Genomic DNA, 55,813 nt, shown 5'->3' with positions numbered 1-55,813 from the left:
GGCTCGCGCCGATGACCGCGGCCGACGCGGGCGGCGGCGCGCAGGGCCACGCCCTGGAGACGCCGGACCACCCCGTCGACGTACGCGACCTCGACCCGGCGCCCGGCTACCGCGACGGGATGGCGCCGGGCGGCAGTTCGGCGGGCGGCGTGCAGACGATGTCCGGCGGCGGGCCGGGCGGGGCCGTGGGCTCGAACGCGTTCAGCGGCGTCGACGACCCGGGCGCGCTGAACCGCGCCGGGCAGGCCTCGACGGAGATCGGCGGCACGGTGAAGACCGCCGGCATGGTCGGCGACGACGAGCGGCTGTGGGGCGGAGTGGGCGCCCTGTCGGGCGACTTGTGGGGCGGTGAGCTCGGCGTCGCCCTCAGCTCGGCGATGGAGAGCTGGGACGCGCAGGCGACGAAGCTGCGCAAGAGCTGCGAGGCCATCGGCCAGCAGTGCACGGCCACCGCGAACAACTACACCACCACGGAGTCGGCGAACGAGTCCGAGATGAACTCCGTCCGCAACTCCCTCGCCGACTTCAACTGAACAGGAACGCCCCAGTGATTGCCTACGAGCAGCTCTACCACCTGGACATTTCCGGCATCAAGGGCGCGGTCGACGCGTGGACCGAGTTCATCCGCCGCTACGAGCGCATGGGCCAGGCCTACGAGGACGAGGTCGTCGCCAACTTCGACCGGGCCGGCTGGACCAGCATGGACGGCACCTCCATGTTCGCCCGCGCCCAGATCGCCGCCGCCCAGAAGGAGTTCGGCGACGCGGTGACCGAGGCCAAGGGCCTGCGTGCCGTACTGGAGGACGCGCACGACGAGTTGAAGGCGTACAAGTCCGAACTGCACGCGCTCCGCGAGGAGGCCGCGAAGGACGGCGTGCTGATCAGCGGCACCGGCCAGGTCAGCCTGAAGGACCCCGACCCGGAGGGCGACAAGCCGCTGGAGATCGCCGGTCCGCTCTCGCCGCCCGGCATGACCCCCAACCGGCTCAAGGTCGAGGCCTGGGAGGCGCGGATCAAGGTGGTCCTCGTCAAGGCCACCGACGCCGACATCTCCGCGGCCACCGCCCTCAAGCGGAACACCGGCAAGGGCGGCAAGGAGGGCTTCAACGACAAGACCGTGAAGTCCGTCGACCAGGACGAGGCGCAGCGCTCCGCGAAGCTCCTGGAGAAGTACGAGAAGGGCGAGAAGCTCTCCCCCGCCGAGCTCAAGGAGCTGGAGCGGGTGATGCGGCACAACGAGAAGGACCCGCAGTTCAGCCGCATGCTCCTGAACGACCTCGGCCCCGAGGCCACCCTGCGCCTCCAGGAGGACCTGGAGAAGGAGCGGGCCGGCGACGGCGCGAACAAGGAGCGGTACGCCAACATCCAGAACTCGCTGGCCAACAGCGTGGGCGCCGCCAACCAGGACAAGCAGTTCTCCGACAAGTGGCGTGCGGACATGCGGGAGTTGGGCACCAAGCGCCCGGACGGCGACGCCTCGGGCCCGTACGGCTACCAGTCGCTGACCGAGCTCCTCAAGCACGGCGACAAGGGCGCGTACCCGCCGCACATGACGACGGGCCTGACCGACGACATCATCGCGGCGGAGAAGAAGGACCCGGAGATCTGGGACGAGAGCCAGCGGGTCGACCCGGGGGACGACGCGAAGAAGCAGGAGATCGTCGACCCGGTCGACAACATGCTGAACGTCATGAGCGGCGACCCGGACACCGCCACCCGCTACCTGGACCCGAAGGCCGACGGCGGCAAGGACCGCCTGGACTACCTGCTCGGCGGCGACAAGGACACCCCGGGCAGGCACTGGCCGAACGTCCACGTCAGCGAGATGACGCAGGGCGGCGGCGGCCCCATCGGCGGCACCGAGCTGGACAGCTGGGACGAGGACCCCACCAACTCCCGCACAGGCTTCGCCAACGCCCTGGAGGCGGCCACCACCGGCGTCAAGCCCGGCGAGGAGAAGATCGACTACGGGCCGCACTCCGAGGGCGAGGCCCGGGTCATGCAGCGCACGATCGAGCTCCTGGACCAGGACGCCAAGGGCGACGAGGTCCACGAGAACATGCAGCGCCCGCTGGCCCGCGCCCTGTCCGACTACACCGCGGACACCCACGACATCATCGCGGGCAGCAAGGACGCGTACGACAACGACGGCGGCCGCAAGGACATCATCGGCAGCGGCGACAACGCGCACATCGCCAACAAGGAGGCCAGCGTCATCCGCGTCCTGCGCGGCGTCTCCGACGACCCGGAGAACTACGCGCAGATCTACGAGGCCGAGCGGTTCTACGCGGCCGAGACGATGGACCGCGCGCCGAAGGAGCCCGGCAACAACAACGAGAACTGGAACGTCCCCGCACGCGACGCGGGCAACGTCCTCGGCGCGTACAACGCGATCGGCTCCGACGCGTACCTCGACCAGCGGGACGAGAAGAAGCAGTGGGCCGACGACGTGGCGAAGGCCAGGTACCACGAGTACGGCATGCCGATCACCGCGGTGCCGTACGTCGGTGACGCCGCGCAGCGCATGCTCGACCAGACGACGTACGACTGGTCCAAGGACGTCAAGGCCGAGGCCGACCTCGCGGGCAAGGAGGCCACCAACGACGAGAAGGCCAAGGGCAGCGCCGGCACCAAGGACCTGATCGACCAGTGGGTGACGGACCGCAACCAGCACGGCGGCGACATCTCGTCCACCACCGAGCGGGACATGAAGCAGGAGGCCGAGACCAGCTACCTGGTCCACCGCGGCTCGGCCCTGGCCGCGCTGCGCGGCGAGTACTGAGCCGCTCCGTGGAGTGACCGGTGGAATACCCGGTGCGGGCGGGCGAGTTGAAGGTTCCGACGGACCTGACACCGACCGCCCGCACCTAGGGAGTCCCCATGGCACTGTCCCCTGACGAGCGCGAGAAGTTCCTGGCCGAGCCGCACATCGGCGCGCTCTCGGTGGCCGAGGAGGGCAGGGCGCCGCTGACCCTGCCGATCTGGTACCAGTACGCGCCGGGCGGCGACCTGTGGGTGATGACCGGCACCGACAGCAAGAAGGGCCGCCTGATCGCCGCGGCCGGCCGCTTCTCCCTGATGGTCGACCGCGTGGAGCCCACGATCCGGTACGTGTCGGTGGAGGGCCCCGTGGTGCGTACGGAGAAGGCCACGACGGAGCAGCTCCGCGAGATCACCGCCCGCTATCTGGACGCCGACAAGGTCGACGCGTACGTGGCGTACGCGGAGGCCAACCACGGCGAGAACACGGTGTTCCACCTGCGCCCGGAGCGCTGGTACTCGGCGGACCTCGGGGAGGTCTGAGGCGGCCTGTACGGGGGCCGAGGCGGGACAATCGCCGTATGAGCGAAGCCATCTCACGCGAACCGGGACCCGGCGCCTTCGCGGCCCTGCTGCGGCAGCAGCGTGTCTGGGACGTCGACCTGCCGCGCTTCGACCCGGACGCGGCGCCCGCCGAGCCGACGGCACTGTTCCACGACTGGTTCGCGGACGCCTGCGCCGCGGGCCAGGTCGAGCCGCACACGATGCAGCTGGCCACGGTCGACGCGGACGGCGGGCCCGACGTCCGCACGCTGATGCTGCACGGCGCCGCCGACGGCGTCTGGCACTTCGCCTCGCACTCCGGCAGCCGCAAGGGCCGCCAGCTCGCCGCGCACCCGCGGGCCGCCCTGCACTTCTACTGGGCGGCCCGCGGCCGGCAGATCCGGATCCGCGGCACGGTGACGACGGCGACGGCCGCCGAGTCGAGCGCCGACCTGCACGCCCGCTCCACCGGCGCCCTCGCCGCGGCGCTCACCGGCCGCCAGAGCGAACCCCTCGCGTCCCTCGCGAAGCTGGCGTCGGCGTCCACGGCCGCCTGGGACCGGGCCCGCCGCGAACCGGACGCCGAGGTCCCGACCTGGACGCTGTACGAACTCGCCGCGGAGGAAGCCGAGTTCTTCCAGGGCGAGGCCCACCGACAACACGTACGCCTGCGGTACCGGCGGGCGGGCGGGCGGTGGGAGAGGGGGTTGCTCTGGCCTTGAGCGGCGGGGCGCCGGGCAGGGCGTCCTGCAGGCGTTCTCACCGGTCGCCGTCGTGCCCCAGGCGGCCCTCGGTGCCGAAGAAGGCGTCGGCCTCCCCGCGCATCTCCCCGCTGTCGGCGGGAGGGAGCCTGCGGGCGCGCGCCACCAGCTCCTCCGCGGTCAGCTCGCGGCGATGCGTGGCAGCCCCGGGTCCGGCAGAGGATGACGCCGACCCGTCCGAGGCCAGCCGCGCGTGCAGGTGGGCGTCCTGGAAGGTGCCGTCGGCGTTGCGGTGGGCTTCGCGGAGGGTGCCCTCGTACGGGAAGCCGCAGCGTTCGGCGACGCGGCAGGACGCGGTGTTGCCGACGGAGTGGTCGAGGGCGAGGCGGTGCAGGCCGAGGCCGAAGGCCCAGTCGGCGACGAGGGCGAGGCCGCGTGCGGCGACGCCGCGGCCGCGGGCCTCGGGCAGCACCCAGTAGCCGACGGTGGCGGAACGGTTCGGCCAGTACGGGGAGTTGAGGCTGAGGTTGCCGAGCACGGTGCCGTCGGCCGCGTCCGTCACGCAGAACGCGGCGGCCGTGCCCGCGTCCCACAGCGCGGCCCGGTCCCGCAGGGCGCGGCGGGCCGACTCCAGGTCGTCGACGTGGTGCAGCGGGTTGTTCCAGCGCTGGAACTCGGGGTCCGAGACGCCCCGCAGATAGGCCGCCGGGTCGCCGTCGATGCCCACGTCCCAGGGGCGCAGCCGCAGGCCGCCGCCGTGCAGCTCGGTCCTCTTCAGCCGGTTCGTCACCCGGCCATTCAACCGCGCGGCCGTCAGGCACGCGGCCGGAACACCGGCACGGCCACACCCTCCGCCTCCGTACGGAACGTCACGCTCAGCGCCATGCCGATCCGCAGCCGCTCCTCGGGGCAGTCCACGACCTCGGTCATCATCCGCGGGCCCTCGGCGAGGTCGACGACGGCGGCGACGTAGGGCGTGCGCCCGCCGAAGGGCGGCAGGTCGTTGCGGTGCACGACGGACCAGGTGTAGAGCGTCGCGGCCCCCTCGGCCTCGACCCACTCGACGTCGGTGCCGTTCCAGCAGTACGGGCAGAACTCGCGCGGGTAGTGGTGCGTACGCCCGCACGCCCCGCACCGGCGCAGCAGCAGCTTCCCGTCGGCGGCGGCGTCCCAGTAGGCCTGGGTGAAGGGGTCGGGTTCGGGGAGGTCGAAGCGCGCGGAAGCCGTGGGCCCGGTGGTCGTCACAGGAAAAGTCCCATCGCGGAGTCGAGCGACCAGGTCTGCCAGGACATGCCGAGGAGCGCGACGAGGGAGATCAGCGCCATCATCGCGTTCTGCCCCTGCTCGGCCCAGTCGTGGATCATCAGGACGAGGTAGAGGAGGTTGAGGAGCAGCCCGCCGACCAGCGCGACCGGGGTGAGGAATCCGCTGATCAGGCCGAGTCCGAGGGCGAGTTCGGCGTGGACGACGACGTACGCCATGAGCCTGGGCCGGGGTGCGACCACCGTCTCGAAGCCGCTCTTCACGGCCGGCCACTTGTGTCGGGCCGCGATGTCGGCGGCCCAGGCGATGCCCGTGCCGTGCTCGAACCAGCTCTTCCTGTCCTTGTGCCGCCAGCTCTCCAGCCACCACAGGCCGAGCCCGATGCGGAGCACGGCGAGCCATTCGGCGCCGCCGATCCAGATCGTCTCCATGTCCCGTCCCCTCATCCATATCTGACGGTACGTCAGTTCTACGGTCGGGGACAGACCCGCGCAAGAGCCCGGCGTACGGGTCCGGGCCCGCCCCCCGTGTGACCATTTCGCAATCGATTCCCGACTTGACCGCGACCCATCAAGCCGGGCTTTCACTACGCTCCGAGGACATGAGCGACGAAACCCCCCGCCCGGCGGCCCCCGCGGACGGCCACCCCGTCTACGTGATCGGCGGCGGCCCCGCCGGACTCGCGGCGGCGGCCGCCCTGCGCGGCCGCGGCGTACGGGCCGTCGTCCTGGAGCGGTCGCCCGCCGTCGCCGACTCCTGGCGCCGCCACTACGACCGCCTCCACCTGCACACCACCCGCCGCCTCTCCGCCCTGCCGGGCCTCAAGATCCCCCGCTCGTACGGGCGTTGGGTCGCGCGTGACGACGTGGTGCGCTACCTGGAGCGGTACGCGGACCACCACGAGCTGGAGATCGTCACCGGCGTCGAGGTGGACCGCGTCGACCGCGCGCCCGACGGCGGCACATGGCTGCTGCGCGCGAGCGGCGGCCGGGAGCTGACCGCGTCGGCGGTCGTCGTCGCCACCGGCCACAACCACACCCCGCGCACACCGGACTGGCCGGGCGCGGAGTCGTACTCCGGGGAGCTGCTGCACGCCTCGGCGTACCGCAACGCCGGGCCGTACGCGGGGCGGGACGTGCTCGTCGTCGGGGTCGGCAACACGGGGGCCGAGATCGCGGTCGACCTCGCGGAGGGCGGGGCGGCGAGCGTACGGCTCGCGGTGCGCACGCCTCCGCACATCGTGCGCCGCTCCACGGCCGGCTGGCCCGCCCAGCGCTCCGGCATCGCCTGCCGCCGCCTGCCGGTGCGGCTCGTCGACCGGGTCGCGGCCGGACTGGCCCGGCTCAGCGTTCCCGACCTGACGGAGTTCGGCCTGCCGCGGCCCTCGGACGGGCTGTACTCGCGGGTGCGGCAGGGGGCGATTCCGGTGCAGGACGTGGGGCTGATCGACGCGGTACGGGGCGGTCGGGTCACTCCGGTCGCGGCGGTCGAGTCCTTCGCGGGCGAGAAGGTCGCGCTGACGGACGGCACGGTGCTCACGCCGGAGGCGGTGATCGCGGCGACGGGATACGACCGGGGGCTCGGACGTCTGGTGGGCCACCTGAACGTCCTGGACCCGGAGGGCCGGCCCCTCCGGACCTCCCCCGAACAGGGCCTGTTCTTCATCGGCTATACGAATCCGATCAGCGGCATGCTGAGGGAGATCGGCAAGGAGTCCCGCCGAGTGGCCCGAGCGGTAACGCGCTGACCCCTGAGGGCTCCGCCCCCGACCCCCCGGCTCCTCAATCGCCGGAGGGGCTATCGGGGGCCTTCTCTCGGCTGTCCCGCGGTTGTGGCTGGTCGCGCAGTTCCCCGCGCCCCTGAAAGGGGCGCGGGGAACTGCGCGAGCAACCACGACGGCGCCGCAGCCGAACGAACACCGCCGGAGGCTTTCGGGAAGGGGCGGGGAGGGGACCCGATCGAGCCCGCAGGGCGAGACGAGTCCCGGCGGCCGCGCCGAGGGGGTGGTTTCGGTCGGATGCAGGGGTCCGGGTCTGGTTCCGAGTGCGGGAGGGAAGGGGGAGGGGGGCACCCCTCCCCCGTATTAGTGCGCGCACAACGGTTCCTGACGGCCCGTCAGCTAGGTAATCTGACAGAGCGTCAGCTCAAAACCGAACCGCGGCACCAAGGAGGCGGGCCCCAGCGATGCTCGGATCGACCCACGGCACCCTCACCACCGACCCCCGCCGCGCCCGCGTAGTGGCCTGCGGCGAGCGCCCCTCGCCCACCGTGCACGGCACCGCAGACGGACGCACCGCCGACGGCCCGGACCTCGACGTCAGCGGCCGCCCCCTGCACGCCGACGTCCCCGACCTGGACCGCTTCTTCCGTCCGGAGTCCGTCGCCGTGGTCGGCGCGTCCGACGCCGAGGGGCGGCCCAACACGGGCATCACGCGGCAGCTGATCGGCTGGGCGGAGCGGGTCGGCGCCCGCCTCCACCCCGTGCACCCGTCCCGCGAGACCGTCTTCGGCCTGCCCTGCGTGCCCTCCGTCGCCGAGTTGCCCGAGCCCGTCGACCTGGCGGTGCTGCTCGTCGCCGACCCGCTGCCCGTGGTCGAGCAACTCGCCGAGGCGAAGGTGAAGTTCGCGGTCGCGTTCGCCTCCGGGTTCGCCGAGACCGGCGCGGAGGGCGCCGAGGCGCAGGCCCGTTTGGTCGCCGCCGTCGAGCGCTCCGGCATCCGCCTGCTGGGCCCCAACACCAACCTCAACGCCTTCGAGGAGTTCCGCGACGACCTGGACGGCCCGGCGATCGCCCTGATCACCCAGTCCGGGCACCAGGGCCGCCCGGTCTTCGCCCTCCAGGAGCTCGGCGTACGCCTGTCGCACTGGGCGCCGACCGGCAACGAGGCCGATCTGGAGACCGCCGACTTCCTCTCGTACTTCGCCGGCCGGCCCGAGGTCGGGGCGATCGCCGCTTACGTGGAAGGGCTGAAGGACGGCCGGTCCTTCCTGCTCGCCGCCGATCACGCGGCCCGGCGCGGGGTGCCGGTGGTCGCGGTCAAGGTGGGGCGTACGGAGACGGGTGCGCGGACGGCCGCCTCGCACACCGGCAAGCTGACCGGCGCGGACGCGGTGGTCGACGCGGCGATGCGGCAGTTCGGCGTGATCCGGGTGGACGGGCTCGACGAACTCCAGGACACGGCAACGCTGTTGGCGCGCGCCCGCAGGCCGAAGGCGGACGGCGTGGCCGTCTACTCCATCTCCGGCGGCACCGGCGCCCACTTCTCCGACCTCGCCACGGAGGCGGGCCTGCACCTGCCGACCCTCTCGCAGGCCAAGCAGGACGAGCTGCACCAGTGGATACCGGAGTATCTGAACGTCGCCAACCCGGTCGACAACGGCGGCCACCCGGTCGGCGACTGGCGCGGCCCGAAGATCATCGACGCGATCCTCGACGACCCGGACGTCGGCGTGCTGATCTGCCCGATCACCGGCCCCTTCCCGCCCATGAGCGACAAGCTCGCCCAGGACCTGGTGGACGCGGCCGAGCGGACCGACAAGCTGGTGTGCGTCGTCTGGGGCTCGCCCGTCGGCACGGAGGCCGCGTACCGCGAGACGCTGCTCGGCTCGTCCCGGGTCGCCACCTTCCGTACGTTCGCCAACTGCATCACGGCCGTACGCGCCTACCTCGACCACCACCGCTTCACCGCCGACTACCGCTCCCCGTTCGCGGACGCGCCGCGCACGCCGTCCCCCTCGTACCGCAAGGCGCAGGCGCTGATGCGGCCCGGGCAGCAGCTGAGCGAGCACGCGGCGAAGCAGCTGCTCCGGGCGTACGGGATCCGGGTGCCGCGCGAGCAGCTCGTGACGAGCGCGGCCGCGGCGGTGCGGGCGGCGGGGCAGGTCGGCTACCCGGTGGTGATGAAGGCGTCCGGCGCGCGCATCGCCCACAAGACCGAACTCGGCCTGGTCAAGGTCGGGTTGACCTCGGCGAGCCAAGTACGGGACGCGTACCGCGAGCTCACGGACATCGCCCGGTACGAGGGCATCGACCTGGACGGGGTGCTGGTCTGCCAGATGGTCGAGCGGGGCGTCGAGATGGTCGTCGGCGTGACCCAGGACCCGCTGTTCGGTCCGACGGTCACGGTGGGGCTCGGCGGGGCCCTGGTCGAGGTCCTGCGGGACGCGGCGGTACGGGTGCCACCCTTCGGCGAGGACCAGGCGCGGGCGATGCTGGCGGAGTTGCGGGGGCGGGCGCTGCTGGACGGGGTACGGGGCGGGCCGCCGGTCGATGTGGACGCCCTGGTGGAGGTGGTGCTGCGGGTGCAGCGGATGGCGCTCGAACTCGGGGACGAGCTGGCCGAGTTGGACATCAACCCGTTGATGGTGCTGCCGCGGGGGCAGGGGGCGGTGGCGCTGGACGCGCTGGCGCTGTGCCGCTGAACTCTCTCCCCGGGGCTCCGCCCCGGACCTGCCCGAAAGCCTCCGGCGGTGTTCGTTCGCCTGCCCCGCCGTCGTGGTTGCTCGCGCAGTTCCCCGCGCCCCTGTCGGGGCACGTCGATCCAGCCCCTCCGGCGTTTGAGGAGCGGGGTCCGGGGCGGAGCCCTCGGAGCTGTCCGCTGAGGACTTTCGGGAAGGGGCGGGGAGGGGATCAAGCCCGCCGCAGGCGCACACCACCCGCACCCGACCACCGACAGGAGCCACCCGTGGCCGACAAGGACATCCTGCACACCACCACCGACGGCATCCGCTGGATCACCCTCAACCGCCCCGCCGCCATGAACGCCGTCACCTGGGAGCAGCGGGAGGAGATCATCGGTCTCCTCGACGACGCCTCCGCCGCCCCGGACGTCCGCGCCGTCGTCGTCTCCGCCACCGGCAAGGGCTTCTGCGCGGGCGCGGACCTGCGGGGCGGGTCCGCGGCCGGGGAGCGTGTCGCCGGGGACGTCGCCCGGACCATCCGCCGCGGCGCGCAGCGCTTCATCGCGGCCGTGCTGGACTGCGAGAAGCCGGTGATCGCCGCCGTGAACGGCACGGCCGCCGGCATCGGCGCCCACCTGGCCCTGGCCTGCGACCTGGTCATCGCCGCCGAAGAGGCCCGGTTCATCGAGGTGTTCGTGCGGCGCGGGCTCGTACCGGACGGCGGCGGCGCCTACCTGCTGCCGCGGCTGGTCGGCCCGCAGCGCGCCAAGGAGCTGATGTTCTTCGGGGACGCGGTGAGCGCGGCGGAGGCGGAACGGCTGGGGTTGGTCAACCGGGTCGTGCCGGCGGGCGAGTTGGAGAGGACGGCGCGCGCCTGGGCCGAGCGGCTCGCGCAGGGCCCGACGCGCGCCCTCGCCCTGACCAAGCAGCTGGTCAACGCCTCCCTGGACGGCGACCGCGCCGCGGCCTTCGCGGCGGAGGCGGCGGCGCAGGAGATCAACATGACGACCGCCGACGCGGGGGAGGGTGTGGCGAGCTTCGTGGAGCGGCGGAGCCCGGAGTTCCGGGGCCGGTGACCGGTGACCGGTGACCGGTGACCGGTATGTGCGACGTCATGAGGTACGCGCACACCTTCCCATCTGACGCCCCGTCAGTTTCAATGAGTACCGTGATGGGACACGCAGGGATGGCCGAGACCGCCGTCCGATACCTCAGGTCCGTCGGCGCCGCCACGGTCGCCGAGCCCGTACCCGCGCACCCGCGGCCCGAGCTGCGCGCCGTCCGCGCGGACGAGCGGCCGCCGGTCGACTCCGGCGAGTTCCGGCGCGTGCTCGGCCACTTCGCCTCCGGCGTCACCGTGATCACCGCGCGGGACGCGGACGGTCCGGCGGGCTTCGCCTGCCAGTCCTTCGCCTCGCTCTCCCTCGACCCGCCACTGATCGCGTTCATGGTCGCCCGTACGTCGACGACCTGGCCGCGGATCGCCCGCGCGGGCGCGTTCTGCGTGAACGTACTGGGCGCGGACCAGGGCGAGTTGTGCCGGGGCTTCGCGGTGAGCGGCGCCGACAAGTTCGCGGGCGTCGGCCACGGCCCGGCCCCGGTGTCCGGCGCGCCCCTGCTCACCGGCGTACCGGCGTGGCTGGACTGCACGATCCACGCGGTGCACACCGGCGGCGACCATCTGATCGTGGTCGGCCGGGTGGACGCCCTCGACGCGGTGGCGGAGGGCGGCGAGCCGCTGCTGTTCCACCGCGGGACGTTCGGCGGGTTCCGGCCCGGCCCGTGACTCAGGCCCGCCTGCGGATCACCATCGCCATCAGCGCCGCCGCCGCGCACAGCGCCCCCGACGCGTACCAGACCACGTCGTACGAGCCGAACACGTCCCGGGCGACGCCGCCGAGGAAGGCGACGAGGGCCGCGCCAACCTGGTGCGAGGCGAGGACCCAGCCGAAGACGATGGCCGAGTCGTCGCCGTAGTGCTCGCGGCAGAGGGCGAGCGTGGGCGGGACGGTGGCGACCCAGTCGAGGCCGTAGAAGACGATGAAGAACAGCATCGGCGGGCGCACGTCCGGCGCGAGCAGCATCGGCAGGAACAGCAGGGAGACGCCGCGCAGCGCGTAGTACGCGCCGAGGAGGCGGCGGGAGTCGAAGCGGTCGGTGAGCCAGCCGGAGAAGATCGTGCCGACGACGTCGAAGACGCCGATCACCGCGAGCAGCGAGGCGGCGGCCGTGATCGGCATGCCGTGGTCGTGCGCCGCGGGCACGAAGTGGGTCTGGATCAGGCCGTTGGTGGAGGCGCCGCAGATCGCGAAGGTGCCGGCGAGCAGCCAGAACGGGCCGGTGCGGGCCGCCTTGAAGAGCACGGTCACCGCACGCCGCGCGGCCCCCGGGACGGGCGGCGGCTTGGGCACGAACTCCTTGGCCCCGTACGGCGCGAGGCCCACGTCGGCCGGGTGGTCGCGGAGCAGCAGCCAGACGAACGGGACGACGGCGAGGGCGGTCAGGGCGACCGTGATCGACGGGGGCCGCCAGTCCTGGTTCTTCTCCACCATCCAGGAGAGCAGCGGCAGGAAGATCAGCTGGCCGGAGGCGCTCGCCGCGGTGAGGATGCCGGTGACGAGGCCGCGCCGCTCGGTGAACCAGCGGTTGGTGACCGTGGCGGCGAAGGCGAGGGCCATCGAGCCGGAGCCGAGGCCGATCAGGAACCCCCAGTAGAGGACGAGCTGCCAAGGGGCGGTCATCCACACGGCGAGCCCGGAGCCGAGAGCGATCACGGTGAGGGCGACGGCGACGACGCGGCGGATGCCGAAGCGGTCCATCAGGGCGGCGGCGAACGGCGCGGTCAGCCCGTACAGGGCGAGGTTCACGGAGACGGCGAAGCCGATCGTGCCGCGCGACCAGCCGAACTCCTGGTGCAGCGGGTCGATCAGGATGCCCGGCAGGGAGCGGAAGGCGGCGGCGCCGATGATCGTCACGAACGCGACGGCGGCGACGAACCAGGCGCGGTGGATGCGGCGGGCCGGGGGTGCGGGGGCGGACTTCGGGGAGGTGTCGGCTGCGGTCGTCTGAGTCACGTGCACCAGCGTGCAGGCCGCGATCATGACAATCGAGTGGCCCGAAGGACAGCCTTCGCTAGAATCGGGCCATGGCTGTCGCGCCGGAAGCCCCGCCCCGCCCGCACCGTGTCGTGGTCCTGGCCCTGGACGGGCTGCTCCCCTTCGAGCTGGGCATCCCGCACCGCATCTTCGACCGCGCCAAGGACGCCGAGGGCTCCCGGCTGTACGACACGTCGACCTGCTCGATCCGCCCGCCGGGCCCGGTCCGCACCGACTCCGACTTCTCGATCCTGGTCGAGCACGGCCCTGAGGCGCTGGCCACGGCGGACACGGTGGTCGTCCCGGCGTCGTACGAGATGGGCCCGGTGTACGAGGAGGGGCGGCTGACCGACGAGCTGGCCGCCGCGCTCGCGCACATCCGCCCCGGCACCCGGCTCGTGGCGATCTGCACGGGCGGGTTCGTGCTGGCCGCGGCCGGCTGGCTCGACGGGCGCCGCGCGACCACGCACTGGGCGTCGGCCGAGCACTTCCAGCGGGTGTTCCCGCGGGTCGAGGTGGACGCGGACGTGCTGTTCATCGACGACGGGGACGTGCTGACCTCGGCCGGGGTGGCCGCGGGCATCGACCTGTGCCTGCACATCGTGCGCCGCGACCACGGCTCGGCCGTCGCGAACGAGGTCGCCCGCCGCACCGTCGTCCCGCCGCACCGCGACGGCGGCCAGGCGCAGTACATCCAACGGCCCGTCCCCGAAGCCCAGTTGGCGACCACGACGGCCGCCCGCGCCTGGGCGCTCGGCCGCCTGCACGAGCCGATCCAGCTGCGGGACATGGCCGAGCAGGAGTCGATGTCGGTGCGCACGTTCACGCGCAGGTTCCGCGAGGAGGTCGGCGTCAGCCCCGGCCAGTGGCTCACCCGGCAGCGCGTCGAACGCGCCCGGCACCTCCTGGAGTCCACGGAGCTGTCCATGGACCAGGTCGCCCGGGACGCCGGCTTCGGCACGGCCCAGTCGATGCGCCAGCACGTCCAGTCAGCCCTCGGCGTCACACCGACCGCTTACCGGCGCACGTTCCGGGCCCGGGCCTCCGCCTGACGCCACCTCGGTCGTACGCCGCTCCGCGCCGCGCCGGGTCGCCCGCTCCCCCGCCGCCCCGACGACGGTCAGGACGAGGGTGAGGCCGACCCCGGCGAGGATCGCCGCGTCCGGCTCGACGACCTTCAACAGCACCCCGGAGAGGCTGCCCGCGGCGGCATAACCCGCGCCCACGGCCGCGTACATGACGGAGTATCCGGCGGCGAGCGCCTCGGCGGGCAGGACGCGGCGGAGCTGCAGGTTCCGGGTGAGCATCGCCCCCGCCTGCAGCACCCCGGCGACCAGCAGCCCCACACCCATCCACAGCGCCGACGGCAGTACGGCGACCAGCGCCACGCACGCCGACACGGTGAGCAGCAGCACCAGCGACTGCACCGGGAGCCGCCCCGGCCAGGCGTCCCGCAGCCCGTACAGGAACGAGCCGATCCCGGAGCCGATCGCGAACCCGGCGAGCAGCGGGCCCGCGAGGGCGAGCGGGATGCCGCGGTGTTCGAGAAGCGCGGGCAGGATCAGCTCGGCGAGCCCGAGGAGGGACAGGGACGCGGCGCCGGTGACGTACACGGGCCAGGCCCGCGCGAGCACCCGCAGCGGCGAACTGCCGCCCGCCTCCTTGCCGGAGCCGCTCTCCGCGCGCCAGCCGGCGGGCAGCGCCCACAGCCCGGCCACGGACGCGGCCATCAGCAACGCGGCGAGCAGCAGCGGGAGTCGGGCCGCGACGCCGAGCGCGAGCCCGGTCGCGGCGGCCGGGCTCGCGGCCCACACGGCGAACGTCAGCATCGACTCGGCGCTCAGCGCCTGGGTGACGGCCCGCTCCGGTACGAGGGAGGTGAGCAGCGCCCGCAGCCCGCCGGGGGCGCCCGCGGGGGCGGCGCCCGCGAGGAACGCGAACCCGGCGAGCACCGCCGGATGCGCCCCCGGGAACATCCCGAGCCCGGCGAACGCGGCGGCGCCCGCCGCGAGGCCCGCCGCGAGTTGGGGGCGGGCCCGGCCGGGGTCGAGGCGCATGCCGAGCAGCGGCGCCCCGACGATCTCGCCGAGCACGTACGCGGCGGCGAGCAGCGCGCCCAGCGTGTATCCGCCGGGCCGCTCGCGGACGAGCAGCACCAGTGCGAGCGGCGCCATCGCCACCGGCATCCGCGCCCCCACGGCGACGGCGCCCCAGGTCAGCACGGGTCGGGTCAGGATCGGTCGGTACGCGCGCAGGGACATGCGGCGAAGGTAGCGGCCACGCGCCGGGCCCCGGCAACCGAATTCCGCGGCCCGTGCTCGTGCTCGTACCCGCACTCAGAACGTGAGCACGCCCCGGGCCACCTTCCCCGCGTGCAGGTCGTCGGCGGCGCGCCGGAAGTCGGCGACGGGGTAGGTCGCCGAGACCAGCTCGTCGAGGAGCAGTTCGCCCTTCAGGTACAGCTCGGCGTACAGGGCCATGTCGCGCTGCGGGCGGCTGGAGCCGTAGCGGCAGCCGAGGATGGACTTGTCCAGGAACATCGCCGCGGGCAGGAACGACGCCTCGGCCTTCGGCGCGGTCATGCCGAGGAGGACCGCCTGGCCGTGCCGGTCGAGGAGGTCGACGGCCTGCCGGATCAGCGCGGTGCTGCCCACGCACTCGAAGGCGTGGTCGACGCCGGTCGGCAGGATCTCGCGCACGGCGGCCGGTACGTCGTCCGTGGCCGACGCGTCGACGAAGTGCGTAGCCCCGAACTGCCGGGCGGCGGCCTCCTTCGCGGGGTTCGCGTCGACGGCGACGAGCGTGCCGGCCCCGGCGAGGCGGGCTCCCTGCAGCACGTTCAGGCCGATGCCGCCCGCGCCGATCACGAGGACACTGTCGCCCCGCTCGACCCGGGCCCGGTTCAGCACGGCGCCCACTCCGGTGACGACGCCGCAGCCCATGAGCGCGGCCGAGGTCAGCGGGACCTCCTTGGGGATCTTCACCGCCTGTACGGCCTTGACGAGGGTGCGCTCGGCGAACGCGGAGTTCGCGGCGAACTGGTACAGCGGCTCCCCGCCCCGCGTGAACGGCCGCTCCGGGTGCCCGATCGCGCGCCGGCACATCGTGGGGCGGCCCCGGTCGCAGTCCGCGCAGGCGCCGCAGCCGGCGAGCGTGGACAGCGCGACGTGGTCGCCGGGTACGACGTGCACGACGCCGGGGCCGACGGACTCCACGACGCCGGCGCCTTCGTGGCCGAGGACGACGGGGACGGGGAACGGGATGGTGCCGTCGACGACCGAGAGGTCGCTGTGGCAGAGGCCTGCGGCGGCGATCCGCACGCCGACTTCCCCGGGACCGGGGTCCCGGACCTCCAGGTCTTCGACGACGAGCGTCTCCTGCCCGTCGAACACGACACCTCTCACGACTGGCCCCTTCCCCTCAACTCGGTGTGTCTGCCCCGCTGTTCGTTCGGCTGCGGCTTTCGTCGTGGGCGGTCGCGCAGTTCCCCGCGCCCCTGTCGGGGCCCGTGTCGTGCCCTACGCGTTGGGTCGTTCCCCCGTCGCCGCCGCTCGGGCCATCTCCTCCAGGCGGGCCAGCATCGGCATCGGGTCCACGCCCACCGTCCCGGGCAGGAACTCGGCCACCTTCTCGGGCGTCCAGGACCCCTCCGCGTACCCGGCGCGCAGCTCCCGCGGCTGGGCCCAGACGGCGATCTTCGGGCCGGCGATCGTGTAGACCTGCCCGGTGATCCGCTCGGCGGCGGCCCGTTCGCTCAGCAGGTAGACGACGAGGGCCGCCACGTCCTCCGGCTCGCCGATCTCCGTCAGCTCCATCGGCACGTTCGCGGACATCCGGGTACGCGCGACGGGTGCGACGGCGTTCGCGGTCACCCCGTACTTGTGCAGGCCGAGCGCCGCGCTCCGGACGAGGGAGATGATCCCGCCCTTCGCCGCCGAGTAGTTGGCCTGGGCGACGGACCCCTGGTGGTTGCCGGACGTGAAGCCGATCAGGGTCCCGCTCCCCTGCCGCCGCATCACCGCCGACGCGGCCCGGAACACGGTGAACGTGCCCTTCAGATGGGTGGCGACGACCGGGTCCCACTCCTCCTCGGACATGTTGAACAGCATCCGCTCGCGCAGGATCCCGGCGACGCACACGACCCCGTCGATCCGCCCGTACTCGGCGAGCGCCACGTCGACGATCCGCTGGCCGCCCGCCATCGTCGAGATGTCGTCGGCGACGGCGACGGCCTCGCCGCCCGCGGCCACGATCTCCTTGACCACCGACTCGGCGACCTCGCTGGTCGGTTCGCCGCCCTCGATCGAGACGCCGTAGTCGTTGACGATCACTTTCGCGCCCTCGGCGGCCGCGGCGATCGCGACCGCCCGGCCGATGCCGCGCCCGGCCCCGGTGACGGCGACGACCTTGCCTGCCAAGAAGTTCCCCACGTCCGGCCCCTTCCCGCGGTTTCTGACGGACCGTTAGATTCTATGGGCCATCAGATACGGGAACACAAGCCCTCGGGAGGCCCCGATGCCGCTGCCGCCGGAGTTCCACGACATCGCCAAGCGCGTGAACAACTGGGGCCGTTGGGGCGCCGACGACGAGGCGGGCACCCTGAACCTGATCACCGACGAGGTCGCACGGAACGCGACCGCCGAGGTCCGCAGCGGGCACCGGATTCCGCTCGCCCTGCCGCTCAAGGAGGACGGCGTGCAGAGCGGCATGATCCAGGGGCGGATCAACCCGTTCCACGCGATGGTGCAGATCAACCGGGAGCTGTTCGGCCCGGGCACGGTGGCCTGCAGCGACGACGTCGTGACGATGGGCCTGCAGTGCGCCACGCACTGGGACGCCCTGTCGCACGTCTCGCACTCGGGCCGCCTCTACAACGGCCGCCCCGCCGACTCGATCACGGCCCACGGCGGCGCCGAGTTCGGCACGGCGGCGTCGATGCGGCACGTCGTCTCCCGCGGCGTGCTCCTCGACGTGGCCCGCGCGAAGGGCGTCGACCGCCTCCCCGGCGACCACGCGGTCACCCCCGAAGACCTGGACGAGGCCGAGGAGTTGGCGGGCACGCGGGTCCGCGCCGGGGACGTCGTGCTCGTACGGACCGGGCAGGTGCAGGTGTATCTGGCGGGCGACAAGCACGGGTACGGCTATCCGTCGCCGGGCCTGTCGATCCGTACGCCGCAGTGGTTCCACGCGCGGGACGTGGCGGCGGTCGCCGATGACACGTTGACGTTCGAGATCTTCCCGCCGGAGATCGAGGATCTGTGGCTGCCGGTGCACGCCCTGGACCTGGTGGAGATGGGCATGCCGCAGGGGCAGAACTGGTTCCTGGAGGAGTTGTCCACAGCCTGTGCACAGGAGTCGCGGTACGCGTTCCTGCTGTCCGCGATGCCGGAGCCGTTCGTCGGCGCGACGGGCACACCGGTCGCGCCGGTCGCGATCCTCTGACCCGGCGGACGATCACCGAGGGCGCTCACCGAGGGCGCCCACCCGCACACAAACCACCACTGCGGGTGTTGACGTCCGGTGTCCGTTTCCTCACCCTTGTGGCAGCGATCCGCCGTGAGGGGACGTCGAGAGCCCGGCGAGGGGGCGGCACTCGGCGAGTGCGTGTCGTGTTCGTTGGCGGCGCGCGGTGTCCCGCTCGGGGTGACATGAGCGCGCCGCCATCCCCCACGCCGTACGGCCAAGTCCCTTGCGGGAAGCGGCCGTCGACGGTCGTCCGGGGTGATCGGGCCGGTCAGGCGGGGAAGGGGACGACCCGGGCCGGGCCCAGGTGTCGCACTCCCGCGGTGTCGCCCGCGTCGGCCGTGGGTTTCGGGTCGGGGGCACAGCGGTCGACCTCGCACCAGATGCGTTTGCCCGCGCCGTCCTGCTGCCAGCCCCAGCGGTCCGCGAGGCCGTCGACGAGGGCCAGGCCGCGCCCGTTGGTGTCGTCGCCCTCGGCCTGCCGGGGCCGGGGCGGGCGGGCGCTGGCGTCGGAGACCTCCACGCGCACCGTGCCCGGCTCGGACTCCGGGAGCCGGGGCAGCAGGATGCGGAGCACGGCCGGGCAGCCCGTGTGCACCACGGCGTTGGTGACCAGCTCCGAGATCAGCAGCACCAGCGTCTCCGCCAGCGGCTCGTCCGCCTCTATTCCGGAACCGGCGAGCCGTGACCTCGCCCACCTACGGGCCCGCCCCACCTCCGCGGGGTCGGGGCGGACCTCCGTCTGAACTTGAAGCACCTGCACCGCTCACACCATCCGAACCGGCGGACACATCGCCTCGTGTCTCGTCGAGGTCACGGAACGTGAACCCCGTACGAGACAGCATGGTTGACGTACAGTCACCCCAACAAGCGCTTCGGGCATATTCCAGCGCGAAGGAGTACGCGTGCGGCATACTGTGCGACGCGCGCCGCGGGGTGTCGAACAGGGGGGCGCGGGACGCCGCCATGCCCTGCGAGAGGCGGGCAACGCCGGTTCCGGAAGCGCCGTACAGGCCCCACCGGTATGGCTCGCCAAGAGAACCGCTCGCATCCCACGGAGCGTACCGGAGCGTCGCGCCGACTCCGTGCCGTGACGAGTCACACCTCGGACACAAGCCGATATCGACGCCGCACGGTCACTCTGTGCTGCATTCACGGACCGTTCTTGGCAGTCATTCGATCACTTGCGGCTACGCCGCCCACGGCGCGGCCGGTCCCGCCGCCGAGATCAGAGCGCCGCCGCCCACGCCTCCTCCACCCCGCCCGCCGACGGCCCGAGCTCGGCGCGCAGCCAGGCCCGTTTGAGGTGCAGATGCACGTCGGACTCCCAGGTGAAGCCCATGCCGCCGTGCACCTGGAGGCAGTCCCGGGCACCCAGGACGGCGGCCTCGTCGGCGAGCAGGGCGGCACCGGTGATCTCGGCGGGGTCGGCGGTGACGGCGGCCGCGTAGACCGCGGCGCGGGCCAGCTCGGTGCGGACGAGCATCTGCGCGCACAGGTGCTTCACGGCCTGGAACGCGCCGATCGGCTGCCCGAACTGGGCCCGCTCCCCCGCGTACCGCACGGCCGTCTCGCAGCTGCGGGCGGCGCTGCCGAGCTGTTCGGCGGCGGTGAGCAGCACGGCGACCGGGTCGGGGGATTCGGGCGCCGTGGGCGTGCGGTGCAGCGGGGTGAGCGGGTCGACGGAGCGCACGGGCACGGCACGGGCGGTGTCGCCGCGTACGACGTCGGAGGCGTCCAGCCAGGGGACGAGGCCGCCGGGGTCGACGGCGGTGACCACCGTCGCGCCGGTCGCCGCGCCCTCGACCTCGCCGGCCGCGAGGTGGGTGGCGACCAGCGGGCCGGGGAGCAGGGCGCGGCCGGCCTCCTCGAAGGCGAGCACCGCCTCGGGCAGTCCGAGGCCGACGCCGCCCTCGGACTCCGGGAGCCGCAGCGCGAAGAACCCGGCGGCGCCGAGCTCTCGCCACAACTCCCGGTCGAGCACCGGCCCTTCGGGCGCGTCGGCGAGGGCCCGGAGCGCCGTACGGTCGAAGCGTCCGGCCAGGAGCGCGCGTACGCCCTGCTGCAAGTCCCGCTGGTCGGAGGTGAGTTGGAAGTCCACGGCGGTCTCACCGGCCCTTCGGCAGGCCGAGGATGCGCTCGGCGACGATGTTCTGCTGGATCTGCGAGGTGCCCGCGGCGATCGTGTACGAGAGGGAGGAGAGCCGGTCGAGCACCCAGTCGTGGTCGGCGTCGAGCGCGCCCGCCCCGAGGACCTCGGCGGCCGTGTCGTACAGCTCCTGGCGGGCGTGCGAGTAGCGGAGCTTGAAGACGGAGCCGCCGGCGCCGGGGACGCCGCCGGTGCGCTGGGCCTCGGAGACGTTCCACTGGGTGAGCCGCCACAGGGCGTGGAACTCGACGTTCAGGCGGCCGAGCCGGCGGCGCAGCACCGGGTCGTCCCAGCGGCCGTTCTTGCGGGCCTCGGCGGCGAGGGCGCCGAGGGTGCGGCGGCAGGCGACGACCTCGCCGACGAAGGCGGTGCCGCGCTCGAAGGAGAGGGTGACCATGGTGACGCGCCAGCCGTCGTTCTCCTCCCCCACCCGGTTCGCCACCGGGACCCGCACCTCGTCGAGGAACATCTCCGCGAACTCGGTGGACCCGGCGAGGGTGCGCAGCGGTCGTACGGTGACGCCGGGGGCGTCCATGGGCATCGCGAGCCAGCTGATGCCGCGGTGCTTGGGCGTCCTGGCGGTCACGGGGGCGGTGCGGACGAGGAGTTCGCACCAGTCGGCGACCTCGGCGTGCGAGGTCCAGATCTTGGAGCCGGTGACGACGTAGTGGTCGCCGTCGCGTACCGCCCGGGTGCGCAGGGCCGCGAGGTCGGACCCGGCGTCCGGTTCGCTGAAGCCCTGGCACCACACCTCGTCGCCGCGCAGGATCGGCGGCAGCCAGCGGGCCCGCTGCTCGGCGGTGCCCTCGGCGGCGATCGTCGGCCCGGCGTGCAGCAGGCCCACGAAGTTCGCGCCGACGTAGGGCGCCCCGGCCTGCTCGGTCTCCTCCAGGAAGATCAGGTGCTGGGTGGGGGTCGCGCCCTGTCCGCCCGCGTCGACGGGCCAGTGCAGCCCCGCGTACCCGGCGTCGTACAGCCGCCGCTGCCAGCCGAGGTCGTAGGCGCGGCGGCCGGGCCAGTCGGCGGGGTCGGGGCGGGGCGGGAGCTGCGGGAGGGTGTCGGCGAGCCAGGCGCGGAGCCGGGCCCGGAACTCGTCCTCTTCCGCGGTGTACGTCAGGTCCATGGGGTCCCCTCGCCGCAGTACGGATCGACATGAGCCCGACGCGGCCGTGTCCGACCGTCCGCCCTGCGGAACGCCGCGCTACCTGATGGCCCGTCAGTTCTGCTTGGACCGAGGCTAGCCTCCGCACCTCTGGACCGACAAGGCGGTGACGCCTACGCTCTGCCCCGATCTGACAGATCGTCAGCTGTACCGGACCGGGAGGTCGGCATGCGCGACACCGCACACGGACTGGGCAACTCCCCGACGCTCTGGGAACTGATCCGCCGCCGCGCCGAACTCACCCCGGACCGCCCGGTGCTGATCCAGGCCGAGGCCGACCCGGCCGACGACCGCACGCTCACCTTCGGCGCCCTGCGCGAGCGCGCGGAACGGGTCGCGGCCGGCCTGCACGAGCGCGGCGTACGCCCCGGCACGGTCGTCGCCTGGCAGCTGCCCACCCGGATCGAGACGGTGCTGCTCAGCGCCGCCCTGGCCCGGATCGGCGCGGTCCAGTCCCCGGTGATCCCCTTCTACCGGGACAAGGAGGTCGGGTTCGCGCTGCGCGAGTCGAAGGCCGAGTTCTTCGCGACGCCCGGGATGTGGCGCGGCTACGACCACACGGACCTGGCCCGCAGGCTCGGCGCGCGCGGCGTCTTCGAGGCGTACGCGGACCTCCCCGAGGCGGACCCGGCCGTGCTGCCCGCGCCGCCCGCGAACGGCACCGACGTCCGCTGGATCTACTGGACGTCCGGCACGACCTCCGACCCCAAGGGCGTGCTGCACACCGACCGTTCACTGATCGCGGGCGGCTCCTGCCTGGCGCACGCGCTGCGCCTGACCCCGTCGGACGTCGGCTCGATCGCGTTCCCCTTCGCCCACATCGGCGGCCCCGACTACCTGGTGATGCTGCTGCTGTACGGCTTCCCCGCGGTGCTGTTCGAGAAGTTCGCGCTGCCGGACGCCCTCGACGGCTACCGCCGCCACGGCGTCACCACGGCCGGCGGTTCCACGGCGTTCTACTCGATGTTCCTCGCCGAGCAACGCAAGGACCCCGCCCGGAAGTTGATCCCGTCCCTCCGCCTCCTCGCGGGCGGCGGCGCCCCGAAGCCCCCGGAGCTGTACCACGCGGTCGTACGCGAGCTGGGCTGCGCGCTCACCCACGGGTACGGCATGACCGAGGTCCCGATGATCACCATGGGCTCCCCGGACGACAGCGCCGAGAACCTCGCCGGTACGGAGGGGCGGCCGCCGGAAGGGATGGAGATCCGCATCACCGACGCCGACGGCAAGCCGCTGCCCGCGGGGGTCGACGGGGAGGTGCGGCTGCGCGGGGAGGCGGTGTGCCGGGGCTACCTGGGGGCGGGACAGTCCGCTGCGGCCTTCGACGCGGACGGGTTCCTGATCACCGGCGACCTGGGGCATCTGAAGGAGAGCGGGCATCTCGTCCTGACCGGCCGGGCGAAGGACGTGATCATCCGCAAGGGCGAGAACATCTCGGCGAAGGAGATCGAGGACCTGCTGCACGCGCACCCGGCGGTCGGCGAGGCCGCGGTGATCGGACTGCCGGACCCGGAGCGCGGCGAGCGGGTCTGCGCGGTGGTCGAACTCCCGCCGGGCGGCGCGGAGTTGACGCTCCCGGAGCTGGTGGCGTACCTCCGGGGGGCGGGCCTGTCCCCGCACAAGCTGCCGGAACAGCTGGAGCTGGTGGAGGCCCTGCCGCGCAACGAGACGCTGCGCAAGGTCCTCAAGTACAAACTGCGGGAGCGGTACGCGTGAGCCGGCACACCGCTCCCGGTCAGGTCACGCGTCGGGGGCGGGCGTCGTGAAGTAGGCGGCGAAGGCGGTGAGGATCTCGTCCTCGGAGATCCGGCCGTCGCCGTCGGAGTCCAGGGCGGCGGCGGCCGCGGCGGCGGTCTGCGCGTCCGCGCCGAGCACCTTCAGGACGCGCTCGGTGGCCTGCGGGGTGGCGCCCTGCCCGTCCTCGTCGGCCACGGCGATCGCGGCCTTCAGGAACGGGCGGGCGATCTCGGCGAACCGCTGCGGGCTGTCCCGCAGCCGCTTCACGGCGCCGGTGACGAACTCCTCGCGGGTCACACGCTGGTCCCCGTCGACATCGGCGATGCCCGCCATGCCCTGCCAGAACGCCTCGGCCCCCAGGTACAGCGCCTGGCCCTTGTCGCACCGCGCGGTGGTCCCGAACTCGGCGAGCACGGCCTTCGCCGCGCCGCTGAAGTCCTCGCGGTCGATGTAGCCGTTGCCGTCCTGGTCGAAGCTCGCGAATCGGGCGGCAATCTTGCGCTCGTACTCTGCGCTGTCCATCTCTCGGCCTCACAGATCAGGTGGGGTGCAGGTGCGTTCCACTGCGGTTACCAGGGAGGGTACGACGCGGGGCGGCCGGTCGGCTCCGGTTGGCGAAGCTTCCGGCCGCCTTGTAGCAGGACCGGAGGATTTCCGGAACCGAACCGATGTCCGGCGGACGAGACACCCCCGCGGCCTCCGGCTTCACCTCTCCCCCACACCCCGGACGCCCGACGGAGGTCCCGCGTCCACGGGTCGGCCGGAAAAGGCGCCTCAGGCGGAGAGGGGAGACGCGGTCTCGTCGACGGCGGTGCCCAGGTCCGGGAAGACCTCGAAGAGGCGGCGGACGCCGAGCGCGGCCAGGACCCGGTTGACGTGCGAGCCGTCCTCCGCGCCCTGCGCGGGCAGGATCAGCCGCAGCCGGCCGCGGCAGGAGCGGATGAGGCGGCGCGTGGCTATGAGGACGCCGACGCCGGACGAGTCGCAGAAGAGCACCTCGGACAGGTCGAGGACGAGGCTGCGGCGCCCCTCGGCCACGGCGTCGTGGACGCGCTGGCGCACGATGGGCGACGTCACCAGGTCCATCTCACCGCTGACCTGGATGACGGCCCAGCCGCCCTGATCGCCATCGGTCACTTTGAGCGCCATCCGCCACGCCGCCTCTCGTTCCACTCGTACGCCGCGTACGGTTCCGGGTTCGGTTCAGCCATCATGCCTGCCGCCGTGACGGCCACATCCGGAAGCCCTGCTTACGCTTCCCTGCTTCGCGGTTGCCCCGCCGCTCCCCCGTAAAACACCCCACCTGAACAACAGGCCATCCCGCAGGCCTATCACATATGCACCGATTCGATCTAGGTCGATCCAGTTCGTTCAACGGACTTCAACGGAATTCCACGCAACTTCCAGCGCAGCGTGACCAATTCACTACCATCCGCAGCCGGTCCGTGCCCCGCGTTGCCGCAAACCGAGGTGCGTTCTCGGCGGTGGGCACTACATTCGATGAAGGGTTCGCGGGTACAAGGCGCACGTACGGCGCACGTACGGTAGTGCCACGGCAGGAGGGGGCCACATGGCGAAAGACGCACCGCCCCGCTGGGACCGCAAGATGCAGCAGCGGCTCGCGCGCGGGGAGGCGGCCGCGCTCGGCGAGCTGTACGACCGGCTCGCCTCGCTCGTGCACAGCCTGGCCCACCGCGTCCTCGACGACGACGACGACGCCGGCCGCGTCACCCGCGAGGTCTTCGCCCACGTCTGGGAGAACCCCGAGGAGTACGACCCGAAGAAGGGCTCCCTGCGCTCCTGGGTCGCCGGCCTCACCCACCGGTACGCGGTGGCGCGGCTGCGGCAGACCGAGACCGAGGCGCTCGCCGACGGCGGCCAGGGCACCACGGAGGACATGGAGCAGAAGGTCCGCCGCGCCTCCGTCGCCGCCCGCGCCGACTACATCGTGACGTCCATGCCCGCCCCGCTGCGCGCCGCACTCGAACTCGCCTACTTCCAGCGGCGGGACTACCGCCAGACCGCCGCCGACCTCGGAGTGACCGAGGACGAGGCCAGGCGCCGCCTCCGCCTCGGCCTGCAACTCCTGTCCACCGCCAACGAACAGCGGCCGGCCGCCGCCCCACCGCCCGGCTACGGGAGCGCCCTGTGAACCCCGACCCCTTCGAGCCGGACCACGGCCCCGAGGGTCACGACGGCCCGGACCGGCCCGGGGAGTCCGACCCCCGCCACGGCCGCCCGGACGACGGCACCGCACCCGGCGGCGGCCCCGACGCGCGCCCGTACGACGACCGGCCGGGCCGCGACCACGGCCACCCGGAGCAGGGCCGCGCCGACCACCGGCACCCCGACCCGCGCCACCCCGACCACCTCCACCCGGACCACCGCGACCCGCGCCACCCGGACCACCTGCACGCCGACCACCGCCACGCCGACCAGGGCCTCGCGGACGACGGCACCCGCCCGGGCCCCGGCACGAGCCCCGGCCCGGACTTCGACCCCGGCTCGCCCGAGCGTTTCGGCGGGCGGTCCGCGCACGGTGGCGGCCTGCGCATACCGCCGCCGCGCAGCTCGATAGAGGACACCGGCCGCCCGCTGCCCGACCCGCCGCCGCTGCCCGCACCGAACCCGCCCGTCCTCGACCACAAGGTCCTGAAGTCGCTGCTCGGCGCCTGGGCGCTCGCCGCCTGCTCCGCCGAGGAGGCCGCCGCCGTCGAACTGCACCTCGGCAGCTGCGGCGCCTGCGCCGACGAGGCGCTGCGGCTCCGCGACGCCGTGGGCCTGCTGCACCCCGAGGAGAGCCTCGACCTCGACCCGGGCCTGCGCTCCCGCGTCCTCGCCGGCTGCCTCGACCGCCGCCCGCCGCGCATACCCGTACCCGACTGGGCCGCGCCCTACGACGCCGAGACCGCCCGGCTCGACGCCCTGCTCCAAGACTTCGGCGACGGCGAATGGCACGCCCCGGTCCGCCTGAAGTGGTACGAGGGGGACCGCGCCGTCACCCGCCGCACCACCGTCGCCGGAGTCATCGCGCACCTCCTGACGGTGGACGGGCTGGTCGCCACGACCCTCGGCCTGGAGGACCCGCTGCCCGAGGTCGCGCGCGCCGCCCTCGCCGACGGCACCCCCGCCGCCCGCACGGAGGCGTACTGGAACGCCTCCCGGTTCCCGCCGACGCGGGCCGTGCGCCTGCCCTGGCGGGACCAGAGCCACACCGTCATCCGCACCGTGTCGTTCGCGGGCGGCGGCTCCGCCGAACTGGCCGTGCCCTACGGCGAGTTCACGATGCCGCTGCGGGACTCCATGCTCGACCGCGCCTTCGAGTGCTGGGTGCACGCGGGGGACATCGCCGACGCGGTGGACTACCCGTACGCACCGCCCGCGCCCCGGCATCTGCACCGGATGATCGACCTCGCCGCCCGCATGCTGCCCGGCGCGCTCGCCGACCGGCGGCGGACCGGGCTCGCCGCGCCCGCGAAGGAACTGGTCGCCGCCGGTTCGCCCGGACGCAGCCTGCGCCTGGAGGTCGAAGGGCTCGGCGGCGGCGAGTGGCTGATCCCCCTCGACTCACCCGGAGCGGCCGCCACCGAGGAACACGAAGTGGCCCATGTCGCCCTCGACGGCGTGGAGTTCTGCCGCCTCGCCTCCGGTCACGTACCGCCCGAGGACGCCGCGGCCGGGCAGGACGGCGACCGCGAGGCGATCCGGGACGTGCTGTCGGCGGCGGCCTCGCTCAGCCGCATGTAGCCGCCGGCCGTGCGCAGCGGGGTTACGCGAAGACGACCGTGCGGCGGCCGTTGAGCAGGACGCGGCGCTCGCTGTGCCACTTCACGGCACGGGCCAGGGCCTGGCACTCCACGTCCCGGCCGACGGCGACGAGCTGCTGCGGCGTGACTTCGTGGCCGACCCGCTCGACCTCCTGCTCGATGATCGGGCCCTCGTCGAGGTCGGCCGTCACATAGTGCGCGGTCGCGCCGATCAGCTTCACACCGCGCGCGTGCGCCTGGTGGTACGGCTTGGCGCCCTTGAAGCTCGGCAGGAACGAGTGGTGGATGTTGATGATCCGGCCGCTCAGCTCCTGGCACAGCTCGTCCGAGAGCACCTGCATGTAGCGGGCCAGGACGACCAGCTCGACGTTCTCCGCGCGCACCAGGTCGAGCAGCTGCGCCTCGGCCTCCGCCTTGTTCTCCTTCGTCACCGGAATGTGGTGGAAGGGGATGTTGTACGACCCCACGAGCTCGGCGAAGTCCGTGTGGTTCGACACCACCGCGGCGATCTCCACGGGCAGCGCGCCCGTCCGCGCACGGAACAGCAGGTCGTTCAGGCAGTGCCCGAACTTGCTGACCATCAGGACGATGCGCATCTTCTCGTCGGCCCGGTGGATCTGCCAGTCCATCTGGAAGGAGTCGCCGACGGCGGCGAAGCTGGCGCGCAGCTTCTCGGCGTCCACGGCCTCGGCGGAGAAGTGCACCCGCATGAAGAACAGGCCGGTGTCGTGGTCACCGAACTGCTGGCTGTCCTCGATGTTGCAGCCGGTCATGAAGAGGTAGCTGGACACGGCGTGGACGATGCCCTGCTTGTCGGGGCAGGACAGCGTGAGGACGTACTGGTCAGTCATACGGGAAGGCTACCTGCCCCGCCCTGCCCGGCCGTGGCGGCCCAGGGCCTGTCGCCCGGATCCGGTCCTACGCCGACCTGGTCAGGATGCGCAGGACCTCAAGGGTGTGCGGCGCCGCGTCCGGGTCCTCGCCGTCGCTCGTCGCGAGGCGCACATGCGCGTCCCGCGCCGCCCGCACCGCCTCGTCCCAGCCGTGGTGGTCCAGGTAGGCGGAGACGGGGGCGTCCGGGCCGACCTGGTGCATGATCCGCAGCACCCGCAGCACGGCCACGTCGACGAGGGCCGCCTCCTGCGAGTCGCGGAAGATCGTCCCCACGTACTTCTCCGCCGACCAGTTGTCGAGCCAGGTGTCCTCGACGAGTCGGTAGACCGCGTCCGTCACGTCCCCGTACCCGTCGACACCCGCGAGCCAGACGGTCTGCTGGAACTCCGGGTCCGAGAGCATGTGCAGCGCCGAGCGCACGTTGCTGCGCCAGCGCCACCACGGCATGTCGTTCAGAGGCATGCCGCCCATGGTGGAGGAGCGGCGGCCGCGACGGGAAGACTTCTCCGAGCTTTGCACGGTTGTCGATCGTACGTTCCCCCTCCGCGGGCCCCGACCGGCCCCTGGAGTTCACCTCCACGTCACCGCGCGTTGAGGAGAGATCACTCAAAGGTTAGGGACCGCCCGGAATCGTGGCGGAACATGACTGTCCGGCGCCGCCCTCGGCTCTCCCGCCCCCTCAAGACCGCAGGCCTCGCTGCCCTGGCCCTCACCGGGCTCGCCTCGTCGACGGTCGCCTGCGGCGCGCTCCCCGGGTCGTCGGACGCGTCCGGGGACACCGTGACCGTCATGACCTGGGCACCCGACAAGACCGAGGCGACGGACATGCCCGGCATGCCCGCGATGGCGCGCGCGTACGCCCGCTGGGTGAACGCCAAGGGCGGCATCAACGGCCACCGGCTCCGGGTGCTCACCTGCAACGACCACAACGACTCGGTCGGCGCCGCGAACTGCGCCCGGCGCGCGGTCAAGGAGAAGGTCGCCGCGGTCGTCGGCTCGTACAGCCAGCACGGGCAGGCCTTCCTGTCCCCGCTGGAGGCGGCCGGCATCCCGTACATCGGCGGGTACGGGCTGACCGAGGAGGAGTTCGTCAGCCCCATGTCGTTCCCGGTCAACGGCGGCGTCGTCGCGCTGCTCGCCGGGAACGGGCGGCAGCTGGCCCGGGACTGCGAGCGGGTCTCCCTCGTACGCCCCGACACGCTCGCCGGGGACCTGCTGCCCGGGCTGCTCAACTCCGGGCTGGCGCAGGGCAGTCGGAAGCCCGCCACCGACATTCTCGCCGCGGAGGACTCCGGCGACTACACGCGCCAGGCCGAGCAGGCGCTGACCGCCGCGGGCGCCGACCGCTCCGTCGCCACCGCGCTCGGCCGGGCGGGCGCCGCCGAACAGGCCCGCGCGGGCTGCGTCACGGCCGCGCTCGGCGACCGCACGGACAGCTTCTTCGACTCCTTCCGGCGCACCCAGGAGGACCACCAGAAGGTCCGGATCTCCTCGGTCCTCGGCAGCGTCGACCAGACCTCCGTCGACCGCACGGGCGGCGCGTCCGGCCCGTACGAGGGCGCGTACGTGACGAGTTGGTACCCGGCGGCCGACGACCCGCGCTGGGACCCGATGCGGAAGGTGATCCGCGAGCAGGCCTTCGGGGACCACCGGATCGACCCGGCGAACGCCGGTGTGCAGACGACATGGATCGCGTACACGGTGTTCCGGCAGGTCGTCGAGTCGCTCGGGGACGAGGACGTGACCGCGCAGACGGTGGCGCGGGCCCTCAACGACGGTGTGCGCGCGGACACGGGCGGCCTCACGCCGAAGCTGAGCTGGCGCTTCGAGGACACGGTCGCGGCGAGCGAGTTCCCGCGCCTGGTCAACGCGAACGTGACGTACCAGGTGGTGCGGGACGGGCGGCTCGTGGCGGCCCGCAAGTCGGCGGTGGACGTGTCGCGGACGCTGGAGGAGGCTTCCTGACGGGGCGTCAACCAGCAGAAGGGCCCGGGGTGTTCGTCCGCCCCGGGCCTCTTTTGCGTCACTCCTGAGTCAGAGCTGGATCCAGGTGTGCTTCGTCAGGCTGTACTTGCCGGCGATGCCGTTCCACAGCGGCGCCGCCTCCTTCTTGGCGGCCGTGGCCTGGCCGCTGGCGGTGTTGCCCGCGGCGCGCTCGGCGGTGTTGCGGGCCTTGCCCTTGTGGCAGCCCTTCTTGCCGAGCCCCGCGACCTTGTCGGCCCACGCCGCGTAGTGGTTGTCGGCCGAAGCTGACGCCTTCCAGGCCTTGTTGAGGGCCGCGGTGAGGGCGGCGTGGTCGGGCAGCTGGTCGACCTGGAGCTGCGCGAGCCGCGTCACCAGGCCGTTGCGCTGCTCCGCCGCCGCGCGCAGATCGGTGGCGGCCTGGCCGAGGTTGCGGCAGGACTCGATGGACTTCACCGAGTTGATGACCGACTGGCGGCTGTCGTTGCTCTCGGCGAGCAACTTGTCGAGCGCGACGGCCTGTTCCTCCGCCGGGTCCGTCGTCGGGGACGGCTCGGCGGCGGGCTCGGACTCGGCGACGTTCTTCGGCTCGTCCTTCTTCTCGTCCTCGCCGCTCGACGCGATCAGCGCGCCCGCGCCGACGCCGAGCAGCGCGATGGCCACACCGATCGCGGCGAACAGCGGCACCTTGGACCCGGTGCGGCCCGCGGCCGGCTCCGGCTGGGCCGCGTACTGCGGCTGCCCCGCGCCCGGTCCGGCCGGGGGCTGGGCGAACTTCGGCATCTGCTGGGTCGATTCGGCGCCGCCGCCCCCGCCCGGCTCACTGCGGAAGAGGCTGTCGAACTCGGCGGGCGGCTGCCGGTCGCCGGGCGCACCGGGCCGGATGCCGTACGGGGCGGACGCGGGCGCGGGCGGCACCGGCGCGATGTACTGCGTGGCCTCGGAGTCCGGGTTCCCGCCCGCGGCCGGGGGCTGCGGCATGGGCTGCCGGCCGAGGAACTGCGTGGCGTCGGCGGCGGGCGCCTCGGGCGGAAGCGCACCGGGAAGCGGAGCGCCCTGCGAACCGCCGTACGAGCCCTGGGAGTTGGGGTCGCCCTGCGCCCCGTGGGGGACGTTCTGGGCGTTCTGCGGTACGGCGGACAGGTACTGCGTCGCCTCCGCGTCGGCGGCCGGCGGCAGCGGGGCGCCACCGGGCGCGGTCGGCGCGGCGGGCGGCAGCGGCGCGCCCTGCGGGGGCTGCTGCGGCTGGGGCTGCGGGAGTTCGGCGCCGGGCTGCTGCTGGTGCGGCTGCGGCAGCGCGGCACCGGACTGCGCCTGGTGCGGCTCGGGCAGGGCGCCGCCGGTCTGCGGCTGGTGCGGCGCGGGCAGGGCCCCTCCGGACGGGGGCTGCGGCTGGGACGGCAGCGCGCCGAGCGGCTGCGCGCCCGGCAGCGAACCGTCGGCGGCCTGCGGAAGCCCGGGCGCCTGCGGCTGCTGCGGCGCGGGCGGGGCGGGCGGCGCGGGCGGGAGGCCGGGGGTCTCCTGCTGCGGCTGCGCCGGAATCCCGGGCGCCGCCTGCGGGGAGGCCTCGTACGGCTGAGGCTGGGCCTGGGCCTGGGGCTGCGACTGCGGCTGGTGCTGCTGAGGCTGGGGCGACGGCTGGGGCTGTTGGTGCTGCTGCGCGTAGGGCTGCGGGTCCTGCGCGTAGTGCTGCTGCTGGTGCTGCATCGCGTACGGCTGCTGCTCCTGCGGGGCGTACGCCTGCGGGGCGGCGGACTGCTCGTAGGGCTGCGGCTCGTAGGACGGCTGGGGCTGCGGCGTTCCGTACGGCTGCTGCGGGGCGCCGGGCGGCGGGGTCTGGCCCCAGGCCTGGCCCGGGGCGAAGCCGTCGGCCTGGCCGCCGTAGGAGGGCGGGGACTGCGGGGCGTCCGGGCCCCAGGGCTGGCCCCACGGCGTGCCGCCCGCGGGCACCGCCTGGTCTCCATAGGTGCCCGGCACCAGGGGCTCTCCGCCGTCGGCGGGCAGCACGACACCTTCGTGCGCGGGCCGCGCCGCGGGTATCTGCGGCTCCTCGCCCTGTCCGCTCTGCGTCACCGGGACTCCTACATATGGGGGGACCTACGGAATCGTCGGCTCACGCTACCGGGTCCCTGATACGGGTTGCTACGCAGCTCCGCTCCCCGGACCCCGCCCCGATCCGATCCGTGACCTGCCGTAACCGCCGGTTCACCGGCCCGACGTGGAATCCCTCACGCCGCCTGCCCCTGGAGCCGGGCGCCGAACTCGCGCACCGCGGGCTGGTCGCGGTACGGGGCGAGGCGGTCGTGGAAGTCCTCCAGGTACTCGCCGCCCCGGTTGGAGCGCAGCGTGCCCAGCAGCTCCACCGCCTGCGTGCCGGTGTGGCAGGCCTGCTCGACCTCGTGCTGCTGCAGCTGCGCCGTGGCGAGCAGGACCAGGCCGATCGCCCGGCGCCGGGCCCGCGACTCGGGGTGCCCGTCGAGGGAGTCCTGGGCGGCGCGGGCGGCGGCCTGCGCGTGGCCGAGGTCACGGTGGCAGTGCGCGAGCTCGTCCGCGAGGTACGCCGCGTCGAAGTGCCGGATCCACACCGGGTCCTCGACCGCCGAGTCCGCCCGGTCGAGGGCGGCCTCCGCCTTCGCGGCGACGGTGTGCGCGGAGCGGGCGTCGCCGAGCAGGGCGTGGCCGCGCGCCTCGGCCGCGTAGAACATGGCCTCGGCCCGCGGGGTGACCCGGCCGCGGGCGCCCTCCTGCGCGGCGCGCGCGAGCTGGGCGATCTCCCGCGGGTTGCCGAGCTGCGCGGCGAGGTGGCTCATGGACGCGGCGAGCACGTACCCGCCGTAGCCGCGGTCGCCGGCGGCCTGGGCCAGACGGAGGGCCTGGATGTAGTACCGCTGGGCGAGGCCGGCCTGCCCGGTGTCCACCGCCATGTAGCCGGCGAGTTCCGTCAACCGGGCCACGGCGGCGAAGAGTTCACGCCCGACGGCCTCCCGGTAGGCCCCGGCGAGCAGTCCGGACACGACGGAGTTGAGGTAGTGCACGACGACGGGCCGGACATGGCCGCTGCCGTACTGGTGGTCGAGCTGGACGAGCGAGTCGGTCATCGCGCGGACCGCGGCCACGTCGGAACGGCCGACGCGGCTGCCCGCGGTCCGGGCGACCGCCGTGTCCGTCGCCATGATCAGCCAGTCGCGGCTGGGCTCGACGAGCGCGGAGGCGGCGACGGTCGACCCGGACAGGAAGTCCCGTCTGCCGACGTCGCTGCGCCACAGCTCGCAGACCTGCTCGATCGCGCCGAGGACCGTCGGCGAGAACTGCAGGCCGACGCCGGAGGCGAGGTTGCGGCCGCCCGCCATCCCGATCTCGTCGATCGTGACCGCGCGGCCCAGTTTGCGGCCGAGGGCCTCGGCGATGATGCCGGGCGCGCGGCCGCGCGGCTGCTGGCCGCGGAGCCAGCGGGCCACGGAGGTCTTGTCGTAACGGAGATCGAGTCCGTGCTCCGCGCCGCACATGTTGACGCGGCGGGCGAGGCCGGCGTTGGAGCAGCCGGCCTCCTGGATGAGCGCCTGCAGCCGTTCGTTGGGCTGTCGCGCGACGAGAGGCCTGGCGGCCATGGCGTACCCCCTGTGTGCGCCGGAAGAAGCGTCCCGGTGAACGATGCCCATCGGGTGCTCGGAAATGCGGATCAATTTCCGGCATAGCGCGATATAGCTACCGTTCCGCCTGGCCGGGCTGGCTGGCCGGATTGGCTGGCCGGGCCGGATGCCGGTCGGCCGACCCCGGCCGGCTGTGCGGGCTTCGCTGCGGTGTGGCGGTGCGGGCTCGCGGCGGCGTGGCGGTACGGCTGCGCGTTCTCCGGCCGCTGCCCCGGCCGGACGCCGGTCGTCGGGCCTGTCTCGCTCGGCCCGTTCTCGGTACTCCCTCCAGCTGGCTACCCGCCCCCGCTGCCGATCCGCGTGCGCGCCCCCGGCCATGCATCCGTGCGCCCCGTGTGCAGGAACGGTGCGCCGGGGCGGCGCCGGGTCAGGGTGCGGGAGCGTCCCTGGTCAGCGCCTTGCGCGGGGGTGCGGAACAGGCGGATGGGAGGGCGTAACCCAAGGTGACGGCGGGAGTTGAGATGTGCGTGGAAGAGACCATCGAAGTCGCCGAAGTCGCCGAAGTCGCTGAAGCCGCCGAAGTCGCCCGGGCCGCGCAGGTCCCGCAGCAGCGTGGGGAGCAGTTGCCCGACACCGCGGTGCGCTACGCGAAGGAGCGGCACTGGGACGTGTTCCCCGGCACCTGGCTGGAGGCCGAGGGCGGCTTCGAGCGCTGTAGTTGCGGGGACGCGTCCTGCGAGGTGCCGGGCGCCCATCCCGTACGCGAGGACTGGAGGAACCAGGCGACGGGCAGCGCCACTGTGGCCCGGCGGTTGTGGTCGAAGCAGCCTGCGGCGTCGATCCTGCTGCCGACGGGCCGGACGTTCGACGCGCTGGACGTGCCGGAGTCGGCCGGGTTTCTGGCGTTGGCGCGGATGGAGCGGATGGATCTGACGCTCGGCCCGGTCACGCTGACTCCGGGCCGCCGGATGCAGTTCTTCGTCCTGCCGGGCGCGGCGCCCAAGACGTCTGATCTGGTACGGAAGTTGGGCTGGCCGCCGGCTTCCCTGGATCTGCGGGCGCTGGGCGAGGGCGACTGGGTGGCGGCGCCGCCGACGCGGGTCGGCGGGCGGGGCGCGGTGCAGTGGGTGCGCCGGCCGACGCCGGCGAACCGGTGGCTGCCGGACGCGGAGGAGCTGATCAGTTCGCTGGCGTACGCGTGCGGGCGGGAACGACGGGCGTAGGTACGGGAGTTGGGGCCTCGCCTGCGGGCGGCCCGAAGCCGCCTCAGCCTATGAGCGCGCCGTCCAGGAAGGGTTCGATCGCTGCTCGCCAGCCCGGGCCCGGGGCGTAGTGCACGAGGTGGCCCGCGTCCGGAACTTCCGCGTACGTCCCTCGGGGCAGGACGCGGACCATTTCCTGGGCTTCGGCGCGGCCCAACTCCCCGTCCAGGCCCCGGACCACGAGCGTGGGGCACTGGACCTGGGCGAGCTCCTCCCAGTGCGCGTCCAGCACCCAGGTCTCGCGGGACGTGAGCATCCTGGCCGGGTCGAAGACGGGCCGCCAGCCGTCCTCGGACTCGGCCATCACCTCCGCGTAGAACGCGCCGCGGACCGGGTCCGGGTGTTCCACCCACGGGTCGTCCTCGCCGAACCAGCGCCGGACCGCGTCCAGGGACGGGAAGGGCACCGGCCAGGTCTTGAACCAGTCCGTCCACTCCCGCTGCGAGGCGGCGCCCAGCGCGGAGGCCCGCATGTCGCAGATGACCAGCCCGCGCACCAGGTCGGGCCGCCGTGCCGCCAGCTGCCAGGCGGTGAGGGCGCCCATGGAGTGCCCGACGAGGACGGCGGGCGCGAGGCCGAGCTGGACGAGGGCGGCCTCGGCGTCCTCCACATAGGCCTCTCTCGTGTACGGCCCCGGGGGTTTCTCGCTGTCGCCGTGGCCCCGCTGGTCGAGCGCGACCGCGCGGTGCCGGCCGGCGAGCCAGGCGGCGGTGCCCGCCCAGTGCGAGGCGCGGCCCATCAGGCCGTGCAGCAGCAGCACACCCGGACCCGCCGACTCCTGGGTCTTGGGCGGTTCGCCGAACTCCCAGGCGGCGAGGCGCGTGCCTCCCGCTCCGATGACATCGATGCGCCGCATCTTCCTGGCACCCCCTTTACGGGCCCGAATTCCCCTGAGTCGCCCCGTACGCCGTGGTTCACGACGCACGAGCCACGTTATCGAACCCCCATTCGAGAATGCGGCTCCTGGCGGCAACACCCCTCATTCGAGTGACCACGCTCAAGGATTGACACGTGCGGCCGAGGGGAGATCTTCAGCGGGAGGCGGGCCGCTCGGGGAAAACGGTCCGACGGGATTGACCTTGAGAGCTCGGGGCTCCAGGTCAGCACAGGGGAGGAAGAGCCCCGGCGCTGCACGGCGCCGGGGCTCACCCGTTCCGCACGGCACATCGTCCCGCCCCCTCCCGACGGCCAAACGCCTCACCGGACAGGCTTGCACGCAAATCGCCCGGCCGCTGCGATTCCGCACAGTGAATCTTGGATTCCCGCCCCCGGTCCCCGGAAAAGCTTCCGCCGGACCCCAACGAGTGCTCCCCGACGGGAAGTTGACACAGCTCCGCCCGACACAGCTCTGCCCGCCGGGCGAGGCCCGGCGGGCAGTGAGGACGACGAGGAGCTGGGCTCCCCCTCCCGCTAGCGCTTCGCCACGAAGACGTGCGACGCGATCTCCGCCTCCAGCTCCGCGGCCTCGCCGCTGCTGCCGACCAGGACTCCGCCCGGCGACTGCGTCACGCTCACCACGGCGCCCGGCTGCACACCGGCCCGCCGCAGCGTGTACATCAACTGCGCGTCCGTCTGGATCGGCTCTCCGATGCGGCGCACGACGACCGTCTTGCCGTCTCCGTCCGCCTCCAGGTCGGCCAGGCTGACCATGCCCTCGTCGAGGAACGGGTCGGCCTCCGCCTTCTCGCCCAGCTCCTCCAGGCCCGGGATCGGGTTGCCGTACGGCGACTCGGTGGGGTGGCGGAGCAGTTCGAGGACGCGGCGCTCCACGGCCTCGCTCATCACGTGCTCCCAGCGGCAGGCCTCGGCGTGCACCTGCTCCCACTCCAGGCCGATCACGTCGACGAGCAGGCACTCGGCGAGGCGGTGCTTGCGCATGACGCGGGTGGCGAGGCGGCGGCCCTCCTCGGTGAGCTCCAGGTGCCGGTCGCTGGCGACGGACACCAGTCCGTCGCGCTCCATGCGCGCCACCGTCTGGCTGACCGTCGGGCCGCTCTGGTCGAGCCGCTCGGCGATCCGGGCGCGCATGGGGACCACACCTTCCTCCTCGAGCTCGAGGATGGTGCGGAGATACATCTCCGTCGTATCGATCAGTCCGGACATACGTGCCCCTCATGCTGTGACAGAAAAGTGGGCTGCGGGTCGGCGCCCCGCAGCGTCCTGCGCTGGCCCTGCCTCAATTCTGACGCATAGCGCCGACAACCGTGCCGTGCCGGGGGATCCGGGGCCCGGGGCCGGACCGCGGGCGTATTGACAGGGCACTGGTCCAGACCGCAACGTGATCCGCGGCAGGCACCCACGCCGCCCTTGTCAGGCACCTTCCCGGGAGAGGCCCTCGACGATGAGCCCCACGAGCGACGGCAGCGAGAACAAGCTGGCCGGGCAGTACTTCGACGCGGCGATCGGGCTGATCGAGCGGGTGCGGGACGAGGAGGGCGGCGCGATCGCGGAGGCGGCCACGGCGCTCGCCGACACCGTCGAGTCCGGCGGCCGGCTCTTCGCGTTCGGGGCCGGGCACTCGTCGCTGGCCGCGCAGGACGTGGTGTACCGGGCGGGCGGCCTGGCCCTGATGAATCTGCTGGCGGTGCCCGGTGTGGTGGGCGTGGACGTGATGCCCGCGACGCTCGGCTCGGCGCTGGAGCGGGTCGACGGCCTGGCGGCGGCGGTGCTCGACACCAGCCCGGCGCGGCCCGGCGACGTCCTGGTGATCATCTCGCTGTCGGGGCGGAACGCGCTGCCGGTGGAGATGGCGATGAACGCCCGCGCGCTCGGCCTGAAGGTGATCGGTGTGACGTCGGTGGCGTACGCGTCGGAGACCCGCTCGCGGCACGTGTCCGGGACGTTCCTGAAGGACCACTGCGACATCGTGCTCGACAGCAAGATCGCGGTCGGGGACGCGGAGTTGACGGCGGAGGGCGTGGCCGCGCCGTTCGGTCCGGCGTCGAGCGTGGTCACGCACGCGCTGCTGCAGGCCACGATGGCGGCCGCGGCGGGCGAGCTGGCGGCCCGCGGTTTCGACCCGCCGATGCTCCGCTCCGGCAACGTCGACGGCGGCCACGAGTGGAACGGCCGGGTCTTCGAGCAGTACGCCGACCGGATCTTCTACCGCCGCTGACCGCCGTGCCGCCTCAGCCCTCCAGGAGCCGGGCCAGGTCCAGGGCCGCGGCGACCCGGCAGGCGACGCTTTCCGCGTAGGCCGCGTCGGGGCGTTCGAAGGGGGTGCGGGTGGCGGTGCGCAGGAAGGTGACCACGCCGAGCGTGACGCCGCGGCTGCGGAGGACCGCGCACAGGGCGTGCACCGAGTCCTGCGGCCACTGGCGGGACCGCGCCCACTCCTCGGCCTCCGCGGCCGGCACGGCGCCCGCGCTCGCGCGTACCGACCCGGCGCGGGCCACGCACTGCAGGGCCGGGTGACCTTCGGCGTACCGCACCGGGAGGCCCGCGCGGTCGCCCGGCACGACGGGGCCCGGGGACTCGGCGGGGGTGGCGGCGGCGCGGACGAGGCGGGGGACGTCGTGGTCGTCGGCGGGGTCGATCACGTCGACGAGGGCGTGGTCGGCGAAGCCGGCGAGGGCGAAGTCCAGGTGGACGCCGGCGGCCTCCGTCGGGTCCTCGCACTCGGCCGCGGCCCGGGCCGCACGCTGCAGTTGGTTGCCGCGGAAGCGCAGCTGGGCCGCCTCCTGCTCGGCGGTCTTGGTCTCGGTGACGTCCTGGAAGAGCCAGCCGACGCCGAGCGGTACGGGTTCCTCCGCGAGCGGGGAGGCGAGCCGCAGGAAGCCGCTGCGCCAGCAGCGCCGCCGCTCCCCCTCCGCACCGCGCGAGTCGCCGCCGCGGGAGTCAGCCGCACCACGGGAGTCGCCCGCACCGCGCGAGTCGCCCGTGCCGTCGTCCCCGCGTACCGACACCCAGAGTTCGGCGGGTGCGGGCGGGGCGCCTTCGGCGAGTACGTGGGTGAGGGCGCTCTCCAGTTCCTCGACGCCCTGCGTGAGGAGCTCGCCGAGGGGGCGGCCGAGGAGGGCGGTGCGGTTGGTGCCGAGGAGCCGGGCCGCGTGCGCGTTGACGACGGCGGGGCGCAGGTCGGCGTCGATGAGGACGACGCCCCAGGAGGCGTCCTCGAAGAGGGCCTCGCTGAGGGCGATGGAGCGTTCCAGGTCGATCTGGGTGTGGACCTCGCTGAACGCGCAGTACACCCCGGCGGGTTTTCCGTCGGGTCCGCGGACGGCGGCGGACTGGGTGCGGACGAGGACGCGCCCGCCGTCCTTGGTGACGAGGGCGAATTCGTGGACCTGCCGGCCGGGCGCGGTCATCGCGGCGAGCAGCCGCTCCTCGACCTCGGCGGCGTCGGCGCTGCGCACGGCCCAGCCGGCGAAGCCCTGCCGTCCGACGGCCTCGTCGGCGGTCCAGCCGAGGATGCGTTCGGCCTCGCGGTTCCAGTGCGTGATCACGCCGTCGGCGTCGAGGGCGCAGAGTGCCGCGTCCATGCCGTCGAGGAGCGCCGCCAGCAGGTCGTCGGACGCGGGGCCTTCACGTGCCTCGCGTCCGTCGCGCCCCGCGCGACCCTCGTGCCGCGCGTGTCCTCTGCCGGCGTCGTCGGCGTTGTCGGCTGCGTCGGTCGTTCCACTGTGCCGGGAAGCACTCACCTGGCCACCCCCTGCAGGACGAGTGAGCCTTGCGGCATGCGCCGCGCATGCGGTGCACAAGGATCATTCAACTCGAACGTGACGCACCCCACACCAAGTTCGGGGAAAAAGTTGCGCCGTCGTAGCCGACTGTGCAGAGGGGGTCACGCGGGGGTCGCCAAGGGCCCGGGCCGGGTACGGAATCCGTGCCGAAAACCGGTTGTGGCGCTCCCGGACGGTTCCTAGGCTTGAACCACTTCGGAAAGGAGGTGGTTCGGCAGATGTATGCAAACCGGACAGGAGAGGTGGCTGCGGGCTAGCGGTCCGTGAGTCGCACTCAGTGCGGTGCCGGACCAGCGTGTGACTGAGCACGCAGCCGGCCAATCCAACGCAGTCACCCGATCCGCGGGCCGCCGGTAAGTCCGGCCGGCTTCCCGCCGCCGAGAGCGGCGGGAACCATGGCCCGCGGATCGTCTGCGTTCACAGGCACTTGCGTACGCACGGCCCAGCGTACGTACGCGATACGTCCGCGAAGGGCCTCAGCCCGAGATCTCCTCGTACCCCTCGATGGACTGCGGGGCGCGGCTGCCGGGGCCGACGTAGCGGGCCGAGGGGCGGACGAGGCGGCCGGTGCGCTTCTGCTCCAGGATGTGCGCCGACCAGCCGGCGGTGCGGGCGCACGTGAACATCGACGTGAACATGTGCGCCGGGACCTCGGCGAAGTCCAGCATGATCGCCGCCCAGAACTCGACGTTGGTCGCCAGGACGCGGTCCGGGCGGCGGGCGTGCAGCTCCTCCAGGGCCGCCTTCTCCAGCGCCTCCGCGACCTCGAAGCGCGGCGCCCCGAGCTCCTTGGCGGTGCGGCGCAGGACGCGGGCACGCGGGTCCTCTGCGCGGTAGACGCGGTGACCGAAGCCCATGAGGCGCTCGCCCTTGTCGAGGGCCCGCTTCACGTAGGCGGTGGCGTCGCCGGTGCGCTCGATCTCCTCGATCATGCCGAGGACGCGGGACGGGGCGCCGCCGTGCAGCGGCCCCGACATGGCGCCGACGGCGCCGGAGAGGGCGGCCGCCACGTCCGCGCCGGTCGAGGCGATGACGCGGGCGGTGAACGTGGAGGCGTTCATGCCGTGCTCGGCGGCGGAGGTCCAGTAGGCGTCAACTGCCTTGACGTGCTTGGGGTCGGGCTCGCCGCGCCAGCGGATCATGAACCGCTCGACGACGCTGGACGCCTTGTCGATCTCCCGCTGCGGCACCATCGGCAGGCCCTGGCCGCGCGCCGACTGGGCGACGTACGAGAGGGCCATGACGGCGGCGCGGGCGAGGTCGTCGCGGGCCTGGGCGGCGTCGATGTCGAGCAGCGGTTTCAGGCCCCACACGGGGGCGAGCATGGCGAGCGCGGACTGCACGTCGACGCGGATGTCCCCGGAGTGCACCGGGATCGGGAACGGCTCGGCGGGCGGCAGGCCGGGGTTGAAGGCGCCGTCGACGAGGAGGCCCCACACGTTGCCGAAGGACACGTGGCCGACGAGGTCCTCGATGTCCACGCCGCGGTAGCGGAGGGCGCCTCCTTCCTTGTCGGGTTCGGCGATCTCCGTCTCGAACGCGACGACTCCTTCAAGTCCGGGTACGAAGTCGGACATCGGGCGGCTCCTCAGGTCTGGGCAGGGGTGGTGCTGCGTCGGAGGCTGTTACTCGAGGGTCGTGCTCGAAGGTCGTACGGGGAGGGTCTGCGGGGCGGTCTTCGGACGATAACTCCTGGTGCCGCGTTTGGGGAGCCCTCAGTGCCACTTCGGGTGAGTTACGCGGCACTCAGTGCCAGGAGGCGGGGTTGTGGGCGGGTGTGGGCGGGTGTCCGAACCCCCGTGCCCGTACGGCAGGATGAGCCGCGTGAACGCTTCCGACTCCGTGCTGCCGCCCGAGCCGGCGGCGATGCGCCGCCACTACCGCGCGGAGGGCATCACCGCCGACGCCCTCGCCGCCGACCCGATGACGCAGTTCGCCCGCTGGTTCCACGACGCCGCGCGCGCGGAGGAGCAGGGCGCGCTGTACGAGCCGAACGCGATGGTCGTCGGGACGGTCGACGCGGAGGGGCGGCCGAATGCGCGCACCGTGCTGCTGAAGGCGTACGACGACGGCGGGTTCGTGTTCTTCACCAACTACGAGTCCCGCAAGGCCCGCGAGCTCACGGCCCGGCCGTACGTCTCGCTGCTGTTCCCGTGGCACCCGATGGCCCGGCAGGTCGTCGTCACGGGGACGGCCCTGCGGACGGGGCGGGACGAGACGGCGGCGTACTTCCGCACCCGGCCGCACGGCTCGCAGCTCGGGGCGTGGGCGAGCCCGCAGTCGACGGTGATCGAGTCGCGGGACGAACTGGACGCGGCGTACGAGGAGTTGGAGCGGCGCTACCCGGAGGGCGAGCAGGTGCCGGTGCCGCCGCACTGGGGTGGGTTCCGGGTGGTTCCGCAGAGTGTGGAGTTCTGGCAGGGGCGGGAGAATCGGCTGCACGATCGGTTGCGGTACGTGCGGGATTCCGGGTCGGACGGCTGGCGGGTCGAACGCCTGGCGCCGTAGGCCTGCGGCCGGCTGCGGTCCACCATCGACTGCCGCGCCGTCGTGGCCGCTCGCGCAGTTCCCCGCGCCCCTGTCGGGGCACACCTGGCTGTGGGCAGGCGTTCCGCAAGGGCGGGCCGGGGGGCGGAGCCCCCTGGGGGTCAGGGGGTCAACGCCTGGTCCAGCAGCGCCGCCCACTGTTCGACGACCCGTTCCCGCCTCGCCCTGTCGTCCGTCAGGACGTTCGCCAGGCCGAGGCCTCGGGCCATGTCGAGGAAGCCCTGGACGGTTTCGCGTACGCCCGGCACGGACTCGTCGGCGCCGAGCAGCTGCACCGCGATGCGGTGGGTCTCGCGGCCGACGCGGGCCTCCAGTTCCGTGACCCGCGCATGCAGCTGCTCCTCGTGCGACGCCGCGACCCACAGGTGCAGCGCGGCCCGGAACAGCGGGCCGGTGTAGAGGTCGACGAGCGCCGCCACGACGGCCCGGCGGTTCTGCTCGGGCAGCTCCCGCAGGGCCGTCGACCGCTGTTCGGCGACGTACTCGACGGCCGCCGTGAAGAGGTCCTCGCGGGTCGGGAAGTGGTGCTGGGCCGCGCCGCGCGAGACCCCGGCGCATTCGGCGACGACCGTGACCGTGGACCCGGACCAGCCGTGCTCGGCGAGGCAGGACACGGCCGCCTCCAGGAGCTTCTGCCGGGTGGCCCGGCTGCGGTCCTGCTTCGGAGTGCGGTCGCGGTCCGTTCGTGCCGCGGCGCTCACAACGCCCATGCGGGGTCCCGTCGTTCGAAGAATGCCGTCATGCCTTCCTTGGCCTCCTTGGACGCGAACAGCGAGGCGGAACGCTGCACGAGGTCCTCCGCGTCGCGGTCGAAGGCCTCAAGGACTCTAGCCGTGGCCAGTGCCTTCGATTCGGCGAGCCCCTGCGGGGACGCCTTGCGGAGGGCGGTGAGGACGGAGTCGAGCGCCCCGTCGACGTCCTCGGCGGCCTCCGTGACGAGCCCGATGCGCTCCGCCCGCGCCGCGTCGAACCGCTCCCCGGTGAGGTAGTACCGGGAAGCGGCGCGCGGTTCCAGGCGTGGCAGCAGCGGCAGCGAGATCACGGCGGGGGCGACTCCGAGCCGTACCTCGGTGAACGCGAAGTCGGAGCCGGTCGAGGCGAGTGCGATGTCGCAGGCGCCGACGAGCCCGAGGCCCCCGGCGCGTACGTGCCCGTCGATGCGGGCGACGACCGGCTTGGGCAGTTCGACCAGCTGCCGCAGGAGCGCCACGAAGCCGTACGGGTTGGGCGGCTCTTTCAGGTCGGCGCCCGCGCTGAACGTGGACCCGCTGTGGGTGAGCACCACGGCCCGTACGCCGGGGTCCTTCGCGCAGTCGCCGAGTTCCTGGGCGAGGGCGGTGACGAGCTGGGCGGAGAGCGCGTTGCGGTTCTCCGGGGCGTCGAGGGTGAGCGTGGTGACGCCGCGGTCCCGGTGAACCGACAACGACGAGGAAGGCTGCTTCATGCGTGGTCCCCAGTTTGTGAATGACTCAGGAAGTACGGTCGCGGTCGCGCAGTTCTCTGCGGAGGATCTTTCCGCTGAGTGCCCTCGGCACGCTGTCGATGAACTCGACCCGGCGGATCTTCTTGTGCGGGGCCACGCGCGCGGCGACGTACGCGGTGATCTCGTCGGCGTCGAGCCGCGCCCCCTCCTGTCGTACGAGGAAGGCCTTCGGGATCTCCGTGCCGTCCTCGTCGTACACCCCGATGACGGCGGCGTCGGCGACGGCGGGGTGGGTGAGGAGGAGCGCTTCGAGTTCGGCGGGGGCGACCTGGAAGCCCTTGTACTTGATGAGTTCCTTGACGCGGTCGACGACGAACAGCCAGCCGTCGGCGTCGACATGGCCGATGTCGCCGGTGTGCAGCCAGCCGTCGGCGTCGATCATGTCGGCGGTGGCCTCGGGCCGGCCGAGGTAGCCCTTCATGACCTGCGGGCCGCGGATGACGATCTCGCCGCGTTCGCCGGGCCCGGCCTCCCGCGTCGGGTCGTCGAGGTCGAGGAGCCGCATCTCGGTGCCGGCGACCAGCTTGCCGACGGTGCCGGGCGGCGGGTCGGTCACGTCGAGCGGGACGAGGTGGGTGCAGGGCGAGAGTTCCGTCATGCCGTAGCCCTGGATCACGGCGGGCAGGCCGAGGCGGCGGGCGCAGGCGGCGGCGAGGTCGGCGTCGAGGGGCGCGGCGGAGCTGAGGACGAGCCGCACGGACGACAGGTCGTACTCCGCGACCTTCGGGTGCTTGGCGAGGGCGAGGACGATCGGCGGGGCCACGTACAGGGCGGTGATGCGGTGTTTCTCGATCGCCGCGAGGAACGTGTCGATGTCGAAGCGGGGCAGGACGACGACGGTCGCGCCGTGCCGCAGCGGGGCGTTGACGAGGGCGGTGAGGCCGTAGATGTGGAAGAACGGCAGGACGGCGAGGACGCGTTCGCCGGCGCCGATCGGCATGCTCGGGTGCAGTTGGGCCAGGTTGGTGGCGATGCTGCGGTGGGTGAGCATGACGCCCTTGGGGACGCCGGTGGTGCCGGACGAGTACGGCAGGGCCGCCACGTCGTGCGCCGGGTCGATGTCGACGTGCGGTTCGGGGGCGGTGGACACGGCGAGTTCGAGCACGGACCGGTGCCCCTCGGCCTCGTCGCAGACGATGATCTCCCGTATGCCGCCGACGAGTTCGGCCGCCGCGCGGGCCACGTCGAGCAGCGGCGACACGGTGACGATCCAGGTCGCCCCCGAGTCGCGCAGCTGTTTCGCGAACTCCTCGGGGGTGGACAGCGGATGGACGGTGGTGACGGCGGCGCCGGCCCGGGTCGCCGCGTGGAACACCGCCGGGAAGGCGATGGTGTTGGGGCTGTGCAGGGCCAGCACGTCGCCCTTCCGCAGCCCTGACTCGGCGAGGGCGGCGGCGATCCGGCGGTGCGCGGCGTCGAGTTGGGCGTAGGTGAGCCGGGCGTCGGTGACGCCGTCGACGAGGGCCTCGGTGTCGCCGTACGCGTGGGCTTCGCCCAGGACGGCGTCGTGGATGGGGAGTTCCAGGGGCGGTACGTCGGGGTAGTCGCTGCGGAAGACCATGGGCGCACTCCCTTGCCAGGTACTGCCAGGACACTGCCAGGACTCTGCGAGCCTCAGAGCCTGGCAGTGGAACCAGAAACAATCAAGCGTGCTGGTTCAGCGGGGAGACGGACTTCACCGGCCACGGCTCGCCGCAGCGGACGCAGGCGGCGCCGACGCGCACGCCGTGGATGACCTCCGGCCCCACGTCCACCCCGAGCGCCGCCATCTCCAGCGCCCATCGCCGGGCGGCCTGCGCGCGCCGCTCGGCGTCCCCCGGCTCCTCGGGGACGGGCGTCAGATCGATGTACGGGCGGACGAGACCGCTCTCCCCCGTGTACGGGTTCCAAGCGTCCGGCGGAACCATGTACGGCCGGATGTGGAAGGGCCGTCGCACCCGGAGCCTCGGCGGCTCCAACTCCCCCTCCGGGGCGGCCCGATGACCCCCTCGGGCGGGAAACAGCAAAGAGCACAGCGCGGCGCAGGCGCGCACGATAAGGTCCTTCATTGTTCGTCTTCATTCCTGACTGATGAGCCACGCCCCCGGACGGCTGCCACCGTCGCGGGGGCACTTGCATGGGCAGGTGCGGCAAGCGGTCAGAGGTAGAGCTGTCCTCTGCAGCGGCGGCAGTACGTCTTGCCGTCGCGCCGCTCGGTCTCCGGGTGGTCGCACATCACGCGGGGCGCCGCAGCGCGGCGGCGAGGGCGCGGGCGGTCGCGATGTTGCAGCGGCCCAGCTCGATCAGGGCGAGCGGGGCGGCGCCCACGCAGGACGCGATGTCGAGGCCGAGCGAGGGCAGTTTCACTCCCGCGCTCTTGAGCGCCTCCCGCAGCTCGTCCCGCGCGCACTCGGCGGCGCGGACCTTCTCCTCCGCGCTCATCCGGCTGTCGGAATTGGGCATGGGTGTACTCCGTCCCGCCAACTCCCGCGTGCAGGACGGGGGTTGGACTACCGTGCGTGTTCCGGTCACCACGAATATGGACCGAGACCAGGGGTCGGACACGGCCAACCAGCTCAAATTCCACGCCTCGCGGTCCAAATTCCACACCTTCCACAGGGGAGCGCGTCATGCCGACCAGGCGTGTGATCACCAGCCGCAGCCGGGAGCCACGGCAGCGGTTCGCGGAGGAACTCCAGTCCCTGCGCGCGGAGAGCGGGCTGAGCCTGCGGCAGCTGGGCGACCAACTGGGCTGGGACTGGTCGCTGTTCTCCAAGCTGGAGAGCGGGGAGACGCTGGGCGGCCCGGAGGTCGTCCAGGCCCTGGACGCGCACTACGGCACGGGGAGTCTGTTGCTCACGCTGTGGGAGTTGGCGCTGGGGGATCCGACGCAGTTCCGGGAGAAGTACCGGCGGTACATGACGTTGGAGGCTGAGGCGGTGAGCCTGTGGCAGTACTCCGTGAGTTCGCCTCCCGGCCTGCTGCAAACCGAGGGGTACGCCCGTGAGGTCCTTGCGGCTGGTGGGAGCGCGGGCAAGGAGCTGACCCAGCAGGTGGAAGCTCGCATAGGGCGGCGCGTGCTGCTGACCGGAGATGACGCACCGCCGTTCCGCGCGATCCTCTCGGAGGCGGTCCTCCGCACCTCACTGCGCAGCGCCGAGGCGTGGCGCGAGCAACTGGCGTACCTCGCCGAGGCAGCCGAACGCCCGAACATCACTCTGCAGGTGCTGACGCAAGCCGCCGGACCACACGGCCTGATGAACACCGATGTGATGTTCCTGCGCCTGACGGACGGCCGCACCGTGGCCTACGCAGAGAACGACATCAGTGGTGAACTCATCGAGGAAAACCGCCAAGTTGAGCGATTGCAGCGTCGATATGATGCGGTCCGCGACCTGGCCCTCTCCCCTGCGGCGTCGCGGAAGGCCATCACGCAAATGTTGGAGGAAGCACGTGCGAGCTATTGACCTGAGCACCGCGACCTGGCGCAAGAGTTCGTACAGCAACACGGACGGCGGGAACTGCATCGAGGTGTCCGACGACTTTCTGACCTCGGCCACGTGGCGGAAGTCCTCGTACAGCAACCCGGACGGCGGCAACTGCCTCGAAGTCGCCGAAGACTTCACCCCCCTCATCCCCGTCCGCGACAGCAAAACCCCCCAAGGCCCGGCCCTGGTCTTCGAGTTGGCGGCCTGGGACGCCTTCATCTCCGCCGTGAAGCGGGGCGGGCCCACTGTCTGATCTCGTGGACGTCGGCCTCGTACAGCGTCTGGTCGCCGCGCAGTTCCCGGAGTGGGCGGGGCTGCCCGCGGCCCGCTTCCCCTCCGGCGGGACCGTGAACGCGATGTTCCGGCTCGGCGACGACCTCGTCGTACGGCTCCCGCTCGTCGAAGGCGGCGCCCCCGACGTGGAGCTGGAGCGGGACTGGCTGCCGAAGCTCGCGCCGTACCTGCCCGTGCCGATCCCCGAAGTGCTCGGGGCCGGGGTGCCCGCCGAGGGGTATCCGTGGCCTTGGTCGGTGTACCGGTGGCTGCCGGGTGAGCTGCCCGAGGCGGGCGGGCTGAGCCGACCCGTCCAACTGGGGCGGGACTTGGCCGCCTTCGTGGCCGCCATGCGCGCCGTACCGTCGGCCGGCGCCCCGCAGGCCTACCGCGGCGGGCCGCTCGCCTCGCTGGACACGGCGACGCGGGCGGCCATCGACGCGCTGCGCGGCATTCCCGAGGAGGGCGTCGACTGCGATGCCGTGACCGCCGTATGGGAGGACGCCCTGCGCGCCCCCGACCACGACGGCCCGCCCGTGTGGCTGCACGCCGACCTCATGCCGGGCAACCTGCTGGTCGCCGACGGCCGGCTGAGCGGGGTCGTCGACTTCGGGTGCATGGGCGTCGGCGACCCGGCGTGCGACCTGTTCCCGGCGTGGAACCTGCTGCCCGCCGAGGGCCGCGACGTGTTCCGCGAGGCCCTCGGCGTGGACGAGGCGGCCTGGGTGCGTGGGCGTGGCCGCACGCTGTCCCAGGCCGTGATCGCTCTCCCGTACCACCGGAGGGCGAACCCCGCGATGGCCGACAACGCCCGGCACGTGATCCGGGCCGTGCTCGACGAGTACGCGGTGTGACCGAGGGCTACCGGGTGTCGGTCTTCTTCTCCGGATGCTCTTCCGTGGTCCGGCGCTCAGCGGTCTTCTTCTCCGATTCCGTCTTTCCGCCGGCCCGCGTGTCCTCGTGCTTCGCCTTGTCGTGGTATTCGATCTTTCCCCAGGCGTGCTTCTTCGTAGGCATGGTGCTGACGCCTCCCGCTCCCGAGTAGGACGTGTGCGGATGCCTCTATTGTCCACCCGTGAGATGAACGCCCCGGTCAGTACGACTTCGGCAGCCCCAGGGACTGGTGCGACACGTAGTTGAGGATCATGTCGCGGCTGACCGGCGCGATCCGGGCCACCCGGGCCGCCGTGATCAGCGACGCCAACCCGTACTCGCGTGTCAGCCCGTTCCCGCCCAGCGTGTGCACCGCCTGGTCGACGGCCTGCACGCACGCGTCCGCCGCCGCGAACTTCGCCATGTTGGCGGCCTCCCCGGCGCCGACGTCGTCGCCCGCGTCGTACAGGTGCGCCGCCTTCTGCATCATCAGGCGGGCCAGCTCCAGGTCGATGTGCGACTTGGCGAGCGGGTGCGCGATGGCCTGGTGGGCGCCGATCGGGTCCTTCCAGACCTGCCGCTCCTTCGCGTACTCGACCGCGCGGGAGATCGCGTACCGGCCCATGCCGATGCCGAACGCGGCCGTCATGATGCGCTCCGGGTTGAGCCCGGCGAAGAGCTGGAGCAGGCCCGCGTCCTCGTCGCCGACGAGGGCCTCCGCGGGGAGGCGCACGTCGTCGAGGAACAGCTCGAACTGCTTCTCCGGGGCCTGGAGTTCCATGTCGATCTGCCGACGCTGGAAGCCCGGCGCGTCCCGGTCGACGATGAACAGGCACGGCTTGAGGCGGCCCGTACGGGCGTCCTCGGTGCGGCCGACGATCAGCGTCGCGTCGGCGATGTCGACACCGGAGATGAACACCTTGCGGCCGGTGAGGATCCAGTCGCCCGACGCCGCGTCCCGGCGGGCCGTGGTCGTGATGCGGTGCGAGTTGGAGCCCGCGTCCGGCTCGGTGATGCCGAAGGCCATCGTGCGGGTGCCGTCGGCGAGGCCGGGCAGCCAGGCCTGCTTCTGCTCGTCCGTGCCGAAGCGGGCGATGACCGTGCCGCAGATCGCCGGCGACACGACCATCATGAGGAGCGGACTGCCCGCCGCCCCCAACTCCTCCAGGACGATGGAGAGTTCGGCGATCCCGCCGCCGCCCCCGCCGTACTCCTCGGGCAGGCTCACCCCGAGATAGCCGAGCTTCGCCGCCTCCGCCCACAGTTCCTCGGGGTGGCCGCCCGCGCGGACCACCTTCGTCATGTAGTCGCGGCCGTAGCGCCTGCCGAGCGCGCTCACGGCGGCGCGCAGCTGCTTGTGCTCCTCGGTTTCCAGGGTGGCGCTCATGACTCTGTCTCCTCCTGTACGACGGCGAGCAGGGCGCCGACCTCGACCTGGCGGCCGGGCGCGGCGTGGAGTGCGGTGAGCGTGCCGGAGGCGGGAGCGGTGACGCGGTGCTCCATCTTCATCGCCTCCAGCCACAGCAGGGGCTGCCCCGCCTGTACGGCGCCGCCCTCGGCGATCCCGTCGGCGATCCGGACGACGGTGCCGGGCATCGGGGCGAGCAGTGAGCCGGGCGCGCGGTCGGCGGCGGCGTCGGGGAAGCGGGGCAGGGCGGTGAGCGTGGTCCCGTTGACGTACACGCGGTCGTCGCCGTACCGCGTGACCCTGAACTGCCGTCGCACGCCGCCGACTTCGAGGACCACGAGGCGGGGACTGACACTGATGACGCGTACGCCGTCCACCTCCGGGCCGGTGCGGGTGTGCCGGTAGCGGGCCTCGTGCTCGGCGCCGTCCGGTTCGGTGCGGTACCGCTTGACCTGGTCCTGCGAGCGCAGGTTGCGGAACCCGCCGAACCGGGACCGGCCGTGCGCGTCGGCGAGCGCGGCGGCGAGCGGCGCGTACGGGTCGGGCTCGGGCGCGGTCAGCTCGTCCAGGTGACGCTCGTAGAACCCGGTGTCCATGCGGGCCGCGACGAACTCCGGGTGCCGCAGGGACCGTACGAGGAAGTCGCGGTTGGTGACCGGGCCGTGCACCTCGGCCCGCTCCAGGGCCCCGGCGAGGCGGCGCAGGGCCTCGGCGCGGGTCGGGGCGTGGGCGACGGCCTTGGCGAGCATCGGGTCGTAGTGCACGCCGATGCCGTCGCCGTCCGCGCAGCCCGTGTCGAGCCGTACACCGGGCACGTGCAGGCGGTGCAGGGTGCCGGTCTGCGGGGCCCAGCCGCCCGCCGGGTCCTCCGCGTACAGGCGGGCCTCGACGGCGTGGCCGCGCGGGGCGGGCGGCTCCGGGTCCAGGGCGGCGCCCTCGGCCACGCGGAGCTGCAGGGCGACCAGGTCGAGACCGAACACGGCCTCGGTGACGGGGTGTTCGACCTGGAGGCGGGTGTTCATCTCCAGGAACTGGGCGCGTCCGTCCCGCCCGACGAGGAACTCGACGGTGCCCGCGCCCACATAGCCGGTGGCGCGGGCGGCGCGCACGGCCTGCTCGTACAGCTCGCGCGTCAGGGCGTCGTCGAGCCCGGGGGCCGGGGCCTCCTCGATCACCTTCTGGTGGCGGCGCTGCAGCGAGCAGTCCCGGGTGCCGAGCGGCCACACCGTGCCGTGCGCGTCGGCGAGCAGCTGCACCTCCACGTGCCGGCCGCCCTCGACGTACGGCTCGACGAACACCTCCCCGTCCCCGAACGCGCTCGCCGCCTCGGCGCGGGCCGCCTCCAACTCCCGCTCCAGCTCGGCGAGTTCGCGTACGACGCGCATGCCGCGCCCGCCGCCGCCCGCCGCCGCCTTCACGAGCACGGGGAGATCGGCTTCGGTCACCTCGGACAGCGGCTCGACGCCCATCAACTGTTTGGCCCGCGTCTTGGACGCCATCGCCTCGATCGCCTCGGGCGGCGGGCCGATCCAGGTGAGGCCCGCGTCGGTCACGGCCCGCGCGAAGTCGGCGTTCTCGGACAGGAAGCCGTACCCGGGGTGCACGGCGTCGGCCCCGGCGTCCTGCGCGGCCTTCACGATCAGGTCGCCGCGCAGATACGTCTCCGCGGGCGCGGAGCCGGGCAGCCGTACCGCCGCGTCCGCCTCGCGCACGTGCAGGGCGCCCGCGTCCGCGTCGGAGTGCACGGCGACCGTGGCGATGCCCAGTTCGCGGCAGGTGCGGAAGACCCGGCAGGCGATCTCGCCCCGGTTGGCCACCAACAGCGAAGCAATCATGGGGAGTTCCTTCACGAGTTCCCTCACATCCGGAAGACGCCGAAGCCGCCGCGAGCGCCCTCGTACGGGGCGGTGTGGATCGCCGACAGGCACAGGCCGAGGACCGTGCGCGTGTCCCTCGGGTCGATCACGCCGTCGTCGTAGAGCCGCCCCGACAGGAACATCGGCAGCGACTCGGACTCGATCTGCTGCTCGACCATGGCGCGCAGCGCGGCGTCCGCGTCCTCGTCGTACGGCTTGCCCTTCGCGGCGGCCGACTGGCGGGCCACGATCGACAGGACCCCGGCGAGCTGCTGCGGGCCCATCACGGCGGACTTGGCGGACGGCCAGGCGAACAGGAACCTCGGGTCGTAGGCGCGGCCGCACATGCCGTAGTGCCCGGCGCCGTAGCTCGCACCCATCAGCACGCTCAGGTGCGGCACCCGCGAATTGGACACCGCGTTGATCATCATCGCGCCGTGCTTGATGATGCCGCCCTGCTCGTACTCCTTGCCGACCATGTAGCCCGTCGTGTTGTGCAGGAAGAGCAGCGGGATGTCGCGCTGGTTGGCGAGCTGGATGAACTGGGCCGCCTTCTGCGACTCCGCGGAGAACAGCACGCCCTGCGCGTTGGCGAGGATCCCGACCGGGTAGCCGTGCAGCGCGGCCCAGCCGGTGACGAGGGACGCGCCGTACAGCGGCTTGAACTCGTCGAAGTCGGAGCCGTCGACGATCCGGGCGATCACCTCGCGCGGGTCGAACGGCGCCTTCAGGTCGCCGGGCACGATGCCGAGCAGCTCGTCCGCGTCGTACTTGGGCGGCTGGACCGCGACCGGGTCCGGATCGGCGTACGCCTTGCGCCAGTTGAGGCGGGTGACCACGCGGCGGGCCTGCCGGAGCGCATCGTGCTCGTCGGCGGCGAGGTAGTCCGCGAGGCCCGACGTACGGGCGTGCATCTCGGCGCCGCCGAGGGACTCGTCGTCGCTCTCCTCGCCCGTCGCCATCTTCACCAGCGGCGGCCCGCCGAGGAAGACCTTCGCCCGCTCCTTCACCATGATCACGTGGTCGCACATGCCCGGCACGTACGCGCCGCCGGCGGTCGAGTTGCCGAAGACCACGGCGACCGTCGGGATGCCGGCCGCGCTGGACTGGGTGAGGTGTTTGAACAGGGCCCCGCCCGGGATGAAGATCTCCTTCTGCGAGGGCAGGTCGGCGCCGCCCGACTCGACCAGATGGATCGACGGCAGCCGGTTCGCGAGCCCGATCTCGTGCGCCCGGAACGCCTTCTTCAACGTCCAGGGGTTGCTGGCCCCGCCGCGCACGGTCGGATCGTTGGCGGTGATCAGGCACTCGACGCCTTCGACGACGCCGATGCCGCACACCATCGCCGCGCCCACCTGGTAGTCGCTGCCCCACGCGGCCAGCGGGGACAGTTCGAGGAACGGGGTGTCCGGGTCGAGCAGCAGCTCGATCCGCTCCCGCGCGAGGAGCTTCCCGCGCTTGCGGTGCCGCTCGACGTACTTCTCCCCGCCGCCCGCGAGCGCCTTGGCGTGCTCGGCGTCCAGCTCGGCGAGCTTGTCGAGCATGGCGGCGCGGTTCGCGGTGTGGTCGGGGTCGGTGGGGTCGAGGGCGGACGCCAGCACCGTCACAGCAGTACCTCCCAGAACTCCGAAAGGCCGGTCACAGCAGTACCTCCGGGATGTCGACGTGCCGGGAGCGCAACCACTCCCCCAGGCCCTTGGCCTGCGGATCGAACCGCGCCTGCGCGGCCACCCCGTCGCCGAGCAGCCCCTCGACGACGAAGTTCACCGCCCGCAGCCGCGGCAGTACGTGGCGTACGACGGTCAACCCGCCGGTCTCCGGGAGGAGTTCACGCAGCCGGTCGACGGTGAGGGTGTGGACGAGCCAGCGCCACGCGTCGTCCGACGGCGCCCACACGCCGAGGTTGGCGTCCCCGCCCTTGTCGCCGCTGCGGGCCCCGACGACCCGGCCGAGGGGCGCCCGCTTCACAGGTCCCGCGGGCAGCGGTTCGGGCAGCGCGGGCTCGGGCACAGGCGCGAGCGGCCGGGTGCGGGCGGGCGGCGGGATGTCGGCCCGGGCCCCGTCGGGCAGCACGGCGACGTGCGGGACCTCGCCCTGGCCGACGTACGCGGCGCGGAACACCCCGTACGGCGCGCCCTTGCCGGGCGGGGCGGTGACGTGGAAGCCGGGGTAGCTGCCGAGGGCCAGCTCGATCGCGGCGCCGCTGACGGCACGGCCGACGGCCTCCTGCGCCGGGTCACGCACGACGAGCCGCAGCAGGGCGCTCGCGGTCTCCTCGGTGCCGGCGTCGGCGCGGTCGGTGCGGGCCAGCTCCCAACGCACCTCCCGGGGACGGGGCTTGGCGCGCTCGAAGGCGTCCTCGACCTGGGCGCGGACCAGCTCGGCCTTGGCGTCGACGTCGAGCCCGGTCAGCACGAAGACGACCTCGTTGCGGAATCCGCCCAGCTTGTTCAGCCCGACCTTGAGCGTCGGCGGCGGCGCCTCCCCGCGCACCCCGTCGATCCGCACCCGGTCCGTGCCGGTCTGCGTGAGCCGTACGGTGTCGAGGCGAGCGGTGACGTCGGGGCCCGCGTACCGGGCGGGGCCGGTCTCGTACAGCAACTGGGCGGTGACGGTGCCGACGTCGACATGGCCGCCGGAGCCGTCGTGCTTCGTGATGACGGCCGACCCATCCTCGGCGATCTCCGCCAACGGGAAGCCGGGACGGCGCAGTTCACGCACCGGGTCACGGCCGGGCGCCGCGAAGAACGCGTAGTTCCCGCCGGTCGCCTGCGTACCGCACTCCAGCACGTGCCCGGCGACGACGGCCCCCGCCAGCTCGTCGTACGCGTCCGGGGCCCAGCCGAAGTGCGCGGCGGCGGCGCCGGTGACGAGGGCGGCGTCGGTGACGCGACCGGTGACGACGACGTCCGCCCCCGCCCGCAGACAGGCGGCGATGCCGTGCCCGCCGAGGTAGGCGTTCGCGGTGAGCACGCCCTCGCCCCACCCCCCGCGCCCGCTGAGATCGTCCCCCTCGACGTGGGCGACGCGACTGGGAAGGCCGAGCCGCCCGGCCAACTCCTGCACCTGCGCGGCCAGTCCGGCCGGATTGAGCCCACCCGCGTTGACGACGATCCGCACGCCCCGGTCGTGCGCGAGCCCGAGACACTCCTCGGCCTGCCGCAGAAAGGTCTTGGCATACCCGAGCTGCGGGTCGCGCAGCCGGTCGCGGCCGAGGATCAGCATCGTGAGCTCGGCGAGATAGTCGCCGGTGAGGACGTCCAGGGGACCGTCGGTGAGCATCTCGCGCACGGCGTCGAACCGGTCGCCGTAGAACCCGGAGGCGTTCCCGACCCGCAGCGGCCTCACCGGGCGCCGCCCGCGGCACGCCCCTTGCCGGGAAGCCCGGCGAAGCACTGGGCGATGTCGAGCCAGCGGTCGGCGTCCGGGCCCTCGGCGCGCAGATCCAGGTCGTCGCGGTGGGCACGCTGGGCGACGAGCAGACAGAAGTCCAGGGCGCCCCCGGTCACCCGCTGCCGCGCCCCCTCGGGCCCGTACACCCACAACTCACCGTCGGGCGCCCGGAGTTCGACTCGGAACTCCTCTTCCGGCACGGGCAGCCCATGCACGCCGAACGCGAAGTTCCGGGTGCGGACGCCGAGGTGGGCGACATGCCGCAGCCTCCGGGTGGGCTCCCGGCGCACGCCGAGCGCGTCCGCGACGTCCTGCCCGTGCGCCCAGGTCTCCATCAGGCGGGCGGTGGCCATCGAGGCGACGCTCATCGGCGGGCCGTACCAAGGGAGCCTGGCCCCCTCCGGAAGCCCCCGCAACACCCGCTGCAACTCCTCCCGCCCCTCCCGCCACCGCGCGAGCAACTCGGGGGGAGGCAGGGAGACCCACTCCTCGGCCCCCTCGTCCACGAACGACTCGGGCGCGGCGACGGCCTTCTCCACCTCCCGGGCGAACGCCTCGGCGTCGGTGGCGGCGAGCAGGGCGGCGGCGTCGGTCCAGGCGAGGTGCGCGACCTGATGCGCGACACTCCACCCCGGCGCGGGCGTGGACCGCGCCCACTGGCTGTCCCCCAACTCCCCTACGAGGGCGTCGAGTTCGCCACTCTCCTGACGCAGATCGTCCAACACGAACACGGGGTCGGCCACGAACGCTCCCCTCACGGATGCGGTGTGCGGCGAGCATGGCAGCGCGAGAAGAAACAATCAAGCGTGCTTGAAACGAAATCACCTTCGCCTGCGGCACCGTCGCGGGCTGCGCCCGCCCTCACCCACCCACAGCACGGCGGGAAGACGCGCCCCGACAGGGGCGCGGGGAACTGCGCGAGCAACCACCACGGCGGGAGAGCCGGGCAAGAAGCCGAGGGGGCATGACGCGCCCCGACAGGGGCGCGGGGAACTGCGCGACCAGCCACCGCGACGGGAAAGCCGGAAGACGACCCAAGGGAGCAGGACGTGCCCCGACAGGGGCGCGGGGAACTGCGCGAC

General features: G+C 73.1%; 51 protein-coding genes (1 of these 51 cut by a window edge). 20 read left to right on the top strand and 31 right to left on the bottom strand.

Annotated features, from left to right (window positions below):
- The 4 genes from ACIDOF_RS09345 to ACIDOF_RS09330 form a co-directional block, all read left to right on the top strand.
- Positions 1–533 carry the 3' portion of a WXG100 family type VII secretion target gene (locus ACIDOF_RS09345; protein ID WP_409005261.1) on the top strand. It extends 421 nt beyond the left edge of the window, so only the last 533 of its 954 coding nucleotides appear in the window; its start codon lies off the left edge, out of view; it ends in the stop codon at positions 531–533.
- Positions 534–547: 14 nt separating this feature from the next.
- Positions 548–2,782 carry a hypothetical protein gene (locus ACIDOF_RS09340; RefSeq protein ID WP_409005260.1) on the top strand — a complete coding sequence of 745 codons (2,235 nt, stop codon included), beginning with the start codon at positions 548–550 and terminating at the stop codon, positions 2,780–2,782.
- A 98-nt stretch (positions 2,783–2,880) separates the two neighbouring features.
- The gene (locus ACIDOF_RS09335; protein WP_409005259.1) at positions 2,881–3,303 is read left to right on the top strand and encodes a pyridoxamine 5'-phosphate oxidase family protein; all 423 of its coding nucleotides are present in this window, start codon (positions 2,881–2,883) and stop codon (positions 3,301–3,303) included.
- Positions 3,304–3,341: 38 nt separating this feature from the next.
- Positions 3,342–4,025: a pyridoxal 5'-phosphate synthase gene (locus tag ACIDOF_RS09330; protein ID WP_409005258.1), complete on the top strand. Its 684-nt coding sequence runs from the start codon at positions 3,342–3,344 to the stop codon at positions 4,023–4,025.
- Between the two features lie 37 nt (positions 4,026–4,062).
- Here the strand turns inward: ACIDOF_RS09330 and ACIDOF_RS09325 are convergent, their stop codons facing one another.
- From ACIDOF_RS09325 to ACIDOF_RS09315, 3 genes are read right to left on the bottom strand one after another with little or no spacing between them, the layout of a single operon-like run.
- On the bottom strand, positions 4,063–4,794 hold the full coding sequence (locus tag ACIDOF_RS09325) for a GNAT family N-acetyltransferase (protein WP_409005257.1): 732 nt from the start codon (positions 4,792–4,794) through the stop codon (positions 4,063–4,065).
- Between the two features lie 23 nt (positions 4,795–4,817).
- On the bottom strand, positions 4,818–5,249 hold the full coding sequence (locus ACIDOF_RS09320) for a Zn-ribbon domain-containing OB-fold protein (protein WP_409005256.1): 432 nt from the start codon (positions 5,247–5,249) through the stop codon (positions 4,818–4,820).
- Positions 5,246–5,698, bottom strand: a complete 453-nt coding sequence (locus ACIDOF_RS09315; RefSeq protein ID WP_409005255.1) for a DoxX family protein — start codon at positions 5,696–5,698, stop codon at positions 5,246–5,248. Before ACIDOF_RS09315 ends, ACIDOF_RS09320 begins: the two co-directional genes overlap by 4 nt.
- A gap of 170 nt (positions 5,699–5,868) precedes the next feature.
- Here ACIDOF_RS09315 and ACIDOF_RS09310 point away from each other — a divergent pair, with 170 nt between their 5' ends.
- From ACIDOF_RS09310 to ACIDOF_RS09295, 4 genes are all read left to right on the top strand, one after another.
- On the top strand, positions 5,869–7,014 hold the full coding sequence (locus ACIDOF_RS09310; protein WP_409005254.1) for a flavin-containing monooxygenase: 1,146 nt from the start codon (positions 5,869–5,871) through the stop codon (positions 7,012–7,014).
- A 437-nt stretch (positions 7,015–7,451) separates the two neighbouring features.
- Positions 7,452–9,689: an acetate--CoA ligase family protein gene (locus tag ACIDOF_RS09305; RefSeq protein ID WP_409005253.1), complete on the top strand. Its 2,238-nt coding sequence runs from the start codon at positions 7,452–7,454 to the stop codon at positions 9,687–9,689.
- Positions 9,690–10,024: 335 nt separating this feature from the next.
- On the top strand, positions 10,025–10,744 hold the full coding sequence (locus tag ACIDOF_RS09300; RefSeq protein ID WP_409005361.1) for an enoyl-CoA hydratase/isomerase family protein: 720 nt from the start codon (positions 10,025–10,027) through the stop codon (positions 10,742–10,744).
- Positions 10,745–10,854: 110 nt separating this feature from the next.
- Positions 10,855–11,454: a flavin reductase family protein gene (locus ACIDOF_RS09295; RefSeq protein ID WP_409005360.1), complete on the top strand. Its 600-nt coding sequence runs from the start codon at positions 10,855–10,857 to the stop codon at positions 11,452–11,454.
- A gap of 1 nt (position 11,455) precedes the next feature.
- On the opposite strand, the gene ACIDOF_RS09290 is transcribed toward ACIDOF_RS09295, so the two are convergent.
- Entirely contained in the window at positions 11,456–12,742 is a 1,287-nt protein-coding gene (locus ACIDOF_RS09290) for an MFS transporter (RefSeq protein WP_409005252.1), read from the bottom strand.
- 71 nt (positions 12,743–12,813) lie between these two features.
- Here ACIDOF_RS09290 and ACIDOF_RS09285 point away from each other — a divergent pair, with 71 nt between their 5' ends.
- Complete coding sequence (locus ACIDOF_RS09285; protein WP_409005251.1) at positions 12,814–13,815, top strand: GlxA family transcriptional regulator; 1,002 nt, start codon at positions 12,814–12,816, stop codon at positions 13,813–13,815.
- Here the strand turns inward: ACIDOF_RS09285 and ACIDOF_RS09280 are convergent.
- From ACIDOF_RS09280 to ACIDOF_RS09270, 3 genes are all read right to left on the bottom strand, one after another.
- On the bottom strand, positions 13,753–15,024 hold the full coding sequence (locus tag ACIDOF_RS09280) for an MFS transporter (protein ID WP_409005250.1): 1,272 nt from the start codon (positions 15,022–15,024) through the stop codon (positions 13,753–13,755). The genes ACIDOF_RS09285 and ACIDOF_RS09280 overlap by 63 nt on opposite strands.
- Before the next feature lie 75 nt (positions 15,025–15,099).
- Positions 15,100–16,167: a Zn-dependent alcohol dehydrogenase gene (locus tag ACIDOF_RS09275; RefSeq protein WP_409005249.1), complete on the bottom strand. Its 1,068-nt coding sequence runs from the start codon at positions 16,165–16,167 to the stop codon at positions 15,100–15,102.
- Positions 16,168–16,281: 114 nt separating this feature from the next.
- Positions 16,282–17,193 (bottom strand): SDR family NAD(P)-dependent oxidoreductase, encoded by a 912-nt coding sequence (locus ACIDOF_RS09270; protein ID WP_409005248.1) that lies wholly within the window; start codon positions 17,191–17,193, stop codon positions 16,282–16,284.
- 85 nt (positions 17,194–17,278) lie between these two features.
- Between ACIDOF_RS09270 and ACIDOF_RS09265 the strand changes: the two genes are divergently transcribed.
- Positions 17,279–18,205: a cyclase family protein gene (locus ACIDOF_RS09265; protein ID WP_409005247.1), complete on the top strand. Its 927-nt coding sequence runs from the start codon at positions 17,279–17,281 to the stop codon at positions 18,203–18,205.
- A 292-nt stretch (positions 18,206–18,497) separates the two neighbouring features.
- Here the strand turns inward: ACIDOF_RS09265 and ACIDOF_RS09260 are convergent, their stop codons facing one another.
- The 3 genes from ACIDOF_RS09260 to ACIDOF_RS09250 form a co-directional block, all read right to left on the bottom strand.
- Positions 18,498–18,989: an ATP-binding protein gene (locus tag ACIDOF_RS09260; protein ID WP_409005246.1), complete on the bottom strand. Its 492-nt coding sequence runs from the start codon at positions 18,987–18,989 to the stop codon at positions 18,498–18,500.
- A gap of 465 nt (positions 18,990–19,454) precedes the next feature.
- Entirely contained in the window at positions 19,455–20,327 is an 873-nt protein-coding gene (locus ACIDOF_RS09255; protein WP_409005245.1) for an acyl-CoA dehydrogenase family protein, read from the bottom strand.
- A gap of 7 nt (positions 20,328–20,334) precedes the next feature.
- On the bottom strand, positions 20,335–21,498 hold the full coding sequence (locus ACIDOF_RS09250; RefSeq protein WP_409005244.1) for an acyl-CoA dehydrogenase: 1,164 nt from the start codon (positions 21,496–21,498) through the stop codon (positions 20,335–20,337).
- A gap of 207 nt (positions 21,499–21,705) precedes the next feature.
- On the opposite strand from ACIDOF_RS09250, the gene ACIDOF_RS09245 reads away from it, so the two are divergent.
- The gene (locus ACIDOF_RS09245; RefSeq protein ID WP_409005243.1) at positions 21,706–23,253 is read left to right on the top strand and encodes a class I adenylate-forming enzyme family protein; all 1,548 of its coding nucleotides are present in this window, start codon (positions 21,706–21,708) and stop codon (positions 23,251–23,253) included.
- Between the two features lie 24 nt (positions 23,254–23,277).
- Here the strand turns inward: ACIDOF_RS09245 and ACIDOF_RS09240 are convergent, their stop codons facing one another.
- Together ACIDOF_RS09240 and ACIDOF_RS09235 are read right to left on the bottom strand one after the other, a co-directional pair.
- On the bottom strand, positions 23,278–23,796 hold the full coding sequence (locus ACIDOF_RS09240; protein WP_409005242.1) for an EF-hand domain-containing protein: 519 nt from the start codon (positions 23,794–23,796) through the stop codon (positions 23,278–23,280).
- 252 nt (positions 23,797–24,048) lie between these two features.
- Positions 24,049–24,423, bottom strand: a complete 375-nt coding sequence (locus ACIDOF_RS09235; RefSeq protein ID WP_409005241.1) for an STAS domain-containing protein — start codon at positions 24,421–24,423, stop codon at positions 24,049–24,051.
- 421 nt (positions 24,424–24,844) lie between these two features.
- Between ACIDOF_RS09235 and ACIDOF_RS09230 the strand changes: the two genes are divergently transcribed.
- Together ACIDOF_RS09230 and ACIDOF_RS09225 are read left to right on the top strand one after the other, a co-directional pair.
- Positions 24,845–25,426, top strand: a complete 582-nt coding sequence (locus ACIDOF_RS09230; RefSeq protein WP_409005240.1) for a sigma-70 family RNA polymerase sigma factor — start codon at positions 24,845–24,847, stop codon at positions 25,424–25,426.
- 257 nt (positions 25,427–25,683) lie between these two features.
- Positions 25,684–27,021 carry a zf-HC2 domain-containing protein gene (locus ACIDOF_RS09225; RefSeq protein ID WP_409005359.1) on the top strand — a complete coding sequence of 446 codons (1,338 nt, stop codon included), beginning with the start codon at positions 25,684–25,686 and terminating at the stop codon, positions 27,019–27,021.
- Positions 27,022–27,043: 22 nt separating this feature from the next.
- On the opposite strand, the gene purU is transcribed toward ACIDOF_RS09225, so the two are convergent.
- Together purU and ACIDOF_RS09215 are read right to left on the bottom strand one after the other, a co-directional pair.
- Positions 27,044–27,892, bottom strand: coding sequence for a formyltetrahydrofolate deformylase (gene purU / locus ACIDOF_RS09220; RefSeq protein ID WP_409005239.1), 849 nt, complete (start codon positions 27,890–27,892; stop codon positions 27,044–27,046).
- A gap of 67 nt (positions 27,893–27,959) precedes the next feature.
- Positions 27,960–28,406: an SCO4402 family protein gene (locus ACIDOF_RS09215; protein ID WP_409005358.1), complete on the bottom strand. Its 447-nt coding sequence runs from the start codon at positions 28,404–28,406 to the stop codon at positions 27,960–27,962.
- Positions 28,407–28,577: 171 nt separating this feature from the next.
- On the opposite strand from ACIDOF_RS09215, the gene ACIDOF_RS09210 reads away from it, so the two are divergent.
- A complete protein-coding gene (locus ACIDOF_RS09210; protein ID WP_409005238.1) occupies positions 28,578–29,900 on the top strand; it encodes an ABC transporter substrate-binding protein in 1,323 nt (440 codons plus the stop codon).
- Between the two features lie 69 nt (positions 29,901–29,969).
- Here ACIDOF_RS09210 and ACIDOF_RS09205 read toward each other — a convergent pair whose 3' ends face one another.
- Entirely contained in the window at positions 29,970–31,970 is a 2,001-nt protein-coding gene (locus ACIDOF_RS09205) for a hypothetical protein (RefSeq protein ID WP_409005237.1), read from the bottom strand.
- A 155-nt stretch (positions 31,971–32,125) separates the two neighbouring features.
- Positions 32,126–33,505 carry a transcriptional regulator gene (locus tag ACIDOF_RS09200; RefSeq protein WP_409005236.1) on the bottom strand — a complete coding sequence of 460 codons (1,380 nt, stop codon included), beginning with the start codon at positions 33,503–33,505 and terminating at the stop codon, positions 32,126–32,128.
- A 509-nt stretch (positions 33,506–34,014) separates the two neighbouring features.
- On the opposite strand from ACIDOF_RS09200, the gene ACIDOF_RS09195 reads away from it, so the two are divergent.
- Complete coding sequence (locus ACIDOF_RS09195) at positions 34,015–34,710, top strand: bifunctional DNA primase/polymerase (protein ID WP_409005235.1); 696 nt, start codon at positions 34,015–34,017, stop codon at positions 34,708–34,710.
- A 43-nt stretch (positions 34,711–34,753) separates the two neighbouring features.
- On the opposite strand, the gene ACIDOF_RS09190 is transcribed toward ACIDOF_RS09195, so the two are convergent.
- Together ACIDOF_RS09190 and ACIDOF_RS09185 are read right to left on the bottom strand one after the other, a co-directional pair.
- Positions 34,754–35,605, bottom strand: a complete 852-nt coding sequence (locus tag ACIDOF_RS09190; RefSeq protein WP_409005234.1) for an alpha/beta fold hydrolase — start codon at positions 35,603–35,605, stop codon at positions 34,754–34,756.
- A 554-nt stretch (positions 35,606–36,159) separates the two neighbouring features.
- Complete coding sequence (locus ACIDOF_RS09185; RefSeq protein WP_409005233.1) at positions 36,160–36,852, bottom strand: metal-dependent transcriptional regulator; 693 nt, start codon at positions 36,850–36,852, stop codon at positions 36,160–36,162.
- A gap of 238 nt (positions 36,853–37,090) precedes the next feature.
- Here ACIDOF_RS09185 and ACIDOF_RS09180 point away from each other — a divergent pair, with 238 nt between their 5' ends.
- Positions 37,091–37,864, top strand: coding sequence for an SIS domain-containing protein (locus ACIDOF_RS09180; protein WP_409005232.1), 774 nt, complete (start codon positions 37,091–37,093; stop codon positions 37,862–37,864).
- Positions 37,865–37,877: 13 nt separating this feature from the next.
- Here ACIDOF_RS09180 and ACIDOF_RS09175 read toward each other — a convergent pair whose 3' ends face one another.
- The gene (locus ACIDOF_RS09175; protein WP_409005231.1) at positions 37,878–39,389 is read right to left on the bottom strand and encodes a PAS domain-containing protein; all 1,512 of its coding nucleotides are present in this window, start codon (positions 39,387–39,389) and stop codon (positions 37,878–37,880) included.
- A gap of 518 nt (positions 39,390–39,907) precedes the next feature.
- Positions 39,908–41,008, bottom strand: coding sequence for a citrate synthase 2 (locus tag ACIDOF_RS09170; RefSeq protein WP_409005230.1), 1,101 nt, complete (start codon positions 41,006–41,008; stop codon positions 39,908–39,910).
- Positions 41,009–41,246: 238 nt separating this feature from the next.
- Here ACIDOF_RS09170 and pdxH point away from each other — a divergent pair, with 238 nt between their 5' ends.
- Complete coding sequence (gene pdxH, locus ACIDOF_RS09165; protein WP_409005229.1) at positions 41,247–41,939, top strand: pyridoxamine 5'-phosphate oxidase; 693 nt, start codon at positions 41,247–41,249, stop codon at positions 41,937–41,939.
- A gap of 140 nt (positions 41,940–42,079) precedes the next feature.
- On the opposite strand, the gene ACIDOF_RS09160 is transcribed toward pdxH, so the two are convergent.
- The 5 genes from ACIDOF_RS09160 to ACIDOF_RS09140 form a co-directional block, all read right to left on the bottom strand.
- A complete protein-coding gene (locus ACIDOF_RS09160; protein WP_409005228.1) occupies positions 42,080–42,688 on the bottom strand; it encodes a TetR/AcrR family transcriptional regulator in 609 nt (202 codons plus the stop codon).
- A complete protein-coding gene (locus ACIDOF_RS09155; RefSeq protein WP_409005227.1) occupies positions 42,676–43,422 on the bottom strand; it encodes an enoyl-CoA hydratase family protein in 747 nt (248 codons plus the stop codon). Before ACIDOF_RS09155 ends, ACIDOF_RS09160 begins: the two co-directional genes overlap by 13 nt.
- Positions 43,423–43,447: 25 nt before the next feature.
- On the bottom strand, positions 43,448–45,022 hold the full coding sequence (locus ACIDOF_RS09150) for a 4-coumarate--CoA ligase family protein (protein WP_409005226.1): 1,575 nt from the start codon (positions 45,020–45,022) through the stop codon (positions 43,448–43,450).
- Positions 45,023–45,104: 82 nt separating this feature from the next.
- The gene (locus ACIDOF_RS09145) at positions 45,105–45,368 is read right to left on the bottom strand and encodes a hypothetical protein (protein ID WP_409005225.1); all 264 of its coding nucleotides are present in this window, start codon (positions 45,366–45,368) and stop codon (positions 45,105–45,107) included.
- 307 nt (positions 45,369–45,675) lie between these two features.
- The gene (locus tag ACIDOF_RS09140; RefSeq protein ID WP_409005224.1) at positions 45,676–45,903 is read right to left on the bottom strand and encodes a hypothetical protein; all 228 of its coding nucleotides are present in this window, start codon (positions 45,901–45,903) and stop codon (positions 45,676–45,678) included.
- A 167-nt stretch (positions 45,904–46,070) separates the two neighbouring features.
- On the opposite strand from ACIDOF_RS09140, the gene ACIDOF_RS09135 reads away from it, so the two are divergent.
- Genes ACIDOF_RS09135 through ACIDOF_RS09125 form a run of 3 tightly spaced genes read left to right on the top strand, consistent with a single transcriptional unit; the run spans position 46,071 to position 48,055 of the window.
- Entirely contained in the window at positions 46,071–46,907 is an 837-nt protein-coding gene (locus tag ACIDOF_RS09135; protein WP_409005223.1) for a helix-turn-helix domain-containing protein, read from the top strand.
- Positions 46,894–47,181: a DUF397 domain-containing protein gene (locus tag ACIDOF_RS09130; RefSeq protein WP_409005222.1), complete on the top strand. Its 288-nt coding sequence runs from the start codon at positions 46,894–46,896 to the stop codon at positions 47,179–47,181. The genes ACIDOF_RS09135 and ACIDOF_RS09130 overlap by 14 nt, the downstream gene beginning before the upstream one ends.
- Positions 47,182–47,185: 4 nt before the next feature.
- Positions 47,186–48,055, top strand: coding sequence for an aminoglycoside phosphotransferase family protein (locus ACIDOF_RS09125; protein ID WP_409005221.1), 870 nt, complete (start codon positions 47,186–47,188; stop codon positions 48,053–48,055).
- Between the two features lie 7 nt (positions 48,056–48,062).
- Here the strand turns inward: ACIDOF_RS09125 and ACIDOF_RS09120 are convergent, their stop codons facing one another.
- From ACIDOF_RS09120 to ACIDOF_RS09095, 6 genes are all read right to left on the bottom strand, one after another.
- Entirely contained in the window at positions 48,063–48,218 is a 156-nt protein-coding gene (locus ACIDOF_RS09120) for a hypothetical protein (protein WP_409005220.1), read from the bottom strand.
- A gap of 76 nt (positions 48,219–48,294) precedes the next feature.
- Complete coding sequence (locus ACIDOF_RS09115; protein ID WP_409005219.1) at positions 48,295–49,461, bottom strand: acyl-CoA dehydrogenase family protein; 1,167 nt, start codon at positions 49,459–49,461, stop codon at positions 48,295–48,297.
- The gene (locus ACIDOF_RS09110) at positions 49,458–51,317 is read right to left on the bottom strand and encodes an acetyl/propionyl/methylcrotonyl-CoA carboxylase subunit alpha (RefSeq protein ID WP_409005218.1); all 1,860 of its coding nucleotides are present in this window, start codon (positions 51,315–51,317) and stop codon (positions 49,458–49,460) included. Before ACIDOF_RS09110 ends, ACIDOF_RS09115 begins: the two co-directional genes overlap by 4 nt.
- 23 nt (positions 51,318–51,340) lie before the next feature.
- A complete protein-coding gene (locus ACIDOF_RS09105) occupies positions 51,341–52,945 on the bottom strand; it encodes an acyl-CoA carboxylase subunit beta (RefSeq protein ID WP_409005217.1) in 1,605 nt (534 codons plus the stop codon).
- A 31-nt stretch (positions 52,946–52,976) separates the two neighbouring features.
- Positions 52,977–54,686, bottom strand: a complete 1,710-nt coding sequence (locus tag ACIDOF_RS09100) for an acyclic terpene utilization AtuA family protein (protein WP_409005216.1) — start codon at positions 54,684–54,686, stop codon at positions 52,977–52,979.
- Positions 54,683–55,474 carry a TIGR03084 family metal-binding protein gene (locus tag ACIDOF_RS09095; protein ID WP_409005215.1) on the bottom strand — a complete coding sequence of 264 codons (792 nt, stop codon included), beginning with the start codon at positions 55,472–55,474 and terminating at the stop codon, positions 54,683–54,685. Before ACIDOF_RS09095 ends, ACIDOF_RS09100 begins: the two co-directional genes overlap by 4 nt.
- Positions 55,475–55,813 lie beyond the last annotated feature (339 nt).

The organism is Streptomyces sp. Da 82-17 (genome assembly GCF_046098215.1).
Lineage (GTDB): Bacteria > Actinomycetota > Actinomycetes > Streptomycetales > Streptomycetaceae > Streptomyces.
The sequence above is the reverse complement of the archived record's forward strand: the minus strand, read 5'-3'. Positions and strand labels throughout refer to the sequence as shown.

Excerpts from the sequence above, each read along its gene's own strand:
- ACIDOF_RS09335 (WP_409005259.1), top strand. The coding sequence starts at position 2,881 with ATGGCACTGTCCCCTGACGAGCGCGAGAAGTTCCTGGCCGAGCCGCAC.
- ACIDOF_RS09330 (WP_409005258.1), top strand. The coding sequence starts at position 3,342 with ATGAGCGAAGCCATCTCACGCGAACCGGGACCCGGCGCCTTCGCGGCC.
- ACIDOF_RS09315 (WP_409005255.1), bottom strand. The coding sequence starts at position 5,698 with ATGGAGACGATCTGGATCGGCGGCGCCGAATGGCTCGCCGTGCTCCGC.
- ACIDOF_RS09310 (WP_409005254.1), top strand. The coding sequence starts at position 5,869 with ATGAGCGACGAAACCCCCCGCCCGGCGGCCCCCGCGGACGGCCACCCC.
- ACIDOF_RS09305 (WP_409005253.1), top strand. The coding sequence starts at position 7,452 with ATGCTCGGATCGACCCACGGCACCCTCACCACCGACCCCCGCCGCGCC.
- ACIDOF_RS09300 (WP_409005361.1), top strand. The coding sequence starts at position 10,025 with ATGAACGCCGTCACCTGGGAGCAGCGGGAGGAGATCATCGGTCTCCTC.
- ACIDOF_RS09295 (WP_409005360.1), top strand. The coding sequence starts at position 10,855 with ATGGCCGAGACCGCCGTCCGATACCTCAGGTCCGTCGGCGCCGCCACG.
- ACIDOF_RS09285 (WP_409005251.1), top strand. The coding sequence starts at position 12,814 with ATGGCTGTCGCGCCGGAAGCCCCGCCCCGCCCGCACCGTGTCGTGGTC.
- ACIDOF_RS09280 (WP_409005250.1), bottom strand. The coding sequence starts at position 15,024 with ATGTCCCTGCGCGCGTACCGACCGATCCTGACCCGACCCGTGCTGACC.
- ACIDOF_RS09265 (WP_409005247.1), top strand. The coding sequence starts at position 17,279 with ATGCCGCTGCCGCCGGAGTTCCACGACATCGCCAAGCGCGTGAACAAC.
- ACIDOF_RS09250 (WP_409005244.1), bottom strand. The coding sequence starts at position 21,498 with ATGGACCTGACGTACACCGCGGAAGAGGACGAGTTCCGGGCCCGGCTC.
- ACIDOF_RS09245 (WP_409005243.1), top strand. The coding sequence starts at position 21,706 with ATGCGCGACACCGCACACGGACTGGGCAACTCCCCGACGCTCTGGGAA.
- ACIDOF_RS09240 (WP_409005242.1), bottom strand. The coding sequence starts at position 23,796 with ATGGACAGCGCAGAGTACGAGCGCAAGATTGCCGCCCGATTCGCGAGC.
- ACIDOF_RS09235 (WP_409005241.1), bottom strand. The coding sequence starts at position 24,423 with ATGGCGCTCAAAGTGACCGATGGCGATCAGGGCGGCTGGGCCGTCATC.
- ACIDOF_RS09230 (WP_409005240.1), top strand. The coding sequence starts at position 24,845 with ATGGCGAAAGACGCACCGCCCCGCTGGGACCGCAAGATGCAGCAGCGG.
- purU (WP_409005239.1), bottom strand. The coding sequence starts at position 27,892 with ATGACTGACCAGTACGTCCTCACGCTGTCCTGCCCCGACAAGCAGGGC.
- ACIDOF_RS09215 (WP_409005358.1), bottom strand. The coding sequence starts at position 28,406 with ATGGGCGGCATGCCTCTGAACGACATGCCGTGGTGGCGCTGGCGCAGC.
- ACIDOF_RS09210 (WP_409005238.1), top strand. The coding sequence starts at position 28,578 with ATGACTGTCCGGCGCCGCCCTCGGCTCTCCCGCCCCCTCAAGACCGCA.
- ACIDOF_RS09200 (WP_409005236.1), bottom strand. The coding sequence starts at position 33,505 with ATGGCCGCCAGGCCTCTCGTCGCGCGACAGCCCAACGAACGGCTGCAG.
- ACIDOF_RS09190 (WP_409005234.1), bottom strand. The coding sequence starts at position 35,605 with ATGCGGCGCATCGATGTCATCGGAGCGGGAGGCACGCGCCTCGCCGCC.
- ACIDOF_RS09185 (WP_409005233.1), bottom strand. The coding sequence starts at position 36,852 with ATGTCCGGACTGATCGATACGACGGAGATGTATCTCCGCACCATCCTC.
- ACIDOF_RS09180 (WP_409005232.1), top strand. The coding sequence starts at position 37,091 with ATGAGCCCCACGAGCGACGGCAGCGAGAACAAGCTGGCCGGGCAGTAC.
- ACIDOF_RS09170 (WP_409005230.1), bottom strand. The coding sequence starts at position 41,008 with ATGTCCGACTTCGTACCCGGACTTGAAGGAGTCGTCGCGTTCGAGACG.
- pdxH (WP_409005229.1), top strand. The coding sequence starts at position 41,247 with ATGAGCCGCGTGAACGCTTCCGACTCCGTGCTGCCGCCCGAGCCGGCG.
- ACIDOF_RS09160 (WP_409005228.1), bottom strand. The coding sequence starts at position 42,688 with ATGGGCGTTGTGAGCGCCGCGGCACGAACGGACCGCGACCGCACTCCG.
- ACIDOF_RS09155 (WP_409005227.1), bottom strand. The coding sequence starts at position 43,422 with ATGAAGCAGCCTTCCTCGTCGTTGTCGGTTCACCGGGACCGCGGCGTC.
- ACIDOF_RS09150 (WP_409005226.1), bottom strand. The coding sequence starts at position 45,022 with ATGGTCTTCCGCAGCGACTACCCCGACGTACCGCCCCTGGAACTCCCC.
- ACIDOF_RS09145 (WP_409005225.1), bottom strand. The coding sequence starts at position 45,368 with ATGGTTCCGCCGGACGCTTGGAACCCGTACACGGGGGAGAGCGGTCTC.
- ACIDOF_RS09140 (WP_409005224.1), bottom strand. The coding sequence starts at position 45,903 with ATGCCCAATTCCGACAGCCGGATGAGCGCGGAGGAGAAGGTCCGCGCC.
- ACIDOF_RS09135 (WP_409005223.1), top strand. The coding sequence starts at position 46,071 with ATGCCGACCAGGCGTGTGATCACCAGCCGCAGCCGGGAGCCACGGCAG.
- ACIDOF_RS09120 (WP_409005220.1), bottom strand. The coding sequence starts at position 48,218 with ATGCCTACGAAGAAGCACGCCTGGGGAAAGATCGAATACCACGACAAG.
- ACIDOF_RS09115 (WP_409005219.1), bottom strand. The coding sequence starts at position 49,461 with ATGAGCGCCACCCTGGAAACCGAGGAGCACAAGCAGCTGCGCGCCGCC.
- ACIDOF_RS09110 (WP_409005218.1), bottom strand. The coding sequence starts at position 51,317 with ATGATTGCTTCGCTGTTGGTGGCCAACCGGGGCGAGATCGCCTGCCGG.